48 protein-coding genes, 4 pseudogenes and 3 riboswitches (1 of these 55 running past the window's edge) are annotated in these 57,434 nt (G+C 64.6%); of the genes and pseudogenes, 26 read left to right on the top strand and 26 right to left on the bottom strand.

Annotation, left to right across the window (positions count from 1 at the left end):
- Together NFJ07_RS00255 and NFJ07_RS00250 are read right to left on the bottom strand one after the other, a co-directional pair.
- Positions 1-602, bottom strand: the 5' portion of a protein-coding gene (locus NFJ07_RS00255; RefSeq protein ID WP_269991650.1) for a Fic family protein. It extends 589 nt beyond the left edge of the window; the window shows 602 of its 1,191 coding nt (coding positions 1-602); it begins with the start codon at positions 600-602; the stop codon falls past the left edge of the window.
- A gap of 109 nt (positions 603-711) precedes the next feature.
- Entirely contained in the window at positions 712-1,650 is a 939-nt protein-coding gene (locus NFJ07_RS00250) for a 5'-3' exonuclease (protein WP_269991649.1), read from the bottom strand.
- A 255-nt stretch (positions 1,651-1,905) separates the two neighbouring features.
- Between NFJ07_RS00250 and NFJ07_RS00245 the strand changes: the two genes are divergently transcribed.
- From NFJ07_RS00245 to NFJ07_RS00230, 5 genes and pseudogenes are all read left to right on the top strand, one after another.
- Entirely contained in the window at positions 1,906-2,385 is a 480-nt protein-coding gene (locus NFJ07_RS00245; protein ID WP_269991648.1) for a hypothetical protein, read from the top strand.
- 3 nt (positions 2,386-2,388) lie between these two features.
- Positions 2,389-2,676: pseudogene (locus NFJ07_RS25985) on the top strand (HIT family protein); the annotation flags it as partial.
- A 182-nt stretch (positions 2,677-2,858) separates the two neighbouring features.
- Positions 2,859-3,950 carry a hypothetical protein gene (locus NFJ07_RS00240; RefSeq protein WP_269991647.1) on the top strand — a complete coding sequence of 364 codons (1,092 nt, stop codon included), beginning with the start codon at positions 2,859-2,861 and terminating at the stop codon, positions 3,948-3,950.
- Between the two features lie 54 nt (positions 3,951-4,004).
- Positions 4,005-4,853, top strand: a complete 849-nt coding sequence (locus NFJ07_RS00235) for a DUF427 domain-containing protein (protein WP_269991646.1) — start codon at positions 4,005-4,007, stop codon at positions 4,851-4,853.
- A gap of 281 nt (positions 4,854-5,134) precedes the next feature.
- A complete protein-coding gene (locus tag NFJ07_RS00230; RefSeq protein ID WP_269991645.1) occupies positions 5,135-6,565 on the top strand; it encodes an aldehyde dehydrogenase family protein in 1,431 nt (476 codons plus the stop codon).
- 39 nt (positions 6,566-6,604) lie between these two features.
- On the opposite strand, the gene NFJ07_RS00225 is transcribed toward NFJ07_RS00230, so the two are convergent.
- The gene (locus NFJ07_RS00225) at positions 6,605-7,216 is read right to left on the bottom strand and encodes a TetR/AcrR family transcriptional regulator (RefSeq protein ID WP_269991644.1); all 612 of its coding nucleotides are present in this window, start codon (positions 7,214-7,216) and stop codon (positions 6,605-6,607) included.
- 323 nt (positions 7,217-7,539) lie between these two features.
- Between NFJ07_RS00225 and NFJ07_RS00220 the strand changes: the two genes are divergently transcribed.
- The 4 genes from NFJ07_RS00220 (at position 7,540) to NFJ07_RS00205 (ending at position 12,449) form a co-directional block, all read left to right on the top strand.
- Complete coding sequence (locus NFJ07_RS00220; protein WP_269991643.1) at positions 7,540-8,544, top strand: phosphotransferase enzyme family protein; 1,005 nt, start codon at positions 7,540-7,542, stop codon at positions 8,542-8,544.
- A 127-nt stretch (positions 8,545-8,671) separates the two neighbouring features.
- The gene (locus NFJ07_RS00215) at positions 8,672-9,997 is read left to right on the top strand and encodes an aspartate aminotransferase family protein (protein ID WP_269991642.1); all 1,326 of its coding nucleotides are present in this window, start codon (positions 8,672-8,674) and stop codon (positions 9,995-9,997) included.
- A gap of 84 nt (positions 9,998-10,081) precedes the next feature.
- The gene (locus NFJ07_RS00210) at positions 10,082-10,852 is read left to right on the top strand and encodes an SDR family NAD(P)-dependent oxidoreductase (protein WP_269991641.1); all 771 of its coding nucleotides are present in this window, start codon (positions 10,082-10,084) and stop codon (positions 10,850-10,852) included.
- Between the two features lie 73 nt (positions 10,853-10,925).
- Complete coding sequence (locus tag NFJ07_RS00205) at positions 10,926-12,449, top strand: APC family permease (protein WP_269991640.1); 1,524 nt, start codon at positions 10,926-10,928, stop codon at positions 12,447-12,449.
- A 396-nt stretch (positions 12,450-12,845) separates the two neighbouring features.
- Here the strand turns inward: NFJ07_RS00205 and NFJ07_RS00200 are convergent, their stop codons facing one another.
- The 3 genes from NFJ07_RS00200 to NFJ07_RS00190 all read right to left on the bottom strand — a co-directional run bounded on the left by NFJ07_RS00200 (position 12,846) and on the right by NFJ07_RS00190 (position 17,396).
- Positions 12,846-13,868: a DUF4386 domain-containing protein gene (locus NFJ07_RS00200; protein WP_269991639.1), complete on the bottom strand. Its 1,023-nt coding sequence runs from the start codon at positions 13,866-13,868 to the stop codon at positions 12,846-12,848.
- A 167-nt stretch (positions 13,869-14,035) separates the two neighbouring features.
- Positions 14,036-16,774, bottom strand: a complete 2,739-nt coding sequence (locus tag NFJ07_RS00195) for a LuxR C-terminal-related transcriptional regulator (protein WP_269991638.1) — start codon at positions 16,772-16,774, stop codon at positions 14,036-14,038.
- Positions 16,775-17,078: 304 nt separating this feature from the next.
- Complete coding sequence (locus NFJ07_RS00190) at positions 17,079-17,396, bottom strand: hypothetical protein (protein WP_269991637.1); 318 nt, start codon at positions 17,394-17,396, stop codon at positions 17,079-17,081.
- 6 nt (positions 17,397-17,402) lie between these two features.
- On the opposite strand from NFJ07_RS00190, the gene NFJ07_RS00185 reads away from it, so the two are divergent.
- Positions 17,403-17,573: a hypothetical protein gene (locus NFJ07_RS00185; protein WP_269991636.1), complete on the top strand. Its 171-nt coding sequence runs from the start codon at positions 17,403-17,405 to the stop codon at positions 17,571-17,573.
- Here the strand turns inward: NFJ07_RS00185 and NFJ07_RS00180 are convergent.
- Genes NFJ07_RS00180 through NFJ07_RS00170 form a run of 3 tightly spaced genes read right to left on the bottom strand, consistent with a single transcriptional unit; the run spans position 17,570 to position 18,737 of the window.
- A complete protein-coding gene (locus NFJ07_RS00180) occupies positions 17,570-17,965 on the bottom strand; it encodes a hypothetical protein (RefSeq protein WP_269991635.1) in 396 nt (131 codons plus the stop codon). The two genes, NFJ07_RS00185 and NFJ07_RS00180, sit on opposite strands and share 4 nt — an antisense overlap.
- A 26-nt stretch (positions 17,966-17,991) precedes the next feature.
- Positions 17,992-18,534: a DUF2269 domain-containing protein gene (locus NFJ07_RS00175; RefSeq protein ID WP_442865258.1), complete on the bottom strand. Its 543-nt coding sequence runs from the start codon at positions 18,532-18,534 to the stop codon at positions 17,992-17,994.
- A complete protein-coding gene (locus NFJ07_RS00170) occupies positions 18,531-18,737 on the bottom strand; it encodes a hypothetical protein (protein WP_269991634.1) in 207 nt (68 codons plus the stop codon). The genes NFJ07_RS00175 and NFJ07_RS00170 overlap by 4 nt, the downstream gene beginning before the upstream one ends.
- 92 nt (positions 18,738-18,829) lie before the next feature.
- On the opposite strand from NFJ07_RS00170, the gene NFJ07_RS00165 reads away from it, so the two are divergent.
- Positions 18,830-19,387, top strand: coding sequence for a TetR/AcrR family transcriptional regulator (locus tag NFJ07_RS00165; RefSeq protein ID WP_269991633.1), 558 nt, complete (start codon positions 18,830-18,832; stop codon positions 19,385-19,387).
- An 85-nt stretch (positions 19,388-19,472) separates the two neighbouring features.
- Here the strand turns inward: NFJ07_RS00165 and NFJ07_RS00160 are convergent, their stop codons facing one another.
- From NFJ07_RS00160 to NFJ07_RS00135, 6 genes and pseudogenes are all read right to left on the bottom strand, one after another.
- On the bottom strand, positions 19,473-20,357 hold the full coding sequence (locus tag NFJ07_RS00160; protein ID WP_269991632.1) for a F510_1955 family glycosylhydrolase: 885 nt from the start codon (positions 20,355-20,357) through the stop codon (positions 19,473-19,475).
- A gap of 82 nt (positions 20,358-20,439) precedes the next feature.
- Positions 20,440-21,039, bottom strand: coding sequence for a DUF305 domain-containing protein (locus tag NFJ07_RS00155; protein WP_269991631.1), 600 nt, complete (start codon positions 21,037-21,039; stop codon positions 20,440-20,442).
- A gap of 150 nt (positions 21,040-21,189) precedes the next feature.
- Positions 21,190-21,660 carry a hypothetical protein gene (locus tag NFJ07_RS00150; RefSeq protein WP_269991630.1) on the bottom strand — a complete coding sequence of 157 codons (471 nt, stop codon included), beginning with the start codon at positions 21,658-21,660 and terminating at the stop codon, positions 21,190-21,192.
- A 102-nt stretch (positions 21,661-21,762) separates the two neighbouring features.
- On the bottom strand, positions 21,763-23,913 hold the full coding sequence (locus tag NFJ07_RS00145; RefSeq protein ID WP_269991629.1) for a copper-translocating P-type ATPase: 2,151 nt from the start codon (positions 23,911-23,913) through the stop codon (positions 21,763-21,765).
- A 69-nt stretch (positions 23,914-23,982) separates the two neighbouring features.
- A complete protein-coding gene (locus NFJ07_RS00140) occupies positions 23,983-24,291 on the bottom strand; it encodes a heavy-metal-associated domain-containing protein (RefSeq protein ID WP_269991628.1) in 309 nt (102 codons plus the stop codon).
- A gap of 155 nt (positions 24,292-24,446) precedes the next feature.
- A pseudogene (locus NFJ07_RS00135) lies at positions 24,447-24,586 on the bottom strand (IS30 family transposase); the annotation flags it as partial.
- A 114-nt stretch (positions 24,587-24,700) separates the two neighbouring features.
- Here NFJ07_RS00135 and egtA point away from each other — a divergent pair.
- From egtA to egtD, 4 genes are read left to right on the top strand one after another with little or no spacing between them, the layout of a single operon-like run.
- Positions 24,701-25,990 (top strand): ergothioneine biosynthesis glutamate--cysteine ligase EgtA, encoded by a 1,290-nt coding sequence (gene egtA, locus NFJ07_RS00130; protein WP_269991627.1) that lies wholly within the window; start codon positions 24,701-24,703, stop codon positions 25,988-25,990.
- Positions 25,980-27,329 carry an ergothioneine biosynthesis protein EgtB gene (gene egtB / locus NFJ07_RS00125; protein ID WP_269991626.1) on the top strand — a complete coding sequence of 450 codons (1,350 nt, stop codon included), beginning with the start codon at positions 25,980-25,982 and terminating at the stop codon, positions 27,327-27,329. The genes egtA and egtB overlap by 11 nt, the downstream gene beginning before the upstream one ends.
- A gap of 3 nt (positions 27,330-27,332) precedes the next feature.
- Positions 27,333-28,097: an ergothioneine biosynthesis protein EgtC gene (gene egtC / locus NFJ07_RS00120; RefSeq protein ID WP_269991624.1), complete on the top strand. Its 765-nt coding sequence runs from the start codon at positions 27,333-27,335 to the stop codon at positions 28,095-28,097.
- A complete protein-coding gene (gene egtD, locus NFJ07_RS00115) occupies positions 28,094-29,077 on the top strand; it encodes an L-histidine N(alpha)-methyltransferase (protein ID WP_269991622.1) in 984 nt (327 codons plus the stop codon). Before egtC ends, egtD begins: the two co-directional genes overlap by 4 nt.
- 40 nt (positions 29,078-29,117) lie before the next feature.
- Here egtD and NFJ07_RS00110 read toward each other — a convergent pair whose 3' ends face one another.
- From NFJ07_RS00110 to NFJ07_RS00090, 5 genes are all read right to left on the bottom strand, one after another.
- Positions 29,118-30,299, bottom strand: coding sequence for an aminotransferase class V-fold PLP-dependent enzyme (locus tag NFJ07_RS00110; protein ID WP_269991621.1), 1,182 nt, complete (start codon positions 30,297-30,299; stop codon positions 29,118-29,120).
- A 243-nt stretch (positions 30,300-30,542) separates the two neighbouring features.
- Positions 30,543-33,275: an MGH1-like glycoside hydrolase domain-containing protein gene (locus NFJ07_RS00105; protein ID WP_269991619.1), complete on the bottom strand. Its 2,733-nt coding sequence runs from the start codon at positions 33,273-33,275 to the stop codon at positions 30,543-30,545.
- A gap of 42 nt (positions 33,276-33,317) precedes the next feature.
- Entirely contained in the window at positions 33,318-34,313 is a 996-nt protein-coding gene (locus NFJ07_RS00100; RefSeq protein ID WP_269991617.1) for an NAD-dependent epimerase/dehydratase family protein, read from the bottom strand.
- Complete coding sequence (locus NFJ07_RS00095; protein ID WP_269991616.1) at positions 34,310-37,006, bottom strand: alpha/beta fold hydrolase; 2,697 nt, start codon at positions 37,004-37,006, stop codon at positions 34,310-34,312. The genes NFJ07_RS00100 and NFJ07_RS00095 overlap by 4 nt, the downstream gene beginning before the upstream one ends.
- Positions 37,000-38,022, bottom strand: a complete 1,023-nt coding sequence (locus NFJ07_RS00090) for a 3-oxoacyl-ACP synthase III (protein ID WP_269991615.1) — start codon at positions 38,020-38,022, stop codon at positions 37,000-37,002. Before NFJ07_RS00090 ends, NFJ07_RS00095 begins: the two co-directional genes overlap by 7 nt.
- A gap of 644 nt (positions 38,023-38,666) precedes the next feature.
- On the opposite strand from NFJ07_RS00090, the gene NFJ07_RS00085 reads away from it, so the two are divergent.
- From NFJ07_RS00085 to NFJ07_RS00075, 3 genes and pseudogenes are all read left to right on the top strand, one after another.
- Positions 38,667-38,999, top strand: coding sequence for a hypothetical protein (locus NFJ07_RS00085; RefSeq protein WP_269991614.1), 333 nt, complete (start codon positions 38,667-38,669; stop codon positions 38,997-38,999).
- A gap of 165 nt (positions 39,000-39,164) precedes the next feature.
- Entirely contained in the window at positions 39,165-39,464 is a 300-nt protein-coding gene (locus tag NFJ07_RS00080) for an amidohydrolase family protein (RefSeq protein WP_269992137.1), read from the top strand.
- Between the two features lie 273 nt (positions 39,465-39,737).
- Positions 39,738-40,442: pseudogene (locus NFJ07_RS00075) on the top strand (amidase); the annotation flags it as partial.
- Here the strand turns inward: NFJ07_RS00075 and NFJ07_RS00070 are convergent.
- Positions 40,413-41,198 carry a GntR family transcriptional regulator gene (locus NFJ07_RS00070; protein WP_269991613.1) on the bottom strand — a complete coding sequence of 262 codons (786 nt, stop codon included), beginning with the start codon at positions 41,196-41,198 and terminating at the stop codon, positions 40,413-40,415. The pseudogene NFJ07_RS00075 and the gene NFJ07_RS00070 sit on opposite strands and share 30 nt — an antisense overlap.
- Before the next feature lie 166 nt (positions 41,199-41,364).
- Here NFJ07_RS00070 and NFJ07_RS00065 point away from each other — a divergent pair, with 166 nt between their 5' ends.
- Genes NFJ07_RS00065 through NFJ07_RS00040 form a run of 6 tightly spaced genes read left to right on the top strand, consistent with a single transcriptional unit; the run spans position 41,365 to position 46,891 of the window.
- Positions 41,365-42,516 (top strand): ABC transporter substrate-binding protein, encoded by a 1,152-nt coding sequence (locus NFJ07_RS00065; RefSeq protein ID WP_269991612.1) that lies wholly within the window; start codon positions 41,365-41,367, stop codon positions 42,514-42,516.
- Entirely contained in the window at positions 42,516-43,442 is a 927-nt protein-coding gene (locus NFJ07_RS00060) for an ABC transporter permease (RefSeq protein ID WP_269991611.1), read from the top strand. The genes NFJ07_RS00065 and NFJ07_RS00060 overlap by 1 nt, the downstream gene beginning before the upstream one ends.
- Positions 43,430-44,293, top strand: a complete 864-nt coding sequence (locus tag NFJ07_RS00055; RefSeq protein WP_269991610.1) for an ABC transporter permease subunit — start codon at positions 43,430-43,432, stop codon at positions 44,291-44,293. The genes NFJ07_RS00060 and NFJ07_RS00055 overlap by 13 nt, the downstream gene beginning before the upstream one ends.
- Entirely contained in the window at positions 44,290-45,405 is a 1,116-nt protein-coding gene (locus tag NFJ07_RS00050; RefSeq protein ID WP_269991608.1) for an ABC transporter ATP-binding protein, read from the top strand. The genes NFJ07_RS00055 and NFJ07_RS00050 overlap by 4 nt, the downstream gene beginning before the upstream one ends.
- Positions 45,402-46,064 carry an HAD family hydrolase gene (locus NFJ07_RS00045; protein WP_269991606.1) on the top strand — a complete coding sequence of 221 codons (663 nt, stop codon included), beginning with the start codon at positions 45,402-45,404 and terminating at the stop codon, positions 46,062-46,064. The genes NFJ07_RS00050 and NFJ07_RS00045 overlap by 4 nt, the downstream gene beginning before the upstream one ends.
- Positions 46,061-46,891 carry an alkaline phosphatase family protein gene (locus NFJ07_RS00040; RefSeq protein ID WP_269991605.1) on the top strand — a complete coding sequence of 277 codons (831 nt, stop codon included), beginning with the start codon at positions 46,061-46,063 and terminating at the stop codon, positions 46,889-46,891. Before NFJ07_RS00045 ends, NFJ07_RS00040 begins: the two co-directional genes overlap by 4 nt.
- A gap of 289 nt (positions 46,892-47,180) precedes the next feature.
- On the opposite strand, the gene NFJ07_RS00035 is transcribed toward NFJ07_RS00040, so the two are convergent.
- The 4 genes from NFJ07_RS00035 to speB are packed head-to-tail and all read right to left on the bottom strand — an operon-like array spanning position 47,181 to position 52,499.
- Entirely contained in the window at positions 47,181-48,476 is a 1,296-nt protein-coding gene (locus NFJ07_RS00035; RefSeq protein ID WP_269991603.1) for a D-arabinono-1,4-lactone oxidase, read from the bottom strand.
- A gap of 28 nt (positions 48,477-48,504) precedes the next feature.
- Positions 48,505-50,028: an aldehyde dehydrogenase family protein gene (locus NFJ07_RS00030; protein WP_269991601.1), complete on the bottom strand. Its 1,524-nt coding sequence runs from the start codon at positions 50,026-50,028 to the stop codon at positions 48,505-48,507.
- 12 nt (positions 50,029-50,040) lie between these two features.
- Complete coding sequence (locus NFJ07_RS00025; RefSeq protein WP_269991599.1) at positions 50,041-51,498, bottom strand: purine-cytosine permease family protein; 1,458 nt, start codon at positions 51,496-51,498, stop codon at positions 50,041-50,043.
- Positions 51,495-52,499 (bottom strand): agmatinase, encoded by a 1,005-nt coding sequence (gene speB, locus NFJ07_RS00020; RefSeq protein WP_269991598.1) that lies wholly within the window; start codon positions 52,497-52,499, stop codon positions 51,495-51,497. The genes NFJ07_RS00025 and speB overlap by 4 nt, the downstream gene beginning before the upstream one ends.
- A gap of 219 nt (positions 52,500-52,718) precedes the next feature.
- On the opposite strand from speB, the gene NFJ07_RS00015 reads away from it, so the two are divergent.
- The gene (locus tag NFJ07_RS00015; RefSeq protein ID WP_269991597.1) at positions 52,719-54,212 is read left to right on the top strand and encodes a PucR family transcriptional regulator; all 1,494 of its coding nucleotides are present in this window, start codon (positions 52,719-52,721) and stop codon (positions 54,210-54,212) included.
- Between the two features lie 118 nt (positions 54,213-54,330).
- Here the strand turns inward: NFJ07_RS00015 and cycA are convergent, their stop codons facing one another.
- Entirely contained in the window at positions 54,331-55,809 is a 1,479-nt protein-coding gene (gene cycA, locus NFJ07_RS00010) for a D-serine/D-alanine/glycine transporter (protein ID WP_269991595.1), read from the bottom strand.
- Positions 55,810-55,860: 51 nt separating this feature from the next.
- Positions 55,861-55,968: riboswitch (glycine riboswitch) on the bottom strand.
- Between the two features lies 1 nt (position 55,969).
- A riboswitch (glycine riboswitch) is annotated at positions 55,970-56,067 on the bottom strand.
- Positions 56,068-56,388: 321 nt separating this feature from the next.
- Positions 56,389-56,489, top strand: a riboswitch (glycine riboswitch).
- A gap of 151 nt (positions 56,490-56,640) precedes the next feature.
- Here cycA and NFJ07_RS00005 point away from each other — a divergent pair.
- Positions 56,641-57,434: pseudogene (locus NFJ07_RS00005) on the top strand (glycine dehydrogenase (aminomethyl-transferring)); the annotation flags it as partial.

Raw genomic sequence — 57,434 nt, 5'->3', positions numbered from 1 at the left:
CGGTTGCAGAAGGCCACCAGGTCTTCCATGAGCTCAGTCACCAGCTCCGGTGGTGGCGGGACATGGATTGCGCCACGCGGCGAGAAGTCACTGCCGCCGATCCAGTTCTGCACATCCCGGAACTTCCCGGCATAAGACGAATCCACCGGATCATCCTTCATGAGCGTTTGATGCGCGGTAAGCATCGCCTCAAGACGGATCTCGCCACTCTCGCCCGCGTCGGCGATCATGCCCTGGACAGCGTCGGCTGCGGCGACCATGGACTTGGCGTTGTCGCTTGCTTTGAGACCGATCATCGCTTTGGCGTAATCGTTCCGGTTGGCGTCCACCTGCTCGATTTTGGATGAGGACACCGCCTCACTACGGAGCAGGAACCCGCTGATAGCGGCCATGCGCATACCGGCAGTCACATCCAGGGAAGCGACAGCGACGGCGGCCTCCTCGAGGGCGACCATCGTTTCGCGCCCCGGATCAAACCAGCAGTCGGCAACCAAAGGCGGCAGGGAGACTAAACCCTCGGTGAATTCCCTGTCTTCCCGCGGCGCTCGCCCCTGGGTTTTCCAAGGCACAAGCTTGCTGCCATGGACGGGCCAATCGGGCATCTCATCCTCCGGAAGTCTGAACAAGGAATATCTTGTTCAGAGTTTATCTGTCAAATCTGAATAACGTCGGAGTTGTTCATGGTTTCTTAGCCGCGCAGGGCTGATGTCCTCACCGGCGGAGTTCGAGAGCGTCGAGGAATCGTTTCACCGAGCCGCCGAGGTTCCAGTCGGTAGCGAGACGCTCGAGTTCAATGCGCGAGTCTCCGACGACCGGGCGCAGCAGCGCCCCCGACTCTTCGACGGTGGGCAGTGCGAGGTTGCGCACGACTTTCACAACAACGGGCGCAACCGCCAGATAATCGGCGGAAGCGGCGAGTTTCGACCTCACAGGCCCCGACAGCCCGCTGCCCGGATCCGCCGCGGCCGCGAGCAACCGGTCGAGCGTGCCGTACTCCGCGAGCAACGACGCAGCCGTCTTTTCGCCGATCCCGGCCACGCCCGGCAGCCCGTCCGAGGCGTCCCCGCGCAACGTCGCGAAATCGGCGTACTGCTCGGGCAACACACGATACTTGCCCACGACGACGGCATCGGTCACGATCTCGAGGTTCTTCATACCTCTCGCCGTGTAGATGACCCGCACCTGGCGGGCGTCGTCGACCACCTGGAACAGATCGCGGTCGCCCGTCACGACGTCGACAGGAAGCTCCGCGTGGCTGGCGTAGGTGCCGATGACGTCGTCGGCCTCATGTCCGGCAGCCCCGACGACGGCGATGCCCGCGAGGCCGAGCACCCGCCGGATCATCGGAACCTGCACCTGCAGCGCGTCCGGCACCACTTCGACGTCGGGAGCGCCCGCCACCGCCTCCGCCACCCGATGCGACTTGTACGTCGGGATGAGGTCCACCCGCCACTGCGGACGCCAGTCCTCGTCCCAGCACGCCACCAGATGCGTCGCCCCATAGTCGGTGGCGAGCCGCGCGATCATGTCCAGCAGGCCGCGAACGGCGTTCACCGGCGTGCCATCGGCGCGGCGGATCGAATCGGGTACCCCGAAGAAGGCGCGAAAGTACAGCGAGGCCGTATCGAGGAGCATCAGACGGTGAGGCATAACCGATCCTTACATCCACACACCCTGATCCGGTGATCCGCCCCGCCACCCACGCTATCCGCGTGTGTGCCCGGGTTCTGCGAAGTTGCACCCCGGCGTGGCCGACCACCGTGCCGGGCGACACAGCGAGGACAGTCGCATGTCCTTACCTCTCCGACCTGCCGTAACGACGACCCCTCACCGCAGGATGCCACAGGGACCTACCATGACTCTGATGAGGGGGCCGCGATGCGTCGCTTCGGTTCGGTAGGTCGCGTGTTTTCGGTACTTTTCGTGCTCGCCGTCGGGACGCCCCTGTTCCCGTCCTGCGGCTCCCCCGGCGTCTGCCGGGCTGTCGGATACGGCTCGTCGGTGACCTTGCACATCACCCCTGAGCGCGCGGCGACCCTTGCCACGCTCGGCATCGAGATGTGCCAGGACGGCACGTGCCACAGCTTCTCCATCAACGCCTTGACACCGCTTACACCCGGCCCCATTCCCCTGCCGACCTCGCCTGGCGCGCCCCAAGCAGTGCCCTTGCGCATGGCGGACGGAAGCATCGACATTCGTATCGAGGCTGGCATCAACGACGACCCTTTGGATCTCACGACATCGGGCACCAACACCTCTGGCTGGTCGATCGGCATGAGCCACGCGAGGCTCAAGCCCACAACCACCTACCCGGAAGGCCGCGACTGCGGCGGGCCGACGACGGCGGTGGCCACTCTCGACGGACTCGGCCTCCGAGCCGGCTAGCCTTTGGGGACCGCTCGTCGCAGGCCTCGGGACGCGCGGTCAGGGTCAGCGTCGGGCGACTCCGAGAGCGTCCCCTGTTTGGATGACACGATCGGCACTGTTTCCCCGTTCTTGAGCATTCCCGAAGATACCTGGCTTGCCGAAAACGCACTGGCCTTTGCGTCCTACGATGCGAATCCGACGTCGCCTGGGCATACTTTGATCGTGCCCAAGCGCGCGGTCCCCTCATGGTTTGACGCGCCCACCGACGAGCAGGCAAAGACCCTGTTACTCCAGCGCAGCGTCAAGCGAGAATTTGACGGGCGAGGAGCGGCGGAGATCCGGCCGGGCGGGTTTGTCGAAGCGCGTCAGTTGCCGCGTCAACGGGGCGAACCCGTTAGCCGGGACGGGTGCAACGGCGCCGCTCTGCCAGGGGTCGCCAGCGGAGGGGATTGCCTCTCGCCGCCGAAGGCGGCGGGACCTACTGTGGAGCTATGGACGCTTCAGCAGCTCACGTCTTCGCGCTTCCGCCGGCATCGGTTCATCGCCCCACCACAGCGGTTGAAGACGTCATCACCCTCGCGGCCGGCGTCTGGCTTCTCACCGGAACCTATGTTGACGGCTGGGCGCACAACAACCTCCGCGACCTCGAGACGTTCTTCACTCCGTGGCACGCGATCCTTTACTCGGGCTTCGCGGCCTGCGCCCTCTGGATCGCCGCCCTTACCTGGCGCCGGCACGCCCCCGGCACGCGGTGGACCGAAGCGATCCCCGCCGGCTATGGGGCCGCGGCAGCCGGAGTCATCCTCTTCCTCGTCTCCGGGGCGGCCGACTTCGCCTGGCACTCGGTGTTCGGCATTGAACAGGGCCTCAAGGCGTTGTTCAGCCCGTCCCATTTGGGTCTTGCCACCGGCGGCTTCCTCATCCTCGCCGCACCGTTCTCCGCAGCATGGCACTCACCCGAACGGACATGGCCACGGCTGATACCCGCCGTCGTGAGCGCAATGCTCTCAGGCATGGTCGCGGCGTTCATCCTGCAGGAGTTCGCGGTCTTCGCCCGCCACGGGCTCATCCAGACCTACGCCGGCGCTGCCGGGACGCAGCCCGCGGTGACGCTTCCGACGTCGTCGTCCGTCATGGTCTCTTTGGCATCGTTCCTCGTCTCAACGGCCGTGCTCTTCGTGCCCGTCCTCTTGCTGTCCCTGCGCTGGCGCCTGCACCCCGCGGTGCCCGCGGCCATGGCACTGCTCCCCTCCATTGCCCTGCAGACCATGGTCGCACTGAGGGACGCCTGGCTCGTGCCGGCGGCCCTTGCCGGTGCCGTCCTCGTTGGAGTGCTGTGGGCCGTTGTGCGACCCACCCCGGACCGTCACGCACGACTCATGACCGCGATAGGCCTCTCCCCCGTCGTGTTCTGGGCCGCGTACTTCGCCGGTGTGGCGCTCCACGACCGGGCGCTGAGCTTCTCCCCTGAAATCTGGGGTGGGACGCTCGCCTGGACCGGACTCGAAATGCTCGCCCTCGCCGCGCTCACCCTCAAAGTGCGAGCCACAGCAGGCAGCGTCCCAGGTTCATCAGATAGCTGAGTTATCCCTCACGAGGACATTGACGCCGTACGGCCCCGCGCTCACGCTTGAAGCATGGCCACCAAACTCTCCGGAGTGATCCTCGGGACGTTCCCGGAGCTGCGCTACGAACCCACCGCCAAGCGGATCCGCGCGACCCTGGGCGGGAACACCGTCGTCGACACCTTGCACGCGTGGCTGGTCTGGGAACCGAAGCGCATTACCCCGATATTTGCGGTACCGGAGGCAGAACTGCTGGCAGAGCTCACACCGGGCGGCCCTGCGGCCGACGTCCCGGAGCTCGGCGTCAGGCTGTCCGCAGGCTCACCCACGTCGCTGGATCCGCGCACCGGGTTCGGCCGGCACACCACCCCCGGCGAACAGCTCGACGTTGTGACGCGAACGACGACGGCGCCCGGGGCGGCGTTCCGCCCGGACGACCCCGACCTGGCCGGGTATGTCGTGTTGGACTTCGCCGCCTTTCAATGGAGGGAAGACGACGAGGAGATTATCGGCCACCCCCGCGACCCCTTCCACCGTGTGGACATCCGGGCCTCATCCCTGACCGTGGAGGTCTCCCTCGACGGCGTCACGCTCGCCAGAACGAACGGCGCGCAACTCCTGTACGAGACATTGCTTCCCGTCCGCTACTACATCCCGCCCGGGGACGTGCGGCTGGACCTCATGGAGGAGAGCCCCAAGAGGACCGTGTGCCCGTACAAGGGGGAAGCGAGCTACTGGACGTACCCCGGCACCGAGGACGGCAGGAATGTCGCCTGGAGCTATGACAGGCGTTTCCGCGACGCCGCCCAGATCCACGGCCTCGTGAGCTTCTTCAATGAAAGGGTGGACCTGAGGGTCGACGGCGTCTTGCAGGGCCGGCCGGTGACGCCCTGGTCACGGCCGCAGGACCGCCGGGAGTGAAGGACCGGAAGATGCACTTCCGGGGTGGCCTCCCTGCGGCCGCGCCACCAGCGCAGGAACATCACGTCCCCGAGGATTGCGCGCGAAAACCCCTCTGACGAGGGGGAATGCTGTGCCCGAGGTGGGACTCGAACCGCATTCCGGGCTTTGGAAACACTGGGAACACATTCTGAACTGCAAGTCTAGTAATTAGCTTTGCAGTGTGATTCACTTTCTCCAACACGCTGCAGGATGGCTGGATCACAAATTCCAACCAACCTCACCAGAAGAAGGAAGACACCATGACAACGACGTCGGAAACCACGACTTTCACCTACCAAGGCCTCCTTGAAGCCATCCAGCCGACCTCCGGCGGCCGCCGGATCATCGACCAGGCGACGGGTGAGCTAGTCGGATTGGTTGCGGAGCCTGGCATTGTGGAGCTGGATGCCGCCGTCCAGGCTGCCCGCGCCGCACAACCCGCCTGGGAGGCCCGTGGCCACGAGGAGCGCCGTGAACTACTGAATCGGGCAGCCGACGCGGTCGAAGCCAATGCCGAGGCCCTGGCCCAGTTGCTCTCCCGCGAACAAGGCAAACCACTCAACGGCCCGAATGCCCGATTCGAAGTCGGGGCCTGCGGCGCATGGTTGCGGGCGACGGCATCATTCAATCTGGACCCCGAGACCCTGGTCGAGGAAGACGGCACCCTCGCTCAACTCTTCTACCGGCCACTAGGAGTTGTCGGTGCCATCGGCCCCTGGAACTGGCCGATGATGATCTCCATCTGGCAACTGGCCCCCGCCCTGCGGATGGGCAACACCGTCGTCATGAAGCCCTCGGAATACACGCCGCTCTCCGTGCTTGCCTTGGCCACGGTACTCAGCTCGGTCCTCCCCGCCGATGTGCTGGCCGTTGTTCCGGGAGGCCGAGATGTAGGCGAGCGCCTGGCTGCCCACGAGGACATCGCCAAAGTGATGTTTACAGGTTCCACCGCGACTGGCAAGGCGATCATCCGCTCCTCCGCAGACACGATCAAGCGGTTGACCTTGGAACTAGGGGGCAACGACGCCGGAATTGTGCTGCCGGACGCCGATCCCCTGGCGATCGCTGAAGGCCTGTTCTGGGGGGCGTTCATCAACACCGGCCAGACCTGCGCCGCGCTGAAGCGCCTGTACGTGCATGAAGACATCTACGATAAAGTCTGCGAGGCACTGACCGCGGTCGCAAAGAACATGCCCATGGGCGTCGGCTTGGACGAGAACAACGTGCTCGGACCGCTGCAGAACAAGGCCCAGTTCGACGTCGTCTCCCGTCTTGTGCAGGCAGCGAAGGACTCAGGCGCGCGAGTGCTGCTCGGCGGGGAACCCGAGGCCGAGCAGCCAGGCTATTTCTACCCAACGACATTGATTGCGGATATCGACAACAGCAACCCGCTGGTGGTCGAGGAACAATTCGGCCCTGCGCTGCCGATCATCAAATACTCCAACCTGGACGAAGCCCTCGAGATGGCCAACAGCCTGAATGTCGGCCTGGGCGCTTCCGTATGGTCCTCGGACACCGCGAAAGCTCGCCAGGTTGCAGCACGTATTCAAGCCGGCACGGTGTGGCTCAACAAACATGGAGCCGTCGATCCGCGCGTGCCGTTTGGAGGGGCCAAGCAGTCCGGTTACGGTCTTGAGTTCGGCGTCGAAGGTCTGAAGCAACTCGGTTCGCCCCAGATCATCAACGGCTAGGGCTGGCGCCACGGACAACAAGGTGGACGAGAGGTCGTGCTAGGGGGCCAGGCCGTCGAGCAAGCGCTGAAACGCCGAAAGAAACTTCGCTGGTTGCATGGCCCCACGGGCAATTTCGATTCCGGCTTCACGAAGGCATCCGATAAGCAGCACGGCCATCTCGTCCGCATCCACATCACTGTCGATTTCACCCCGCTGCTGGGCAAGCAGCAGTTCCTTGCGTATCGCAGCGAGGCTGGCCGAGGAGCCTTCCCCGCGCTCAACACGGCTGCCAAACAAAGCAGGGCCCGCCACGTTATAGAAATAGCCCCGGTTATGGTCCTCAGTAAGTGCGACCATCGCCCGCGCATAGGCCATGACCCGGTCCTGCCACGTGCCGGCAGAGTCTGCCAGCCGCTGGGCCATATTGACTAGATCACGGCCTACACGCCTGTACGCCTCTTGGAGCACTTCATCGCGGCCCCCTTCGAAATGCGCGTAGACCGTTCCGCGGGACATCCCTGCTTGGGCGGCCAATCTATCGATTGTGGCCGCATCGACGCCTTCGGCAGAGATGATTTCCAAGCCGGCACTCGTCAGATCGTTTCTTGTTTGCTCCCGCCGACGTTCCCGAAGGTTCGTCGAAACAGGCTTTTCGGTCGCCGCAGTCATAAAACCTCCATGGTCGAAAGAGACACGATATACCCTTGCATCTCAAAAATTGTCTCTTAAGCATCGATTCTGGACGGTGAGTCCAAAAACGTCCAATGCCTGACCCTCTGGCGTCAAAGAGCGGCAAGAGTACTGGATGGGCGTCAACTGCCCGCTCAGCAGATTCTATCCTCCAGACACAAAAAATAGACTCGCAGTCTAGATTTTGGTCATGTGGTGTGGTTCACTTTTTCAAGAGGGCAGCGAACGGACCTCACATGCCAGCCCGGCCGGTAACGGTTCGTTCATCCGCACAGATCTGGAAATCAATAAGGAGATCCACTTTGGACCAAGCACTTGCAGTCAACACGGTTCGTGGGGCACTTGGGCGATACGGGCTTCAAGACAGCACGCCGATTGAATTCGTCAAATACCGCGAGAATTACGTCTTCCGCATTTGCCCCGAAGGGCAAATCTCCTACGCCGTGCGGCTGCACCGGGCGGGATACCGCTCTGATTCCGAGGTCAGGTGCGAACTTGAGTTTCTGCGTGCTCTCAAGTCCCGGGGGGTAGACGTTCCCGCGGTGCTCCCGACGGCGGACGGGGACCTGCTCTGCCTCATCGAAGGTAGTGATGGAGTCACGTACCAGATCGACATGTTGGTTTGGGCTGAAGGTGCAGTGCCCTTGGGAGACATTCTGGAGGCCTTTGAAGGAACGGCCAGCCTGCGCCCTGAGACTTTTTACCGTCTGGGCGTCCTGGCCGCTACGTTCCACAACGAGGCAACTGCCATCGGCCGCATCGACGGTTTTGACCGCCAGGCCTGGGACGGCGAGGGTCTGGTGGGAGAACGGGCGCTCTGGGGCGATCCAAGCGGTATTGGCGAGCTCACAGAGCGGGATGTCGCCCTGCTGAACGACGTCAAACGCGAACTCAAGAATGAGTTGAATTCCTTCGGCGTCGGTGTAAATCGGTATGGGGTCATCCATGCTGACTTCACACCGGAAAACATTCTGGTCCGTGACGAAGAGTGCATCCTTATCGACTTTGACGACTTCGGCGAGGGCTGGCACCTCTTTGACCTGGCCACCTTGCTCTTCTTCTACTTGCCGCACCCGAAATACCCGGAGTACCAGCGAAACGCCTTCGAAGGGTACCGCTCGGCCCGGGCACTGCCTGAGGAACACCTGAAGTCGTGGGACGCCATGCTGCTCGCGAGGGGCTTGACGTACATGGGGTGGGCCTCATCACGACGAGGGGACGATGCTGCCGAATTCGTCGTCAGCCACATTGTCCCCATGGTCCTGGACATGGCGAGAAGCTACTCCCGGGTTTCAGCAGGACGCTAAACCCGTCCGCGCGACTTCACCGGCGTCGTCTGCTGCTCGTCGCGAACAACTTAAGAACCGGCGCAGCTGCGCCTCGTGGTCCACCGCTATTGCCGGGCTTCATTGTGATGCCCAAAACGGAGAGATAATGCCTGACACACACAATCAAAGTTCCCGCCCACAGCAGGGTGAACGCTCTGCATCGGGGCTGCTGGCGCGAAGGCTCAAGACGCTCGGAGCCCACTCCCCGTTGTTCTACGACGAACCGATCGCCTTGGTATCCGCTGAAAGCGTGTGGATGACGGACATCAACGGCCGGACCTACCTTGATGCGTACAACAACGTTCCCCACGTCGGTCACTGCAACCCCGTAGTCGTTGAAGCCATCCGCGCCCAGGCCTCCCGACTGAACATCCACACCCGCTACCTGAATAGCCAAGTGATCGATTATGCCGAGGAACTCGTGGCAACCTTCGGCGAGGAGCTGGACAAGGTTTCCTTCACTAACAGCGGGTCGGAGGCCAACGATCTTGCCTTCAGGATCGCCAACCAGCGCACCGGGAATACAGGCATCATCGTGTCGGACTTCAGCTACCACGGAAATACCTCCCTCCTCGCTGATGCGACGACGGCCTTGCCTACCAGGAACGGATTGTCTGCCAATGTCCGGGCCATCCGAATCCCCGACCTTGATGCAGCCGGCAATGAACTCGGTCCAGAGCAGCTGCTGGAGAAGGGCCTTCGCGAGTTGGAGGCTGCCATTGAGGCCCTGAATAGTGAGGGGTTTGGAGTTTCCGCCTTCCTGTTCGATCCACTGTTTTCGACCGAAGGCCTTTGCAGGCTTCCCGATGGCTATCTCCAAGCCGTTCAACAGCGCATCCACGCAGCCGGCGGCCTTGTGATCTCCGATGAGGTGCAATCCGGGTTCGGCCGCACTGGCGAGGCGATGTGGGGCTATGAGCTATTCGGGCTGTCCCCGGACCTCGTCACCATGGGGAAGCCCATGGGCAATGGACACCCGATGGGCGGCGTCGTCACCAGCGCCGAACTGCTGGACGAGTTTGGCGCTGCCAACCTCTACTTCAACACCTTCGCGGGAAACCCTGTCTCGGCGGCCGCGGGCCGTGCCGTCTTGCAGGTCATGAAGGACGAGGACTTGCTGGCGAATGCCCAACGGACCGGTGACGTCCTGAAGGACGGACTGGAAAAGCTGGCCGTCGGCTTCGACTTCGTCGGTGCGGTCAAGGGCCGTGGCCTGTTCTTCGGTCTTGAGTTGTTCCCTGACACGAAGTCGGGCCTGTCTGCCCCGGCGGTCACCAAGAAGCTCGTGGAAAGCATGAAGAAGAACGGCATCCTGATCAGCAAGGTAGGCCGGCATGAAACCGTGCTGAAGATGCGGCCACCACTCGTCTTCAACAAAACCCACGCGGAACAACTGCTGGAGGGCCTGGAAGCCTCCCTCCACAGCATCTAGTCACCACAGCATCTAATCGTCCGGGCAGCAGGCCTCGGAAGACAAGCAACAACGCAGGGAACTACTTCTGATCGGAACCAACTCATGGATCTCTCCCAAAATGACCCTCGGAGGGTCGTTATTACCGGCGGCGCATCGGGGATCGGACTAGCCACAGCACAAGCCTTCCTGAAAGAGGGCGCAAGAGTGGGCATCATCAGCCGCTCGCGGCAAAGCCTGGACCACGCCCTGCAAGGACCTCTCTCCAGATATTCGGACGGCAGATGCCACGGAATTGTGGCTGACGTCGCTGACGAAGCTGCCGTGGCCAACTCCTTCAAGGAATTCGACACCGAGCTTCAGGGCATAGACACAGTCGTTGCAAGCGCCGGAATAGAGGGCGAGATGGGCAACGCGGTGCAGGACGTAACATCCCAGGACTTCCTCCGAGTTCTGGAAGTCAACGTGCTGGGAGTGTTCCACGCCGTGAAGCACGCGTTGCCCTTCCTCGCAAAAGAGCAGCACACCTCCATCACCATCATTGGATCCGACTCGGGCTTCGTCGCCGCTCCCGGGATGCTGGCCTACAACGCTTCGAAGGGGGCGCTGGTACAGCTCACCAGAGCCTTGTCCTTCGAACTTTTCGAATCCCATGGGATCCGGGTCAACAGCGTCTGCCCATCCATCGTGGATACGCCGATGGCCAGGCGCGGTCTGGGCGTTGACAGCTTCGACGATGCGAAATTCCCCGTGAACGCTCCCAGTGACATCGCCAAGACGGTCATGTTCCTTTCCAGCGAAGACGCCCGTGCCATCAACGGGACCAACATTCTTTCGGACTTCGGCTATTCCGCCAGGTCCTCCTTTCCCGCCTGATCACCACCCCAGGCGTCGTCCCTGGCCCCTGCGCCGAGCGAAGAAGGCCAGTTCAGAGAAGAGAGAGTTACCCATGGCTAATCAACTTCAGGAACACTTACCTGCCAGTCCGGACAAACTGTCCAAGGACTCCCTGGGCGTCTTCGGCGTCGTCTTCCTTGTCCTTGCAGCCGTCGCCCCGCTGACGGGGATTATCGTCATCACTGCCCTTGGCCTGGCACTCGGCAATGGAGCCGGGATGGTGGGTTCATTCATTATCGTCACCGCAATACTCCTGCTTTTCGGCGTAGGCTACGCGCAAATGTCCAAGCTGCTCGTCAGCGCGGGCGGGTTCTACGCCGTCGTCCTCAAGGGCCTCGGCAAACCAGCGGCGCTGGTAGCAGCACTGGTAGCAATGCTCGGGTATAACTGCTTCGTAGCCGGAGCGATAGGAACAATCGGCTTCTTCATGCAGACCGTGATCGCACAGCTCACCGGGCTGAACGTTCACTGGTTCATCTGGAGCCTGGTGGCCGTGTCCGCCGCGTTCCTGCTAAGCCGCCAGGGCATCGATTTCAGCGCCAAGGTTCTTGGGGTAGGGCTGATCCTGGAAGTGTCCATCCTGGTCATCTTTGATGTCGCTGTACTGCTCAGGAACGGCTACACCCTCGATGTCTTCAACCCCGGCATCGTGTTCTCCGGCGGAGCAGGCATCGGTTTCCTGTTCGCCGCCAATGCCTTCGTTGGAGTAGAAGCCACCGGCCTATTCAGCGAGGAGGCCAAGAACCCCCGCCGGACCATTCCCCGGGCAACCTACACAGCAATAGGCTTCATCGGAGCGCTGTCCGCCGTGACAACGTGGGCGATTGTGAGCGCTCTAGGAACAGCTCAAGCCCAGGCAGTCGCTACCGATCACCTTGCCGCCGGCGATCTGGTCTTCTTCCTCTCAAACGACTATCTCGGCGACGGCCTTACGAAGCTCATGATGATCCTGCTCCTCGTGAGCCTATTCGCCGCGCTGATGGCCCTGCATAATTCAGCCACCAGATACATCTACTCTCTCGGCCGCGCACGGATCCTCACACCCCGGCTGAGCCGGACCCGTGCCAACGGGGTCCCTCAGCGCGCCTCGATAGCCCAGTTCGCACTTGGAATCGTAGTGACCGGACTCTTCGCGGTCTTTGGCCTGGAACCTCTCACTTCACTCATTCCGAGCATGACCGGTTTCGGCACGCTGGGCATCCTCACCCTTCAGCTCCTGGCCACCCTCGCGATAGTCGTGCACTTCAGGAAAACCCGGGACCGGCGACTGTGGGCAACGCTGCTGGCCCCAGGCATTGGCCTCCTGGGCCTAGGGGCCGTTGTGGTCCTGGCCATTGCCAACTTTTCGGTTCTGGCCGGCTCGGACGCCCCCGTCATCACCATGCTGCCATGGCTTCTGGTCGCTGCCATTGCCGGCGGACTACTCCTGGCCCGCCATCTTCGTAGGAACAAACCGGAGATTTTCGCGGGCCTCGGCCAGGACCTCGAAAGGCTACCGCAGGAGATAGGGCAAGCCACCGGAAACCTGGAAGAACCATCGCTTAGTCCAGTACTTTTGAAAGAGCCGACGGTATGAATCCACATACAACCCGAAGCATTTGAAGTGCATAGTAGCGCCTTTCGAAGCCGGCCTCTTCTCCAGGTAATTCTCGATGGGTAGCCGGGCATCTGGCGACCGCCGGAGCCAGGCCATCGCGAGCTACGTCCCGAGCACCTGCTTCCCATTCCCGCTCAGCGCCCCTGCCCAAGGCGTCCTCGAGCTCGGGGTTGAACCCACGCCTCCGGTGAAGGGCCTGGTCACCCCTACCGCCGATCCGGGCCTGTTCGGCATGGCCGGCGTGTTCACGTCGCCGGGGTTCGACGGGCTCGGTGACGAGGTGTTCCGGGATTCGGTAGTCGCCCGCTTCAACGCGATGAGTCCCGCGGCCGGGCTGGCCGCGGGACATGTGCCGTGGGGTTTGTGGGTGATTCCTCAGGCGGTGCGTACTTGCGCGGTGGTGATGGGCGACGGCCTGAAGCCCTTCACCGCCATCCACACACCCAGCGACAACTCCCAGACGAAGATCGGTAGGGTAGCCAGTCCCGACCACACCGAGATCCCTTGGTTGAAACCGAACATCGTTGAGATCGTCGACGAAAGCAGCAGCGGGCCGCCGATCAGTCCAAGCAGAGGAATGACGCGCGGGACGAGCCCCGAACGATACATCAGGTACCCGAGCAGCAGCCCGCTCACGCCCGGAACCAGGCTCGGCCCGAGAAGGAACGTCCAGTCACGGACCGCCACGAGGGCCCGGCCCACGGGAACCAAGGCCGTGTCCGCGCCGCCGTTCTGGCGCAAAGTGACCACAGCCAAGAGACTAACGACGCCGATCACGATGACCGCGGCTTCAAACATCCGGGCGGAGACGAAGCCGAGCGCGATGCCTTCGTTCTGCCGTTTGACTACGGGAAACAATGCGACGGCGGTGCCCACGGCGGACACCGCGTTGACGAGATCGAGGAAGCAGCCAAAGATGACGGTCGAATCAGCACCGGAGCCCGTGATGTAGTGCGGATCGTTCAGGACGGGGGAAATCAGGAACAGCGCCGGGATCGAGCTCACGAACGTGACCAGGTACAGGATGCCTGCGACCATCGCGGTCTTCCGCAACGGGTCCATCCGGACACGCTCAGTTGCTGGGGTTTGGGTTGTGGTTTTCACGGTGTATTCCTTCTTGGGGATGAAGTTGCGAGTGTTCGACGCCGGCTGGCTGGGTTGCGTGGTTCCGATTTGGGTGATTGCCACGAGCGGCAGTGCCAAGTCGCGGAGCTTTTGCAGCAGACTGTGGAGCGCGGCTTGATCGATGTTCCGGGTGCGGATGACGGTGGTTCCGTCATGTTGGTTGGTGAGGCTCAGTCCTTCGAACCAAGCGGCCCAGCGGGAATCAAGATGGCCTTTGACGCGGACTTCGTACTCGACCGGCGTCTCGTCCCGGCGTACCGACCTCGCGTTCATCGCCCCTCCTTCTGCCTTCTGCGTTAATGGATTTCAGCCGCCTTTGCGGATGACTTCCTTGATGCTTTGAAGGTAGAAGGAGATGTGGTGAGCGGGGATCACCACATCTGGTGATTGATGTGGTGATCTTTTCGGAAGAAGTGCCGGGCGAACCGCTTCGGCCTGGATTAACGCTCGTCGCGGCTTCGCGACAAGAGATCCAGCTCTTCGGCCCGGCGGACGGCCGAGCGGCGGTTTTTCACGCCGAGCTTGGCGTAGATGTTCTTGGTGTGTGTCCGAAGGGTGTTGAGGGAGACGCCCAAATCGCGCGCGATGTCCGGGCCGTCCAACTCCGAGGAAAGAAGCCGAAGCACTTGCAGTTCGCGTTCGCTCAGGGGCTCAAGTAAGCGTTGCAGTGCTGGGGTGCTTTGGTCTCGAGTACCGCGGCGCTGAGCACCTTGGGCCTCGGTCTCGTGGGTTTCCGTCCCGAACGACTCCAAGAGCCGGTCTATGTAGGCCGAGTCGCTCCCCTGCTTCGCTAGCGCTTCCAGCAAATTGGCCATAGCGTCACCCTCATCGACGAACACTGGAATGTAGCCCTCCGGTTCGGCGAGCGCTACCGCGCGTTTCAGCGCTGCCCGTGCCCCGCCGTCGTCCGCTTCCTTTTCGTGAGCTAGTGCCATAAGAACCAGAAGTTCGACGACGGTCCCCGTCCTGCCACCTTCTTCCGCGGCCCGAAGGAGACGGTCAAGCAGCACGATCGCGTGTTCGACAGTGTCCTCCGACGGGTCCGCCCCGTGCTGGGCGAGGAGTGCCCTGGCCAACGTGATGTGCTCGAACTCGTTCAGGTAAGAGAGCTCACCTTCGGCGGAAATCCCGCGCTCACGCGCCCAGCGGAGAGCGTCGGACGTCCGTCCGTGCGAGATCCACATCCGCGCCCGCACGGCCGCGACCGGATGTACCTCGGGAAAGAAGTCGCCGACGTAGAGGCGCTCTGCCTCGTCGAGCTGCTCAAGCGCGCCGCCCATGTCCCCTTCCGCTTGGACGATCCGGGCCATCGCAACCCGCGAGCGATACGGGTTTTGGGGCAGGGCGGCATCTTCGCCGAGCTTCTGGCTGGTCAGCAGGTGCTGCCTTGCGACTTCAAGTTCGCCGCGTTCAAGAAGGAGCATGCTCATTCCTACGTGCATGTCGGCCGTTCCACGGAGCACCCGCGCCGGGTGCCTGCCCGCGACCTTGAGACCCCGCTCATAGATGGCCATTGCGTCGCGGAGCCGGCCTTGGGTAATCCGGATGTCGGCCAAAGCGATAGAGCAACCGAGCATGTCCGAGTGGTGCCCGGCCCTTTCAAGGTGGGAATAAGAGTCGGACCACAGGCCGTGCGCTTCGCTGAGTTCGCCGTTCGTCCAATGGCCGAGCGCCAACAGCCCGGAAGCCGCTCCGCGCTCAAGATGATCGTCATTCCCGACAAGGCCGAGCGCGGTAGTCGCGTGCGTCATTGCCCCAGCGGTGTCCCCGACCGCGAGCGCCTGCGCGGCACGGTAGATCGCGATCGAACTGGTCAGGTTCCCGCCGTCGCCGCCTTCCGCCGTCGTACCTACCCTCTGCTCTGCCTCCTCGAGGCGGGCGTCGACGCCGGTGAGCTCGCCGCTCGCGAGGAGCGCCCCGGCGTAGGCAACGCTCAGCCCGGGCCGCGCGTGTATCAGTTCGCCGGGGAACGCTTCGAGCCAGCGGCTCAGCGTGGCTTCCTGGCGGTCCTTGCGCATGGTAGGGATCGCAAGCTCGATCAGGTCCGCGGCCCGCTTGTAGTCCTTGCCGGCTATGGCATGGCGGATAGCTTCCGGAATGTCGCCGTTTTGTACGTGCCAGAGGCTTGCGCGCTCATGCAGTTCGTTAATGCGGCCCGGCTGCTCGTCCATGAGTCGCGCCCGCAGCACGTCGGCGAAGAGGTGGTGATAGCGGTACCACCAGCGGCGGTCGTCGAGCGGAACCACGAACAGGTTCCCTCGATCGAGCGACCCAAGCATTGCTTTTCCGGTGTTTTGGCCGGTCACGGCGTCGCAGAGCGGACCGTTGAGCCGGTTCAGGATGGAGGTCTGGAGCAGGAAGTTCCGGACGTCGTCGGGCTGGCGCTGAAGTACCTCTTCCACGAGGTAATCGACGATGTAGCGGTCATCACCCGCGAAGCCTGCGATGAAGCCGGCGACGTCGTCCCTTCCCTGCATCGAGAGCGCCGCCAATTGGAGCGCGGCGATCCAACCCTCGGCCCGACCTTCGAGGGCGGCGATATCCTGGGCGGTGAGACTCAGTCCCATCACGCCGTTGAAGTAGGCGGAAGCTTCCTCCGGGGTGAAGCGGAGATCAGCGGCACGGATCTCGAGGAGCCTGCTACGTGCTCTGAGTCGCGGGAGTGGCAACGCTGGATCGGCACGGCCCACGATGACCAGTTGTAGCTGCGCGGGCAGGTGCTCGACGAGAAAGGCTAGCCCCTCCTGCACGTCCTGATTCTCGATGATGTGGTAATCGTCGAGCACCAAGACAAATCTGTTCGGGACGGCCTGCAACTCGTTGATCAGAGTGGTCAGGAAGTCTTCGGTGCTCGATTGCGGGGACCGGAATGTTATGAGTGCCTTGGCGCCGAGACCGTTCAATGCCTTGTCCAGCGCGGCTACGAGGTAGGTCCAGAACAGCGTGGGATCGTTGTCCCGCTGGTCGAGCGAGAGCCAGGCGACCGATCGGCCATTGGAAGGGGCTTCTGCCAACCACTCGGTCAGCACCGTCGTTTTCCCGAAGCCGGCGGGGGCTGAGACAAGGATCAGCGTTTGCCCGGCGGCCTGGCTCAGACGGTCGCTGAGCCTGGGGCGCGTCACAAGCGCGCGTCGTGGCCCGGGGACGTGCAGTTTGGTCTCGAGCAATGGACCTGCCATCACGGACCTCCCTCGACAGCCGGTCACAGTGCCTCGGCCCGGGTGATCCCAGTGTAGTGCCGGTGAGGTTGGGCCCACCCCCGCTGCCCGGATCTCCGTCAGGTCATGTAGTTCGAGGGGTCCCCCGCCGTTAAGAAGCAAGAAGGCCAGAACCGTCGCCCAACCCGCGGAAAGAGGCACCCGCCACACCGACGGCGATCAACAAAAGGCCTCCGAAGGGGCCCACAAAAAGCTGATTTGTGCACAGTCAGAGGGTCAAAGGCCCCTGACCTGCGGAGCGATCATGGCCCGGGCTGCGGGCAGGCTACCGAGCAGCAACAAGGTCAACGCGCCGACGCCGACGGCGGTGCGTCCGCCGCCGTGGAAAGCAAACGCGGCGATAGTCAGCGGGCTGCTTGCGGCCATCGCCCAGAAGGAAGGACGCGAGAACGAACGCCGCCAGATGCGCGTTGTTTGCGGTCGGATCAACTGCCGTGTTGGCATCAATGGTTGAGGACCCGGAGATGTGGATGGCCGGGGCGAGCAGCCCGCCGATGAGATACCCCAGCGGGCCCCCGAGGATCGCGATGGCCAGCACCGTCCGGAGCAGTTTTTCGTGGACGGGCATGCCAGGAACCGTCATGGAGCCATGCTATTCCGGCCCATTGCCACAAAGACACCGGATGCGATCGACAGCGATCCGGCTGCCCTTGCCGGGACCGCCGATGGCGGGACAGGCTCAGGCTTGGGCGTCGCGTCAAGTCGTCTTCGGATTGACGCGATGCCCGGCGAGGACACGACGGCGCGCCCTGCCGACTAGTGCTGGTGGCGATGTTCGTGCGCGCCCCCGCTGATCTGGATGCCTGCAGTCTCTGCGAGATAGTTCCAGGCAGGGGTGTTCAGGGTATGCCAGGCCTTGTGGGCTTCTTTTGCAGCAGCTGCCGCGGTCTTCACCTCGCCCCCGCTGAGCGCCGCGCCCAGTCGGTCTGCGGCGGCGCCGAGGGATTTCGCGTGCTCTTCGAGTTCCTCCGGCCAGGGGATGGACGCGGCTGCGATCTGTGCGGCCCGTACGCGGCTTGACCAGAATTCGTCGATGATCGGCGATTCCTTCCGGAGGGCTGTGTCGATGCCATGAAAGTCCGCTCCATCGATGTGGGCAAGAGCGGCAAGCATCCCGGCAACCGAGTCGGTTGGGTTGCTGGATCCGGTCATGGGATTTTCCTCCTGGGGTCGGGTTTCTATTTTGTATGGTTGAGATCGATCGCCGGTGGAGTTCTGCGCTGTGTCCGCTGCCCGTAGCCGGTCAAGCCGCGCGGCTTGTACACGGACAAGGCTGTGGCAAGGAGCAAAACCAGCAGAGCCAATCCGGCTTGAACGACGACCTGGATTCTGAGGCCCTGGAATCCGGCGGCGGACATGCTTTTTACAGCTGCCGTGGCAGCGAGGCCGCTGATCGGCCCCATGTGTACGAGCAGGACGCCGGTGGCCAGAGCGGTTATCAGCAGTTTTATCAGCACCCAGTAGTGCCGGAACAGACCCCAGACGGTGCCCAGGGACGAGACAATCCCGGTGATCAGGGAGGCCAGCGCAAAGGGGACGATGGCAAACCAGCCGGTTACCCCCATTCCGATATAAGCGGCTCGGGCCAGGCCGGCATCCGTACTGGCAAGTCCGGCGACTGCGAGAGCCAGGAATGCGGCGACGGCGCCGAACCATCCGAGCGAAAAGGTGACGTGGGCCGTGAGGGCAAGTTTGCGCAGGCGGGGTGACATGGCCGTCACGGCGTATGGCCTCCCATGCCGCCTCCGGCAAGATGGTTGAAGACAAAGATCAGCACCAAAGCGACGGCGATGATCCCGAACACTTTCACCCAGCGCGGCGTTGGGGCGGCGGATCTGCGGCCGGGCTTCGCCTTCGCGTCGGGATCTTCTGTGAAACCGCGATCACGGGAGGGGTCGGTCATGGCGCTGTCCTGTTCTGCCATGCGCTGTTTGCAGCGGCGAACCCACTTTATCGAGACACTATGTCTCAATCACGACATGGTGTCATGCAATCGTCGTCTCGTACACTGGGATCGTGCCGAAGCTATGGAACGAGACGATCGAGGAGCACCGCGGAGCGGTGCAGGAAGCGATCCTGGACACCGCAGCCACCCTGGTGGCCAAGCACGGAATGCTGTCGGTGACAATGTCCCAGATCGCCCAGGAAGCGGGCATCGGGCGGGCGACCCTGTATAAGTATTTTCCGAACGTCGAATCAATACTGCGAGCCCAGCACGACCGCCAGCTTGCCGGCCACCTCGAACACCTTGCCGCCGTCACACATTCCGGAGGCGACGCCGGCCATCAGCTGGAGGCTGTGCTGCACATCCACGCCGCGATGACGTATGAGCATCACGGATCCCCGATGGCCGCCATCATGCACCACGAGGGTGCCCGGCAAACACAGCTCGAGTTCGTCAGCGGCGTGATCCGCCGGGCGGCCGAAACCGGTGCCATCCGTGACGACGTGGCTCCCGGGGAACTCGCAAGCTTCTGCCTGCACGCCCTCGCGGCAGCGGCCGAGTCACCCTCGAAGGCAGCCGTGGGAAGACTCGTCCAACTAACTCTCGACAGCCTGCGCCTACGATCCTGACAGGCGCACCAGGTCCGGACTCCACACGATTCCGGCCCAGGCGATTTCGTTCGTTGCTTTCTCCGCCATGTTCCGGCAGCTGTGTTCAGTCCGCGTCGGAGGGCCGGATTGTGGCTCCGCCGTCGGTTGATACCACAACACCGGTGGTTGTGGCCGCCCAGATCCACGGGTTGCCGTCCGCGCCTTCGGTCGCGGCGAGGGCCTGGACCTGGCCGTCGATCTTGCCGGTGCGTTTCCAAGTGATTCCGGCATCCGGGGAGTAGTACACGGTGCCATCGGGTGCGACGCCGATGGCTTCTTTGGCGCTGGCGAACGCTGCGTACTGGATCACCGGTGCCGAGGGGTTCAGCGCCCACGTGATGCCGCCGTCGGTGGAGCGCTGGATGCCTTCGTTGGTGGTCGCCAGAACGGTGTCGCTTTGAGGGGTCCCGGCCAGGACTGCCGGCATGAACGTGGCGCCGGATGATTTCCATGTTGTTCCGTCGTGGCTGGTCCGGATGGTTCCGTCGTAGGCCGCGATCCCGGATTTGGTGGTGGTGAGGGCGTGGAAGTCGGATTCGCCCTGGCGGGAGAGCTGTTCCCAGGTCTTGCCGCCGTCCGTGGTCTTGATCAGTCCGACGGGGTTGGGCAGGGTGGAGTCTTGTCCGGGGTGGCCGGAGGCGTAGAACACGCCCGGGTCCGTGGTGGCGGTGAATCCCATGAGGTCGTTGGTGGGTCCGATTTTGACAGCCGGCTTTTTGGACACGTCGAACAGGCCTTCGTGGGTGGACAGGAGTATCTGGCCAGTTTGACCGTTGACGCTCAGCCCATGGATATGGGCGCCGGGCAGCCCGGTCACCGCGTTGGTAGAAGCTGAAGCGGTGCCCGGGGCGGACGAGGCCGCGGCGCAGGCGGAGACGGTCAGAACGAGGGCGATGGCCGCGGCCATGACGACCGTCAAGCGTAGGCGGGTGGTTGGAAGAGAGGGCATGGCTTGCTCCAAGTTGCGGGGAGGGAAAAGGGAATCTTGTGCCGGTCCCGGGTGTGGGACCGGCACAAGAGTGGTCCGCGGGCTAGAGTCCGGCCAGCATGTTGTTCATGTCCTGGATTTCCGCTTCCTGTGAGGTCGCGATGCTGTGGGCGAGGCCGAGCGCCTCGGTGTTCTTCCCTGCCGTTGCTTCGGTCTTGGCCATGGTGATGGCGCCTTGGTGGTGGGCAATCATCTGGGTCAGGAAAAGTTTGGCTGCTTCCGTGCCCTGGGCGGCGTCAAGGTTTGTCATGTCGTCTGCGCCCATCATGCCCGTCATGCTGTGCCCGGCGGACATGGTGGCTGTTTCGTTCCAATCCTTAAGCCAGGCGGTCATTTTTGCGATCTCCGGGGCTTGGGCGGCTTTGATCTTGGTGGCCAGGGCCGTCACCGCAGCGGGAATGTTCTGCTTGGTGAGGATCATGTCGCTCATCAGAACGGCCTGGGCGTGGTGCGGGATCATCGCCTGGGCGAACATGGTGTCGTCTGAGTTGTGGTCCCCCGCGGCAACCGGGGCGGAACTTGAGGCCGTGGCGGTGCTGTCGTGGGTCATGCCGGGCATGCTGGGGCCGGTCCCTGTGGAGCAGCCGGCCAAGGCGAGGGCGGCGGCGATTCCGGCAGCGGAAATGGTCAGAAACTTCTTCATGGAAATCAGGGTCCTTCTAGGTCATCGTTGGGCGCGGGGCGCCGTCGGCAGGTGACGCGCACCGCAGAGGCACGCCGGTGGCTCCGGCGGGCGGGCGTGTCAGGGATGGGACGTGGCACCGGGCAGGACCCGGCACGCAGGACCGCCGGTCTACGTGCGACTGATGGAGAGTTCGCCCGGGGAAGGACTTCCCGGACGATAGGGGTACCCGCCAAAGGTGACGGACAGGCCTGGACCGGGCTGGAGCGCGAACGGCGCGGACCCAGGCGGCGGCGCCGCGAGCGGGGCCGGGCCGGGGGCCGGGATACAGACACCGCCCATGGAGGCCGCCGACGGGCACGGACCGGGATCGGGGCATGAGGCCGTGTCCGTGTTGCCAGGTGTTGCCGCAGCGGGCACCGCGCCTGGCGCGCCAAGGTGGCTGTGGCCGGCGTCGCCTGGCTCCGCTGTGTGCGCCATGCCTGCGCCTGCGCCGGCGCCGGCGGCAGCCGCTGCGTGCATGGTATGGGATCCGGTCATGACATGCATGCCGAGGATCCCGGCGATGATGGCCAGCATCCCGAGGACCAGCCCTGCCCATCGCAGGAACGACGAAATGGTGCCGGATGTGGTGGCCGTCATGGCGTTCCTCCTTCCGTGCGGGGTGTTCTTCATCGGGTCTGGCGGTGCATACCAAGGGTACCGGCCCGGACTCACCGGCTTTCACCGGGGAGTCCGAGGGGTTCAACGCACCTGGGACGGGTTCAGTTTCACCCGTCGCAGCAATTGCGCGTTCAAGGCCACCACGATGGTGGAAACGGACATCAGGACCGCGCCCGCTGCCGGGGAGAGCACGACGCCGGCGAAGGCAAGTACACCGGCAGCCAGCGGCACGGAGATGACGTTGTAGCCGGTGGCCCATATCAGGTTCTGCCACATTTTCCGGTAGCTGGCCCGGGACAGGTCCACCATCGAGAGCACGGCCCGGGGGTCGTTGCCGGCCAGGACCACCCCGGCGGATTCCATGGCCACGTCGGTGCCGGCACCGATCGCGATGCCGACCTCCGCGCGGGCCAGGGCCGGGGAGTCGTTGACTCCGTCGCCGACCATCGCCACTTTCATCCCCCTGCTTTGGAGTTCGGCGACCTTCTTGTCTTTATCGGCCGGAAGGACTTCGGCGAAGACCTCATCGATGTTCAGCTCCGCGGCCACGGCCCGGGCAACCTGGCGGGCGTCGCCGGTGATCATGGCGACTTTGATGCCCCGGTGCCGCAGGGCGGAGACGGCCTGACGCGATTCCGGGCGCACGGCGTCTTCCAGGCTCATGGCACCCAGGATCCGGTTCCCGTCCACGACGTGGAGCACGGCCGCGCCGCGGTCCATCCACTCCCGAGTGGAGAGGGCCAGGGCGGGGGGTGCCTCGAGTCCGATTTCTTTCAGGAGGGCGGGGCCGCCGACCTGGACGGTCCTGCCGTCGAGGGTGGCGCGGACGCCCCTGCCGGTCAGGGATGTGAAACCGGTGGCCTGTGGAATGTCGAGCCCTTGAGCTTGAGCGGCATTGACGACGGCCCGTGCGACGGGGTGTTCGCTGTCGGATTCCACGGCCGCCGCCAGGGCCAACAGTTCATCCCTGCCGACGCCGTCGACACCGGCGACATCCTTAAGTTCGGGTTCTCCCCTGGTCAGGGTCCCGGTCTTGTCGAACAGGACGACGTCGACGGTGCGCATACGTTCCAGGGCCATGCGGCTCTTGATCAGTACCCCTGCCCGGGCAGCCTGTTCGGTGGAGATCGCAATCACCAGCGGGATGGCCAGGCCCAGGGCGTGCGGGCAGGCGATCACCAGGACGGTGACGGTGCGGGTCACGGCCTCGGTGACACTGCCCAGCAGAGTCCAGGCGATGAAGGTGATGACGCCGGCGCCGGCGGCGAAGTAGAACAGGAAAGCCGCGGCGCGGTCGGCCAGGGCCTGCGCCTTCGAGGACGACGCCTGGGCTTCGGCGACCAAGCGCTGGATTCCGGCCAGGGCGGTGTCATCTCCGACGGCGGTGACGCGGACCCTGACGGTATTGTCCGTGGCCACGGTGCCGGCGATGACCGGGTCCCCGACCGTGCGGGGAACGGTCCTGGACTCACCGGTGATCATGGATTCGTCGAACTCGGCCGCACCGTCGATGATTGTGCCGTCGGCGGGCATCCGGGCACCGGAACGGACCAGTATCCTGTCCCCGGTCATGAGTGCCGAGACGCCGACGGTCTCTGTCCCGGTGTCGGTGATGCGTTCGGCCTCATCGGGCAGCAGGGCTGCCAGGGCGTCCAGTGCGCCACGGGCGGAGCCGAGGGCCCGCATCTCGATCCAGTGCCCCAGCAGCATGATGGCGACCAGCAGAGCCAGTTCCCACCAGAAGTCCAGGTCGAATCCGCCGATGCCTAGGCTCGTGACCCAGGAGGCGGCGAACGCGACGCTGATGGCCATGCCGATCAGCAGCATCATGCCCGGCTGCCGGGTCCGCAGCTCGTCCAGGCCGCCCTTCAGGAACGGCTGGCCGCCGTAAAGGAAGATCACGGTGCCCAGGATAGGAGGGATCCACGCGGAGCCGGGAAAGTCCGGGACCATGTAACCCAGCAGGTGTCCGAACATCGGGGAGAAGAACACCACCGGGACGGACAAGGCCAGGGTCAGCCAGAACCTGTTCTTGAACATGGCCGTGCTGTGGCCGGCATGTTGGCCGTGGCTGTGCACCACCTGGTCATCCTGCGCGCCGTGGTTTTCGTGATGGGTGTGGTGCTCCGGATCGGTGGCCGTCGATGCTCCCTGTGCGCGAGCTCCGTGCGTGCCGTGCCCGGACGCTTCGTCCGGGGCGGGGTTGTTGGTGTGATCGGTGTGGTTTTCCATGGGTTCCTCCTCGGGAGGATCCGGGCCGGCCGGAGAGGCGAATCCCGCGGCGCAGCCGGCAGATCCGGATCAGCGGGTGCTCAGGGCGTACCCGGCAGCGGTGACGGCCCCACGCACGGCCGCGTCGGCCGGGGAGCCGGAGACGAACAGGCGCGAGACACCTCCCGCAACGAGGGCAACGGAGGCCGAGTCCACGCCCTCCACTGCCGTGACGGCGTCCTGGACCGTCTGCACGCAGTGCCCGCAAGTGAGTCCCTCCACACCGTATTCGGTGCTTGCGCCAGCGGCAGATCGTGTCGGGGTTTCGCTCGAGCAGCAGCTGAAGCCGGACGCAGAGGAGGCCAGGGGCAGCAGGGTCCGGGATTCCGTTCCACACATGTCAGTTCCATTCCGTAAACGAAGGGGTCGATGGGTGCTGGGGTTGAACGGCTGTGACGGCAGCGCGCTGCGCCTGCCTGGACATACCACTTCACTGACAACACCAGAAATATACCCCCTGGGGGTATATTGGTCAAGAGGATGCTGCCGCTGCCGGTCTTGATCTTGGCTGCCACGGAGTCCCGCATTTGTTCTGCTTGTATCCATCCGGCAGGTGACCGAGCATCGTGTAGTTGGTGGTTCTCTCCACGAGAGTCTCCATCGCGGACTGGCTGCCCTTGCCGATGCTGGGGTCGACATCCCAGCGCCCTGTGGACGTGCTTGCAAGTGGCCGGGCCGTTGACAAGGCAGAAAGGGGGCTGTTTAGCTTGCCGCTAAAGATGGCCGCTGCGGAAGGACATGGTGTGCTGTGAACTCTGCTTTGCAGCCCGGGCGCGACACGGGGCCGCTCTCCGAGTCCGATGCCGAGGTCTATGTTGCCTCGGTGTGCTTCAAGACCGGGCCGCCCGGTGCTGCCGGGGTGGAGGTCGAGCGGTTGGTCCACGATGCCGCGAACCCCAGGTTTCCGGTTCCGGTTGCACGGGTCAGCGAGGCCGTGGCGGCGGGCGGACGGTTGCCTGGTCAGGGAGTGATCACCTTTGAGCCGGGCGGTCAGCTGGAGATAAGTTCTGCCTGTGCGACGGATCTTCCGGCCCTCGTCACGGCGACCCGCGCAGACCTTGCGGCCGTTGAGAGTCTGCTGACGGACGCCGGCCTTTGCTTCGGCGCAGTGGCACTGGACCCTGATAGGCTGCCTGTCCGGTCACTGGATCATCCGCGGTACGCCGCCATGGAGCAACATTTCGACCGTTTCGGCACCGCAGGACGAACGATGATGTGTTCCACGGCCTCTCTGCAGATTTCACTGGACGCCGGATTCGACAGTCCTGGATCCAGCGGTGCTGCGCGACGTTGGGAGCGGCTGCACAATCTCCTGCCGGTACTGGTTGCCATGTTTGCCAATTCCCCGTTTCTTCAGGGGGTCCCCAGCGGCTGGAAGAGCAACCGACAGCGGATCTGGCTGGCCATGGACCCGACCCGGACCGCCGCGGTCCCTCTCGCCGGGGACCCCCGCGTGGCTTGGGCAGGCTACGCGCTGGACGCACTGGTGCTCTGCATCCGCTCGGAGACGGATTCCTGGACGGCCCCGCGCGGGCTGACGATGCGGAACTGGCTGCGCGGGGAAGGGCCGAGGCCCGCCACGATGGGTGACCTGGCCTACCACCTGACAACATTGTTCCCTCCTGTCCGGCCACGGGGGTTTGTGGAGATCAGGGTGATCGACGCACAGGCCGGCAGCGATTGGGAGCCGGTCACGGCCATCGTGACCGCTCTCATGGACGATCAACGCGCAGCCGACCTCGCCGCGGAGGCCTGCGCCCCTCTTGCTCCCCTGTCCGATCCGGTCAGGACGGCCGCCCGCCACGGGCTGGCGGATCCCCTGCTCGCCTCGGCGGCCCTCGACTGCGCCGAAGCCGCTCTGATGGCATTGTCCCGTTCGGGGGCGGACGCCGCCACACGCAGCCGGACGGAAGAATTCGTCGACCGCTATACGGCACGGGGCCGGTGCCCTGCGGACGAACGGCTCGACCGGTGGCAAAAAACCGGCAGCTATTTTGGAACGTCAGCGTACGAGGAGGATTGCAAAAATGCCAGATAACCCTCACGGATCCGACACCGACCCCGAGAATCTCAGGGCTTTCATAGCCGCCGGATTGGAAAGGGCCCGGATGCGGACGCATGCGCTGACTGCGTGCGACGAAGAGGATCTGCTGAAGCAGCACTCACCACTGATGTCACCGTTGGTATGGGACCTGGCGCATGTCGGCAGCCAGGAGGAAATCTGGCTAGTGCGCGACGTCGGCAAAATGGAGCCATTGCGGTGCGACCTCGACCAGATGTACGACGCGTTCCAGCATCCGCGCAGCGCCCGGCCCTCGTTGCCGTTGCTCTCGCCGGTAGAGGCCCGAAAATACATTGCCGAGGTCCGCACCAAAGCGCTCGACATCCTTGACCGGACCCCTTTGGAAGGCTCGCCTCTGGTGGATCGGGGCTTCGCCTTCGGAATGATCATCCAGCACGAGCAGCAGCACGACGAGACGATGCTGGCCACGCATCAGCTCCGCGTGGGTGTGCCCGTCCTGCAGGCCCGGGCATTGCCGGCAAGCGTCCTGCCCACGGGCCGGGACTCCTTCGCGAAGGAGGTGCTGGTACCTGCAGGGCCGTTCATAATGGGGACTTCTGCTGAGCCCTGGGCCCTGGACAACGAACGTCCAGCCCATGAGGTTGATGTGCCCGGCTACTGGATCGACACGATTCCGGTGACCAACGGCGCCTACTGGTCTTTCATCGACGACGGCGGCTACCGGAACCCCCGCTGGTGGACCGCCCAGGGATGGGCCCATGTCAGGGAAGCCGGCCTGGTGGCACCCAAATATTGGGAACGCAACGGTGACCGGTGGATCAGGACCAGGTTCGGCGTCGTTGAACTGGTGCCGGAAGACGAGCCGGTGCAGCACGTTTGCTGGTTCGAAGCGGACGCGTACGCCCGCTGGGCCGGGCGACGGCTTCCGACGGAGGCGGAGTGGGAAAAAGCCGCGCGTCATGATCCCCGGTCCGGGCGTTCGCGGCGCTACCCGTGGGGAGATGAAGATCCTGCACCCCATCACGCGAACCTTGGCGGATCCGCTCTCCGGCCGTCCCCCGCCGGTTCCTACCCGGGTGGTGCCTCACCGCTGGGCGTGCGCCAGCTCATCGGTGATGTCTGGGAATGGGTCTCCAGTGACTTCCGCCCCTACCCCGGATTCAACGCATTCCCCTATCAGGAATACAGCGAGGTATTTTTCGGGCCTGACTACAAGGTGCTACGCGGAGGCTCCTGGGCAGTGGATCCAGCCGCGTGCCGGGGGACATTCCGGAATTGGGATTACCCGGTGCGGCGGCAAATCTTTGCCGGGTTCCGCACGGCGCGCGACGCCTCACAGACCATGGTGCGTTAGCCCGTGTGTCGGCATCTCGCATATATCGGATCCCCGCTGCCGCTTGCGGAGCTGCTGCTCACCCCCGGCCATGGACTGTTGACGCAGTCTTGGGCGCCCCGGCGTCAGCGTAACGGGACAGTAAACGCTGATGGTTTCGGCGTCGGATGGTATGCCCCGGGGGATCCTCTGCCTGCCCGCTACCGCCGCGCCATCCCGATCTGGGCGGACCCGTCATTCGCTGATGTCGCCAGGGTTACCACGAGCCGGGGAGTGCTCGCGGCCGTCCGGTCCGCGTCGCCGGGGATGCCGCAGGCGGAATCAGCTGCTGCTCCTTTTACGCAAGGGCCCTGGCTCTTCAGCCACAACGGCCGCGTCGAGGGATGGCCGGATGCCTTGGAGGGTCTGGCCGCTTCGCTTCCGACGGCCCGCCTGCTGGCCCTTGAAGCCCAGGTCGACTCTGCCCTGCTCTGGGCCCTGGTCCTGGAACAGCTCGCCGCGGGGGAATCCGCCCCGGATGCACTGGGGCAGGTCGTCAGCAGTGTCGCTGCCGTCACCGGCGCCACACTGAACTTTCTGCTCACCGACGGCACGGGGATCGCGGCCACGACGGCGGGGGACACCCTTTTTTGGCGAAACGGACGTGGGAGTGTCGTGGTGGCCAGTGAACCCTTCGACGATGGCCCCGGCTGGCATGAGGTGCCGGACAACAGCCTTCTGACCGCCACAGCAAGCCATGTAGACGTACGTCCGATTCCGAACCTCACGAAGGAACAGGTGGTCCCATGAGCCTCTCAGCCCGCCCCGACATCATTCACCACCTGCCTCCGGACCATCTAGGGCGCAGCCTTCGCGCCGATGTGCGCGCAGGGCTCACCGCGTCGCCGAAAACGCTTCCGCCCAAATGGTTCTATGACAAGCTGGGCAGCGAACTGTTTGAGCGCATCACAGGCCTGCCGGAGTACTACCCGACCCGGGCCGAGCGTGAGGTGCTCGAGCTCTACTCGGCAGAGATGGCGGCCGCGAGCCCTGCGGAGACACTGATAGAGCTCGGGTCCGGATCTTCCCGGAAAACCCCGCTGCTGCTCAACGCGCTCAGGGCGGAGGGATCCCTTCGCCGCTACGTGGCCGTGGATGTCAGCGACAGCGCACTGCTGGATGCCCGAAACGAATTGGCTCCCGCCTTTCCCGACCTTGAACTGCAGGCCGTGGCCGCGGACTTCGAGACCCAGCTGCACCTGCTGCCACGGGCAGGACGCCGCATGGTCGCGTTCCTGGGCGGCACCATCGGCAATTTTGAGCCAGCGGCCAGAGCCCGATTCCTCGCCGACGTCCGCGAGTTGCTGGGCGATGACGGCGGATCGCTGCTGGTCGGCACCGATCTGGTGAAGTCACCACACGTGCTTGTCCCGGCCTACGCCGACGCGGAGGGTGTCACCGCCGACTTCAACCGCAACGTGCTGCGGGTCCTCAACACGGAGCTGGGCGCTGATTTCGACGTGATGGCCTTTGAACACGTGGCCGTGTGGAAGCCCCAGGATGAATGGATCGAGATGCGGCTACGCGCCAGCAGGCCAATGCTGGTGCACCTGCCCGGGGTGGACATGGAAGTCCGGTTCCACGAAGGAGAGGAACTGCGAACGGAGATTTCGGCCAAGTTCCGCCTTGACGGCGTGATCGAAGAAGTAGAGGCAGCCGGGTTCTCCGCCGTCGGGCAGTGGACCGACCGAGAGAACCGTTTTGCGATGACCCTGGCCGAAGCCGTCTAGGCAGGCCGGTGGACGCACACCGCTAGGTATTCCAGGACGTTCAGCGAAGGAAGCTGACCAGTCGCTGGACCTCAGTGTGGGTGTTGTAGTAGTGCACCGAGGCCCGCACGACCATGTCCTCCCCCTGTCGAGTTCCCGTGGGGATGGAGTAGGCCCAGGCGAACGGCGACGGGGCCACGGAGACATTGACCCGGTGCTCCGCGAGCCGGCTCCTGATGTTCCGGGCGTCGCTTCCCTGCACTGAAAACGTGACTATGCCGCACCGGATGATCCCGCGGTCGTGGACAATGACCCCGGGAACTTCGGCCAGTTCGGCCCGCATTTCCTCCGCAAGCCCGGCCACACGCTCCTGCACGGCATCCAGCCCCAGCGCGAGGGCGTAATCGACTGCCCTTCCCAGACCCAGCCTTCCGGCGGCACTGGTCTCCCAGCTCTCGAAACGCCGGGCATCGCCGCGAACTTCAAGACCCCCGGCGCCGGTCGGAACCGCGGAATGCCCGTCCAGCATGGCAGGTTCAAGCCGTTCAAGAACCGACGCGCGCACATAGAGGAACGCGGTGCCGCGCGGCCCGCGCAGGAACTTCCGCCCTGTACCGGCCAGCACATCGCAGCCCAACGACTGCACGTCCAAGGGCATCTGCCCCACCGACTGACACGCGTCGAGCACAAACATCACTCCGGCAGCGCGGCAGCGTTTGCCCACCTCAGCGGCTGGATTGACCAGACCGTTGGCCATGGGCACATGTGTCAAGGCGACCATGGCCACATTTCCGCGCTCAAGCTCCCGCTGCAGGTGCTGCACGTCAACCAGCCCGTCGGGATCGTCGTCGAGCACCGCAATCTCCAAGCCGTTGCGAAGGGCAAGCTGCCGCAGCGCAACGACATTGCCGGCATACTCGGTCCGTCCGATCAGCACTCGCGTCCCGGGGACGAAGGGGAAGCTGTACACCGCCGCCGCCCAGGCGCGGCTGCCGCTTTCAGCCAGGGCTATCTCGTCCGGGGCCGCCCCGACCAGCCGCGCCACCGAGGAGTAGACCTCGTCCAGCCGAACAGCAGCCTCCTCGGCCGCCTCATAGCCGCCGATCTCCTCCTCACGGCGTAAATGACCCACCACGGTGTCCATCACAGAACCCGGGACCAGCGAACTTCCCGCGTTGTTCAAATGAGTCACGCTCAAGACACCACGGGTCTGCCTGCGCACCGCTTCGACATCAATAGACATAAACCACATCCTGCCGCAACAGCGCCGGGAAACGAGCCCAACCGCGGACGGACGTGCCAGGATTGCCGGCTGCGGTGCGGGGCATGCGTGGCCCAGACCTCGGACCACAGGCCAGTAGGCACGGTTTCCTGCCGTACAGCAATCATTCGTTATCTGCGCACGACCAAGTCACCCCTGCGGTGACCGGTTAGGGGATGCGTTCGGCGATACGGACGATGACGGGCGATGCAGGGCTCATCGTACCTAGTCCTGCTGGACGCAAATGAGATGGGCGACCAAGGCGGTCCAGCCGGTCTGGTGCGAGGCGCCGAGACCGGCGCCGGTGTCACCGTGGAAGTATTCGGAGAAAGTCGGATGAATGTCCCAGAGTGGACCCATGCCGAAATCGCGCGGTGTGCCAGGCCTGCGGTTATCCGGTCCGGGGCGGAAAAGTGACACCAACCGGTCGTTGAGGGCGTCCGCGACCGCGGACAGCGGCAGCAGCTGCGAGGATCCTGTCGGGAACTCGACCTCGGCCCCAAGGCCGCAACCGGCACGCTGGGCCAGAATCTTGAGGGCATCGGCCAGCAGCACATTGATGGGGAACCAGATGGGGCCGCGCCAGTTCGAATTCCCGCCGAAGAGTGCCGAGTCAGACTCCCCCGGGGTGTAGTGAATGCTCATCTGCTGGCCATTGACCTCGGTGCTGAAAGGCACCCTGTACGCAGCCGAGAGCGCGCGCAGTCCATGAGGAGCGAGAAACTCGCCATCGTCGAGCATGAACCGCAAGAGCCGCCCGGTCTGATCATTCTTCAGAAGGGAAAGGACCTGGCCCCCCGCGGCCGGGAGGCACTCGGCGCAGGTCCCGGCTTCATGCCCGACGGCGGCCTCCGACCCGCTCCCCGGGGTTGCGGGCGGCTCGCCGCCCGCCGTGTGCCCCTGAAGGACGTGAAGTTTCTGCCGGAAGCCCCGCATGCCGACAAGTGAGTGTTCGGGGATCACGCAGACGGCCAGCAAAGGGAGCAGTCCCACCATGGACCGGATCCGAAGCTGTTCGGATGACCCGTCGGGATGTATCAACACATCGTAGAAGAAGCCGTCCTCATCATCCCAGAGCTCGGCGTTGTGGCTGCCGAAGTTTTCCATAGCCTGGGCTATCGCGGAGAAGCGGTCCAGGAACGTGATGGCCATTTCTTCCCACACGGGATCTGTCCTGGCCAGTTCCAGCGCGATCCGCATCATGGCCAGGCAGTAAAACGCCATCCAACTCGTCGCGTCCGATTGCTCGAGCCGGTAGCCGGGCGCCAGGGGCGCGGACCGGTCGAAGAGGCCGATGTTGTCCATCCCGAGAAAGCCTCCCTCAAAGATGTGGTTGCCATCGGCGTCCTTGCGGTTGATCCACCAGGAAAAATTCAGCAGCAGTTTGGTGAATATCCGGATCAGGAAGTCCGTGTCCCGGCCGCCGTCGAGCTGGTAGACCTGCCACGCGGCCCAGGCCTGGACGGGCGGGTTGACGTCCCCGAGGGCCCATTCGTAGGCCGGGAGCTGGCCGTTCGGGTGCATGGCGTATTCCCGGCAGAGCAACATCAGCTGGTCCTTGGCAAACACCGGGTCAATATGGGCCAGGGGGACGCAGTGGAAGGCCAGGTCCCAGGCTGCGAACCACGGATATTCCCATTCGTCGGGCATGGAAATCACGTGGGCGAGTTCCAGCCCGGGCCAGGTGAGGTTCCGCGGTGACGGCGTGTCTGTCCTGTTCCGACGCTCGGCCGGGGGTGCCGGCTGGGCGGGGTCCCCTTCGAGCCACTGCTCCACCGCATAGCGGTACAACTGTTTGCCCCACAGCAGTCCGGCGAACGCGCGCCGCGCGATGTGGGCGTCGACGGCTGGTGTGCCGGACGGGATGACGGCAGCATAGAACTCGTCTGCTTCTTTGCGCCGGGTGGCAAGGAGACCGTCAAATTCCTGCCCGAAGGCGTCCTCCGGCATCGATCCGGAGCGCAGTCGGAGATTCACCGAAACGGAACCGCCGGCGGGCACGGCGTCGAAGTGGTACCAGAGAGCGGTTTTCGTGCCGGTGTTCTCCGGGTTGGTAGCGTCGACTTCGCGGTGGACGACAGCCTTGTTGATCCCGTCCTTGGGGTACCGGGAGGCGTTCGACTGCGTGCCGAAAAGGGTCACATCGTCCGTCTCGTTATCGCAGAACAGCACCCTGGGTACGACCGGACCGTCGGGGCCGGCCGCTGTTTCCCCTGCCAGAACATACCCGCCGAGCGCGTGATGCGCGGCCTCTACCCGAACCGGGCCGAAAACGGGGAAATCGGGGTCTGAGGGCAGTTTCAGAACGGGTTTCCGCCCGTCCCGGCCCCACGCCCAGGTATTGGTGAACCACAACTGGGGCAGAAGGTCCAGGGGCGCTGCCTCAGGGCCATGATTGGTCGCGGTGATGGTAACGAGCACGTCATCCGGGGCCGCTTTGGCATGGCAGACAGCGACGTCGAAGAAGCGGTCCTCAGCCAACATACCGGTATCCGCGAGTTCGAATTCTGGTTCCTGCCGGGACCGCCCCGCGTTCTCACGGATCAATCGCTCGTATGGAAACGCCCGCTGCGGGTAGCGGTAAAGCCACTCGCCAAAGGAATGCGAGGGAGTGGCGTCCACCGGCCACCAATATTCCTTGACGTCCTCGCCGTGGTTGCCCTGCCCGTTGGTGAGCCCGAACAACCGTTCCTTCAGCCGGTCATCATGCCCGTTCCACATGGCGACGGAAAAGTTCAGATACCCGTCAATGTCACAGAAGCCGCCCAGACCATCCTCACCCCAGCGATATGCCCGGGCATGGGACTGATCAAAAGGAAAGTAGTTCCAGGCGTCCCCGTCAGCGGAATAATCCTCCCGGACGGTTCCCCACTGGCGGGCAGACAGATAGGGACCCCACAAACGCCATGGGTTGCCCGCACCGGAACTGCCGGCGAGTCGATCATTTTCAACGCTCATTTCGGTAGTCTGTCACGGCTAGCCATCCAACTCACTTAACGCTCAGGATCGGTGAATCCGCGCCGCTGAGCCGGAACTATAGTGCTCGGCCAGCCTCGCCAGTCCATCATCGAGCGAGACAGCGGGTGTCCAGTTGAGGAGTTCACGGGTCTCGCGCTGGTCGAACCAGTGGGCGGTGGAGAGCTGCTCAGCAAGGAACTTGGTCATCGGCGGCTCCTCCTTCCGCCCTGCCCAGGTCCAGAGCTTTTCCACCACCGCTCCCGCCGCCCGCGCCACCCCACCCGGCACAGTCCACGACGGCGCGGGGACGCCGCCTGCAGCGCATATGCCCGCCAGCAGCTCGCCGACCGGGCGTGGCTCGCCGTTGCTCACAACCAGGGCCCTGCCATGGACGTATTCCATGCGGTGCAGCGCGGCGACGATGGCCGAGGCGGCGTTGTCCACGTAGGTGGTGTCGATGAGGGCCGCGCCGGCGTCGAGCAGCGGCAGGCGGCTGCGGCTAGCGCGTGCCAGGACCCGTTCCACCAGTTGGGTGTCGCCGGGGCCCCAGACGATGTGAGGGCGCACCGCTGTAACCCGGAATTCCGGAGCGTCCGCAGCCAGCGCCAGCAACTCCGCCTCGGCCTTGGTGCGGGAGTAGTTGCCGTGCGCGCGCTGCGGATCAGCCGGCTCCGCGCCCAGCCCTACGATTGCGGTGCCGGAGTTGGCCACGGACGGGGAGGAGACAAACACCACGTCCCGTACCCCGGCCGCACGGGCGAGATGAAGCAGGCGGCGGGTCCCTTCGACGTTGACCTCGTCGAATTCCACGGCGCGGCCTGTAAAAGAAACTTTCGCGGCCAGATGAATGATTCCTTCTGCCCCGTCGACTGCTCCCCGCAGCGCTGCATCGTCCGTTACGGACCCGCAGAAGTCCGCAACGCCGTCGACTCCTGAGGGACGGCGCTGGAACGTGGCCACGGCATGGCCCTGGCGGACCAGTAGCCGGGCCACTTCCCGTCCGAGCAGCCCGCTCGCGCCGGTGACGAGGACCCTCATGGCTCTCCCGGGCGGCCGCCGGCCAGCACCCGTGCAGCCCAGCGGGACAGGCGGGTCCTGTCGATCTTGGCGTTGTGTCTGATATCGGTGGGCAGTGCGGGGACTGCGAGCACAGCGGAGACATTGACGCCAGCCTCAAGGGCCGCCCCGCGGACACGCCCGGCGAGCTGCGGCGCAGCAGGCCCGGCCTTGCGGGAGGGAGGTACGGTCTCGACGACGGCGACGACGGCCTGCGTCCCTGCTGGTCCGACTCCAGCGATGGCGGCCAGCCGGACGCACTCCAGGCGTTCGATGGCCTGTTCGGCGCCCACGGGCGTCACCACAGACCCGTGCGCCGTCACGACATGGGCGAGACGTCCCTCCACCCAGAGCCGACCGAGGGCGTCCAGGTGCCCCACGTCGCCGGTGCGGTGCCATCCGGGCAGGCTGATGCTCTCCCGCTGGGTCAGCCAGAGCCTGTCGTAGGTTTCCTTGACGTGCGCGGCACTGACCAGGATCTCGCCGGTCACGCCAGCCTCCGTCACGAACTGGGATCCGGGTACGGTGCCATCCGCAGCCAGTGGGACGATGGCCACGCGGGCGCCATGCACGGGCATCCCTACGCACACGCCATTGCCCGCTCCCAGAACGGTGCCGGCAGCAGTTTCGGCATCGGCTGCCTGGATTTGTTCGAAACTGATGTCGGTGACCGGAAGCGCCTCTGTCATCCCGTATGGGGTATGCAGCGAGGCCCGGGGCAGCAACCGCTGCACCTCCGCCAGGAGCGGCCCCGGGACGGGCGCGCCGGCGGACAGAAGCAACTCGACACGTTCCAGTGCTTTATGCCCTGTCCCACTCACGGCATCCTGGGTGGCGAGGACGTTGCGCAAAGCCGCCGGCGAGGCGAAGACCACCGTAGCGTCTATGGCCGCGGCGGCTTCCGCCAGCGCGCGGGCCGTCAAGGTGCGGGGCGCAGTAACGTCCATGGCCGGCGTCACTGAAACCGCTCCGAGCGCCGGCCCAAGCAAGGCGAACGGGGCGAAGGCCGCCACGAGTCGGGCACCGGAACGGATTCCGAAAGTTTCGGCCAATGTATCCCGCATCGCGGCCAGCTGCCGGTGCGTATAGAGCACGCCTTTGGCTGGACCGGTGGAGCCGGACGTGAAGAGTACAGCGGCTGGGGCAGTTGCGTCCACAGTGTGCGCCGGCCGCCCTGCACCGCGTCCGGCGCAGCGCCGGGCCAGGGCGGCGAGGGAGGTTTCGACTGACAGGATTCGGCGGCGGGCGGCCGGGAGGTCCCGTACGCTGATCCGCCGTCCCGGCCAGCCGAGCACCGAAGCAGCCGCCAGGGCCCTGTCGATTCCGATGAGGAAATCGGCGGTGGCGCCCTTCAGCGCGCGGCTCAGACCTCTGATTCCCAGCCCGGCGTCGGCCACGACCACCACCGCGCCCAGCCGCAGGCAGGCGTAGAGGGCTACCGTCAGGTCCACTCCGGGTGGAACCATCAGGCTCACCCGGCTGCCGCTCCGCACTCCGGCTTCCCCCAGCCCCGCGGCAAGGTCCAGGATGTTCCGGTCCAGCTGCTGCCAGCTGAGGGAGCGGCTGATTCTGCCGTCCGGCGCCATTTCCGCAACGGCTGTATCTCCTTTCGCCGGGCATGCCGCCAGTTCGCCGAGCAAATCCCCAAGGGGCCGGAATCCCGCCGGCTCCCGCACGGCCGCATCCTTCAACCACTGACCACCGGTCGTTGTCGCTTCGGATGTCGGGGAATCGATTCCGCTGACACCGCCGAGCAGGTCAAGCCACTGGAAGACAGGTGTGGCAATGTCTCGGTCTTCTCCCACGAGGTGTCCCGCGCCTTCGAAGCGATGCACGTCCGCGTGTGGAAGCCGGCTGATGAGATCCTTGAGGTACCGATCAGAAAAGATCGGATCCCGGGGACCCCAGAGCATCAGGGCCGGGACCTTCAGCCCGCACAGCCCTTCCGCTACGCGTTTGAGCGCCGGAAAGCTGGGATGGGAAGCATCTGCGGGAATATCCGCAACAAAGTTCCCCACCCCGTGCCGGCGGTGGGCTCCGCGGTAGGGGGCCATGTAGGCCTTTCGGATGTCGGCGGGCAGCGGCGGGTTTGCCAGCGAGTGTGTCACCCGCAGAAAGGCGTCCGACGTCGTCGTGCCCCACTGGTGTACGGCGGGGTGCAAGGCAAGCCGGAGGGCCGGCGGGACTGCGGAATCGGCGGGCTGGTGGACGGCTGTGTTCGTCAGCACCACCCCGGCGAGGTGCTGCGGGTGCGCCAAGGCCCAGCCTAGGCTGATGACCCCGCCCCAGTCGTGACCCACCGTAACGACCGGCCCGTCCAGGCCCAGTGCGTCGGTAAGGTCGCCCAGGTCGTTGATCCGATCTGCCAGGCGCCGGAATGTGCCGCTGCGGTCTGAGTAGCCCATGTCCAGTTGGTCCACCGCCACAACGCGCCACGGATGTGCGGCGTCGGATCCGGCGGCCAGGAGCGTCCGCCACAGATATGACCAAGTGGGGTTGCCATGCACGCACAGCAGGGTGCCGACGGGAGCCAGGCCACGGCGGGAGAGCTCGGCGCCGTTGTCCAACAGGTGCCAACGGTGCACTGTGCCTGGCGCATCGACGGCCGATGTGGACCTTACGCCGATTGTGCGGGACCATTCCGGGTTGAGCCCGGGCCAATTGGTGGTTACCAAACGATTTCCACCATTCCAGCGTTCAGCCCCGAACCAACACCCATGCACAGGACACGGTCCCCGGAGCTCAGTGACTGCGCCTCGGCTGCCAGTGTCATGGGGAGCGAGGCAGGGCCCACGTTGCCCCAGTACGGGAACGTGATCGGAACCTTGTCCGGGTCCAGGTCAATGGCCTTAATGATCGCCTGGGTATAAGCATTGCTGACTTGATGCGTGACATAGCGGTCCATGGCAGCCCAGTCCCACTCTGGCTGGGCTTCGTGCCAGGCATCGACGACGAGCTGAAGGCCGCCGTCGAGCAGGCCTTTCGTATCGGTGGTCATGCCGTCGATGCCTCCCACGCACAATTCGTGGTGTTCGGTGCCGGCACGCATCACGCCGCCGATAAGCCGGTGCGCCCCAGGGTACTCGTCCGCCGGGCCCAAGACGGCTGCGGCGGCCCCGGATCCAAGCGTGAGGGTGGCAAACTCCCGGCTGAAGTCTTCACGCGTGGTCTCAGGCCGCTGCAGTCGCGCCAGCGTGGCTTCCTGGGTAACCTGGGCGTCCTCGCCATTGACGATTACCGCGTACCTGATCTGGCCTGAGTCGATCATGTTGGCCGCCAGGATCAAGCCGTTCACGAATCCGAGGCAGGCGTTGGCCAGATCGAAGTTCATGGCCGACGACGGCAGGCCGAGTCCATGGTGGATCTTCACGGCCACGGACGGTTCGAGGTTGCGCCGCGTGACCGAGGTATTGATCAGCAGGCCGATTTCCGACGCTTCGACGCCAGCCTCGGCCAAGGCCTTGGCGCCCGCTTCGACCGCAGCATCATCGAACGATGTCCCAGCGGCCCACCAGCGGCGGTGTGTGATGCCGGCAACGCGCTCAAGCAGCCGCGGCGGGAACTTCAGCCGATGCAGGGTCGAAGCCAACCTGCGGTCGAACTCCGTTGAACTCACGATCCTCGGAGCCTCGACGCAGCTCACCGAGAGCAGCGCGGTGTTGCTGTGCCGGAAGGTTGCATTCCCTGCCAAGTCAAGCCCCTGTTCGTTTCCGTCCTGCATTCATGTGGTGACTGTACCCATCAGGGGCCCAAGAGCTTAACTATGCCGGTGCGAGCCCGGATTCTGCATATTTCCCGCCCGAGGCACCGAATTTAGTACGCCGCGGGTCCAGATCCGACCCGCGCTCCGGTGGCTGCCGAAGCAACTCCCCAGTCTGCTCTGTCAGGGCGCAGAACGGTCCCGGTCCTCGCCCCCCGTCTCGGAAGCCACACCAGAGACAACCCTTTGCCCGGGTCACCCCAGGCGCTACGGTTGCAGCCCGGCCGCCGACAGGACAATCACCTTGGCGGGAGCAGGCGCAGCCGGAACAAGGAGTGAGAGGGACCTCACCACATGATTTGTCCACACGTTAAAGCAAAAACCCCCTCTGTCGAGGGGAATGCTGTGCCCGAGGTGGAACTCGAACCGGCTTCCAACTCTTGAAACCATTGGCAGTAAACTGTAAAGGAAGACAGGGGCAGGTTCCCTGTTATGGATTACTGAGGGTCCCGCAGCCAGGAGCTGCGGGGCCCTCAGCCATTTCCCTCCAGATCCCAAAACCAGCACAACAACCCCCAGGAATCCCCCGGCGGCGCCCACGACTCCCCCGTGCCCTTCCAACGTAAAATCAGGCTATGGCATGGATCGAGGAACTTACCGACACAGACACCGGAACGTTTGCCTTCCGCACATCGACAGGCTCCCTCTACCGGATCGCCCTCGGCGGCTCCCCAAGCCTCACGCGCCTGCCAGCGGACCAAGACCCAGAAGCCGCATACCGGACGGCAGGCGTCTCAATTCTCAGGATGGACACCGAAGAGATTCCCTTGCTGGGCATCGGGAAACTCAAGGTAGGCGAAAGAGCCATCCTTTTCCTGGACATTGTCGGTGACGGGATCACGGTCACAACGCGAGACACCAGCGAGGTCGTCAGCATCCACCTTCTCAAGAACCCCCGGCCAAACTAAGCCGCCCAACCATGCGATCGCCGCGGGTGGACTGCATCCGGTCTCCGAATCGATGGCAACGCTGGGGATAACCCAGCCGCTGTGACCGAGCAGTTTGCCCGTAGACGGGTGAATGGCTGGCTCGGCAGGTGAAGGCCGTCAGTAGCGATCTAGCCAACCGACGGGATAGCCGAGCTCCTCAAGCGAGAGAAGCACTACCTGGTCGAACTCGGGCTCACTCCCTTGGAAGCCATCAAGGCCGGGACCAGGAACGCGGCCGAACTGCTCAGGCTAGAGGATCATCTCGGAACCCTCGAGGCCGGCAAACTCGCCGACATGGTCGTCACAGACGTCGACCCTCTCGAGGACATCTCGCTCCTGGCGGACCCTGCCAGCATCGGCCTCATCATCCAGGGAGGCCGCCCCGTGAAAGACCTAAAGGGCTGGCTCCCCGTCGAAACCGCAGTTCCCTCCATCGCCGGTTGAGCGGGAACGCGGATGAAACGAAGGAAGACCGCAACCACCAAGATTGCAGTCCCGGCCGCGACACCGCTCCAGATTCCCGCACGCCCTCGCGGCTCACGGAACTCGACAGCCTCCGGCAGGCAGGAGAAGCAAGAGGCAGCCCGCGGCCCGTCCCGGGAGGACTACCGTGATTGACTCGTTCCCCGACCTCACGTCCATGGCGAGAGCACGCTCCGGGGCCAAACGGGATGCTGCCAGGATCGACCGGGCCCGAAAGTCCGAGAGGACCTTGGCCCGCTGGCTGGCGTGCCGCTCGGCATCAAGGACTTCATTGCAACCCGGGAGGCGCCTACCACCGGTCAGAGTCTCGTCTTCGACCCATCGTGGTGGGCGTCGAGGGATGCGCCAGCGGTAAACCGCCTCCGCCGCGCTGGAGGGATCGTCCTCGGCAAGACCACGATGGCCGAGCACGCTGCGGGACGCCCTGATCCGCAGCGACCCTTCCCGATCCCCAGGAACCCCTGGGACCCAAGACGGTGGACCGGCGGTTCGAGCGCAGGAACCGGCAACGGGATCGCTGCCGGGATCTTCCCTGCAGGACTGGGCACAGACACTGCGGGGAGCGCCCGGATCCCCGCAGCCATGTGCGGGATCACCGGATTCAAGCCGACGCGTGGACTCATCTCCCCCGAAGGCTGCCTCCCCGCAAGCCCGTCGCTGGATGTCATCGGCCCGATGGCAAGGACAGCACGGGACTGCGCAGCCCTGATGTCCCTCCTGGCCCCCGAGGCCATGAGGGACATCAGCCCGGCCCGCAGCCTGCGGGGCATTCGGATCGGAGTGCCCTGGAAGCTGGTCACCGATCCCGCCCGGGGTGTTCACGCCGAATGCCTGGACGCTTTCGAGCAGGCATCTGCTTTCAATTCCGTTCTTCGAACGTCCCACGCAGGAACTACCGGAACTCCTGATTCAGCGGATTCCGCGCCGGCGGGCAAGTGAACTGACCGACGCCGAGTTGTGCACCGCGAAGGACACAGTTCCCGGCAGGAATCTGTCCTCTGACCACAGCAGGGGCACGCCCGCAGGATCGGTGGCACGGCGGATCTCCCGAAGCAGGCCCACACCTTCGACGCAGCCCAGCATCTGGGCATCGGTCTGATTGGCGGCCACGACGTCGATGGTGTGCTCACTATCCGCGAACACGACTCCGGAGGCGTCGAGGACTTCGGTATGCGAGAGGTTGTCCGCGGCCAGCCGCTCGATCACTGCGCCTATCCTGGACGGATACACAGTGCGCTCCAGCATCACGGGGACCCGGCCGAGGAGCCTCAGCCGGAGGACTTCAGTGACCTCATCCCCGGCGGCGAGCTGCAGAACCTCCCTCTCCGCGACGGTCGCCGGGCGGACGCGGCTGTGCATGGTGCGGGCGCCAGGCTCCTCCCCCTGCGCCCGGGCCCAGGCCGTGAAGCTCAGGAGCTCCTGGAAGCTCTGGGTCCGCGCCGTGCCCAGGACCACGCGCCGGGTCCCGCGCCGGGAGGTCACCAGGCCGTTGGCCCGCAGCAGGGCAAGGGCGTTGCGCACGGTACCCCGGGAGACCCCGTACTGCTCAGCAAGGCTCTCCTCGCTGGGGAGCCGTCCGTTGTTTCCAAACTCGCCCGCTTCGATCTCGCGGCGCATATTGGCTGCCAACTTCCTGTACTGGGCGCCCTCGGTCTCCACGCTTCCGCCACCCCATTCCAATGCCTTGTCAACCATGCCTCCACGGTACAGCGTGACCTCGAAATCCTCGGAAAAACAAAGGTTCAATGCTGAAAGTGCTCCGGCAGTTCGCTCACCCACTCCTTCCTGTTCACCTGATGTACACCTGCGGCCCTGACAGTGGTTTCGGCAAGTTGTATAGCCAACTTCTAAGGAGAACGTCATGAACCCCACCCTCCGCCGCATCAGCGCCTTCGGCGCCGCGGCACTGCTCGTGGGCGGCCTGGCCGCCTGCTCCTCCGGCAACGCCGCCCCCGCCGAATCCAAGGGCGCCGTGGACTGGAAGACCGCATCCTCCGTCGAGGCCGGAGGCGGCATGGATGCCCTGATCGCTGCCGCCAAGAAGGAAGGCACACTCAACGCCATCGCCCTCCCGAACGACTGGGCCAACTACGGCGAGGTCATCTCCACCTTCGAGAAGAAGTACGGCATCAAGGTCGAGGTGGAGAACCCGGACGCCTCCAGCCAGGACGAGATCAATGCAGTGTCCTCCCGGAAGGGCCAGGACCGCTCCCCGGACGTCATCGACGTCGGGCACGACTTCGACGTCGCAGCCGCCAAACAGGGCCTGCTCACCCCGTACAAGGTGGCGTCTTTCGGTAAGATCACGGACTCCCAAAAGGAGGCCACAGGCCTCTGGTACAACGACATGGGCGGCTACGTCTCCATCGGCTGCGACGCTGGGCGCGTAGCGAAGTGCCCCACCAAATTCTCCGAGCTGGCAGACCCGCAGTACAAGGGCAAGGTGGCCCTCACCGGCAACCCGGCCAAATCCTCCTCCGCTTACAGCGCCGTGTTCGCGGCCGCACTCGCCAATGGCGGCTCTTTCGACAACGTCCAGCCCGGCCTAGACTTCTTCACCAAGCTGAAGCAGACCGGCAACTTCAACCCCGTCGAGGCCACTCCCGCCACCATGGAGAAGGGCGAGACGCCCATCGCCATCGTCTGGGACTACCGGAACGCCGCCTACGCCGATGAACTGAAGGCCAAGGGCATCGAATGGAAGGTCGCCATCCCGGAGGACGGCGTGTTCTCCCTTTACTACTCCCAGGCCATCGTCAAGTGGGCCCCGCACCCAGCCGCCGCCCGCCTCTGGCAGGAATTCCTCTTCAGCGCCGAAGGCCAGAACCTCTGGCTGAAGGGCTACGCCCGCCCGGTGCTCCTGCCCACCATGATCGCCGACGGCACCGTGGACAAGACCGCCCTGACCCGGCTGCCCAAGATCCTCCAAGACAAGACCAGCTACCCCTCGGAGGAACAAGGCAAGAAGGCCAAGTCCACAGTGTCCGACGGCTGGACGAAGGCCGTTTCCTGATGACGCTCACCGCACCCGGCGCCGTCGTCGCCGATGCGGGTGCCAAAACCCGGCGCCAGGAGCCTCAGGCTCCCGGCCGCCGTGCCGCCCGCCCCTCCGCCGGCTGGCTCGGGGTCATCCCGCTGCTCGCCTTCGCCGCCGTCGTTCTCGGTCTCCCCGTGGCCGCCATGGCCGCCGGGTCCATAACCACGACCAACGACGCCGGTGGCACCGTATTCACAGACGCCAACTTCGCAGCGACGTTCGACGGCCCCTATCTGGAAAGCCTCATGGGCAGTATCCGCCTCTCCGCTCTCACCGCATTCGTCGCCACGATGGTCAGCCTTCCGCTCGCCTATGCGATCGTCACCTCGCGTTTCCGCGGCCTGCGGGAAGCCGTACTGTCCGCCTCCGGCGTGATCGCCAACTTCGGCGGAGTGCCCCTCGCCTTCGCCTTTGTCTCCACCCTTGGCAATGCCGGTGTCCTCACCGGGTTCTTTGGGCTCGCGGACAAGGGCTGGAGCCTTTACACCTTCTGGGGCTTGGCCATCGTCTACTTGTACTTCCTGGTGCCCCTCATGGTGCTCACGCTGACCCCCGCACTGGACGGCCTCAAGCCACAGTGGCGGGAAGCGGCGCAGAACAACCGCGCCACCGGATTCCAGTACTGGCGCCATGTGGCCTTCCCCATCCTGTTCCCCACCCTGCTCAGCGGATTCGTCCTCCTATTCGGCAGCGCCTTCAGCGCCTACGCCACGGCGGCCGCCATGGTGGGCAGCTCCATCCCGCTGGTGACGGTGAAAATCGCCTCCGCCCTGACGGGCGACGTCCTGGTGGGTCAGTCCAACATCGCCCTCGCCCTCGGCATGGACATGATCATCGTGGCCGCCCTGGTGATAGGCATCCAGCTCGTGCTACAGCGAAGGACCTCCCGATGGCTCTCCTGACCGCCCCCCGGGGGCCCCGGGTCCGCCGCACCGCCCCCGAAGCGCGGCTGGGTCGCACCATCGCCCTCGCCCCGGCGGTCGTCTACTTCCTGGTCCCCCTGCTCTGTGCCCTCGCATTCACCGTCGGCCTCGGCGACCCCCGGCAGAAGCCGAGCCTGGACGCCTACACCGCCATCTTCACCACGGACGGCCTGGCCCAGAGCCTGGGCCTCACCCTGCTTCTGGCCGGCGCCACGATCATTCTGGTCTTCGGCCTCCTGCTTCCCGCTCTCCTGGCCGTGCGCCTGGTCGCGCCGCGCGCGAAAGCCCTGGTCGCCGTTGTCTGCATGCTCCCCCTGGTGGTGCCCGCGGTGGCGCTGGGCGCCGGCATCACCACCGTGCTGCGCTGGGCCACTGACTGGCTCTACGACACCCCGGGCTTCCCGCTGCTTGCCTCCCTGCAGCAGCCCGCTTTCCCGGTCATCCTGGTACTCGCATACGCCCTCATGGCTCTCCCGCTGGCCTACACCACCCTGGAGGCGGGCCTGAACGCCATCGAGGTGAAGGTCCTGGTGGAGGCGGCACGGTCCTGCAGGGCGTCCTGGTTCCGGACCCTGTTCCTGGTGATTCTGCCCAACCTCCGGGATGCCCTGCTGAACACCGCCTTCCTGACCATTGCCATGGTGCTCGGCGAGTACGCCGTGTCCGCACTGCTCGGCTTCCAGCCCTTCGCCGTCTGGACCGTCGCCATCAGCGGCTCCCACGCCCAGCTGTCCGTCGCCGTCTCCATGGTCGGCCTGATCGGAACCTGGCTCATCCTTCTCGCGGTCGCGAAACTCGGCCGTTCCAAAGCCTCCAAGGAGACCTCATGACCGCGTTCACCCTTGATCCGCGCCCAGCCTCCGCAGGAACCGCCGGCGCCACCTTGGAGTTCCGCGGACTGCGGCGCGCCTTCGGCGCCACCATGGCCTTGGACGGCCTGAATCTGACGCTGAATCCCGGTGAGATGCTGGCACTGCTGGGCCCCTCCGGCTGTGGCAAGACCACCGCCCTGCGCATGGTGGCTGGCTTCGAGACCCCGGATTCCGGTGAGGTTCTGCTGGACGGCGTGGACGTGACCGGCACTCCCGCTCACCGCCGCGACGTCGGCATGGTGTTCCAGTCCTACAGCCTCTTCCCGCACCTGAGCGTGACGGACAATGTCGCATTCGGGATGCGCATGCTGGGTACCCCGGCCGCCAGACGCCGTGCCCGCGCGCAGGAACTCCTGGAACTGGTGGGCCTGCCCACCCAGGGCGGCCGCTACCCCCGCCAGCTCTCCGGAGGCCAGCAGCAGCGCGTGGCCCTGGCCCGGGCCCTGGCTCTGGAACCGCGGGTGCTCCTCCTGGACGAGCCACTGTCCGCCCTGGACGCCAAGGTCCGCCAATCCCTGCGGGAGGAGATCCGCCGTCTCCAGCTGGAACTGGGCATCACTACCCTCTTCGTCACCCACGACCAGGAGGAAGCCCTGTCCATAGCGGACCGCGTGGCCGTTATGCGGGACGGGCGCCTGGAACAGTGCGCCACCCCGGAGGAGCTATACAACTCCCCCGCCACCCCCTTCGTCGCCGGATTCGTAGGCACCATGAACCGGCTCCCGGGCCGGCTCAGCAGCGACGGCGCCCTGGTGGACGTCCTGGGCCTCAGCCGCCCCGTCCAGGGGAGTCTGCACGGCCGGGACGGCACGGCCGACGTCGACGTGCTGGTCCGTCCCGAAGCGCTCACCGTCAGCGCGGCTCCGGACGGTCCGGCACAACTGGTGGCGGCCTCCTTCCTGGGCGCGACGACGCGACTCACCCTTCGCCTGCACGGCGGCCGCGAGGCGGTGGCGGATGTCCCCACCACCCACGCATCCACCCTCCCCACCGGGGCACGCATCCGGCTGGGCCTGCCGGAACGCCCCGTCCTGATCGACCAGGCCCGGAACGAGGAAACCACCGCATGATGCCCGCAGCCGTACTCTTCGACATGGATGGAACCCTTGTGGACACCGAACGCCTCTGGTGGGACGCCGTGGCGGACGTAGCATTCGGCCTGGGCCGGGAACTGGGACCCGAGGATGGGCCCGATGTCCTGGGTCGCCCCTCCGGGCACACGGCCGCCCACCTCCTAGCCACCACGCCCACCGCGAACGCCCTCACCGCGCAGGACCTCTCCGCCAGGCTCGACGAGGCCTTCACCGAACTGGTCGCCCAGGAAGTGGTGCCCCGTCCCGGCGCCCTGGAACTCCTCCGGCTCCTGGCCGCGGAGCGGATCCCCGCGGCCATCGTCTCCGCCTCGCCGCGCCGCGTGGTGGAACTGGTCCGGGACCGGCTCGGCCGTGACCTGTTCACGCTCGTGGTGGCGGTCGAGGACACCCCCGCGTCCAAGCCGGCCCCCGACCCCTATCTCGAAGCGGCCCGGCGCCTGGGAGCCAAGCCCGCCCACTGTGTGGTGGTGGAAGACTCCCCCGTCGGCCTCGCCGCGGCCGAAGCGGCGGGGTGCCCCGTCGTCGTCGTGCCCTCCACCGTCCCGATCGAGGCGGCTCCCGGCCGCACGGTCCTCGGCTCACTCGCAGACGTCACGCTCCCCGTCCTCGCCGAAGCCCGGGACGGCGCCCTATGAGCCCCGCCCCTCAGCCCCGCATCATCCTGCTCGGCATCGACGGGCTCCGCTGGGACCTTGCCGCGGAGTCGGACTCCGCCTCCACCCTGAGGTCCCTGGCCGCAGAAGGCGACCACCGGGACATGACCATGGACGTCCCCACACTGTCCGGCCCGGGCTGGTCCTCCCTCCTGACCGGGACCACCCACGACCAGCACGGCGTCCGGGACAACACCTTCGTGGGGCACCGCCTCTTCGGCCACCCGGACCTGCTGTCCCGGGCCTTCTACCAGGACACCTCCACCCGGACGTTCGCCGCGGCCGGCTGGCCGCCGCTGGTCTCCCCGGAAGGGCTCGGACCGGTCATCCACCAGCGGATGGAGCAGCAGAAAGCCGGACTCCACACGGTCGTCTCCCGCGACGGCGAAACGCACGGCTTCATCCGGATCGACGCCGAGATCACGGACTTCACCCTCGCGGCGCTGAGCTCCCACCGGGTGCCCGACGTGTCCTTCGTATACTTCTGCGATGTGGACGACGCCGGGCACGTCTACGGTGCGCTCAGCCCGCAGTACCAGGATGCGCTGGCCCGAGTGGACGGGCACGTGGCCCGCATCCGGGACGCCGTCGGGAAGCGCGCGGCCGAACACGGTGAAGAATGGCTCCTGGTGGTGGTCGCGGATCACGGACACCTAGACGCCGGCGGACACGGCGGGGACTCCCCGGAAGAACGGGTATCGTTCATCGTCCGCTGGGCGAGCGGCGCGAGCCTAAGCCCCTGGCCCACCATCGTGGCACCGCATGAACTGGCTGGCCTGTTGCTCGCCGAGAGGGCCACGGACCGCTGACCACCCACAGCGCCGAAGGACAGCATGAACACCATCCTGGAAACGCTCGACACCCCGGTCATCCTGATCGACCGGGAGGTGCTGGAACGCGACATCACACGCATAGCCGCGGAACTCCAGGCCAAGGGGCTGGCTCCCAGGCCGCACGTCAGGGCCCACAAGATCCCCCGAGCTCGCCGCCCTGAAGGCCGGACGGCTCCGCGGCCCCAGCCGCACAGTCCGCGTCCCCGTTGGCGCGGACTCCCCCGAGGCGTCGCGGGAGGCCGGCCGACGGCGCAATTTCGAGGGATCAGCCCACCAGGGAGCGGGTGTGGTCGTTGAGGAATATGCCGCGCGGATCGAACTCCCGCCGTACTTGGATGAAGGTATCCAACTCCGGGTAGAGGCGTTCCAACCGGCTCCTGGTCATGAAGTGGATCTTTCCCCAGTGCGCACGCGGCTCGAATTCCTGCAGCACCGCATCGGCATCACGGAAGAACTGCCAGTAGTCGGTCCCAGGTTCGGTGGTCAGCGTGATGACGGTGGTGTCGCGTCCCTGGAATTGGGACATGTAGCCCTCGTCAGCCTTCACCCAGCGAACCTCCACGGGGTATTTCTGGTCAGAGTGCTTGGTTCGGATCAGGTTCTGGACGGCCTCGACGGCGGCCAGTCCAACCTCGCTCGGCACAAAGTATTCGAGTTCATGGAACGGCGTGGTGAATCCGCCCGGGTAAATACGGTACGAGCGGTCCAGCCGGGCACCTTCCGCACTCGAAACTTCGCCCTCGTCCTGGATCCGCGCGATATTGTACCGCTTGGTGTAGCTGCGGTTTGCCATGTTCAGACCTGGTGCACCCGGGAGGTCCAGGAGCTCGCACGAGCCTTCTTCCGGGCACCAGAGGAACGAGTAATGCCTGTTCGCATCGATGTCGGATTGCCATGTTGCGGTGGTCTCGGCCCAAGTGGGGTATGTGATCTGTTCTTGCAGGTAGTAGCGGTCCTCAACCGCCAACTCCACCTCGAGGAAAATCCCGAGCGTACCCAAAGCCACCTGTGCGGCCCTGAGTTCGCGGAGCTGCCCCTCGCCGATTTCGACGATCTCGCCGTAACCATTGATCAGCTTCACCCAACGGAGGCTCGACGAGAAGCTCCCCAGGTCCTTCCCGGAGCCGTGGGTGCTGGTTGAGAGTGCCCCCGCAATCTGCTGTTTGTCGATGTCGCCTTGGTTGGCCAGCGCGAGGCCTTGCTCCCACAGCGGGTCGCCGAAGGCATTGATGGTGGTACCGGCAAGGGCCCTGGCACGACGCCGGATGGGGTCAGTTCCGGTGATCCCCGATAGTGCGGACATGTCCATCAGGACGCCCCCCGTCTGGACCAGCGGCGAGGACGAATGCCCTGAGCCGACCGCCCGCACAGGCAGGCCTTCGCGGATCGCGAAACGAACGGCGTCGAGCGCTTCTTGCTCAGTCCGCGGCCGGACGGTGAAGGCCGGCGTGGCGCTCTGGTTCCCGCCCCAATTGGTCCAGGTGACGTCTGTTCCGAAAGGGGCCGGCGGGGTGGCCGCGCGTGGCGAGACTGATGTGTGGGGAAGGTTCGCGGTGGTCATTGCTAAGCTCCGTTGCTTGTCTGAACGCTCATGCGCCGTGGTTGATCATGACGTGCTTGGTGCGGGAGTAATCGTCCAGGGCGTAGAGCGAGAGGTCCCGGCCGTAGCCGGATCCCTTGAATCCGCCCCACGGTACCTCGCAAGCCAACACCAAGTGCGAATTGACCCAGACGGTTCCGAAGTCGAGTTGCTTCGGAACGCTCAATGAGAGGCTCGAATCCCGGGTCCACACCGAGGCGGATAGTCCATAGGGGCTCTCGTTCGCCCGTGTGATGGCCTCTTCGGTCGAACTGAAAGTCTCGACGGTGACCACGGGGCCAAAGATCTCGTGAGTGGCAACATGCGCCCCGGCCGGGACGTTGCTGATGACCGTGGGTTCGATGAAGTAACCCGGGCCTTCCAACGCAGAACCGCCGATGGCCATGTGCAGGCCGGCAGCTTTCGCCTCGGCCAGCGATTCCTTGACGCGTTCGAAGTGCGGGCGGGAAATCATAGGTCCGATTTCCACATCGTCCCCCGCCTCTGGAACCCCGACCACCAGGGTGCTGACTTCGCGCACCAGGTGTTCCGTGAACTCGGCGGCAACCGACTCGTGCACAAGTACGCGGCATGCAGCCCCACAGTCCTGGCCGGCGTTCCAGTAGCCGGCGTTTCGCACGCCGGCGGCGGCAGCGTGGAGGTCGGCGTCGGGAAATACAACAACCGGAGCCTTGCCGCCGAGTTCCAGATGGACGCGCTTGACTGATTTGGCTGCAGTCTCCGCCACTGCTTGTCCGCTGACAACGCTCCCCGTCAAGGCGACGAGGGCAACGTCGGGGTGTTCGGAAATCCGCTGTCCGACGGTTCGGCCCTGTCCTGTCACGACATTGAGGATTCCGTCCGGAATGCGGCCGGCCAGCAGCTCTGCAAGCTTGAGCGTCGAGAGCGGCGTCTGCTCGGACGGCTTGAGGACGATGCTGTTCCCCGCGGCAAGGATGGGCGCGATCTTCCAGGCGGCCATCAGCAGCGGGTAGTTCCACGGGGTGATGACGCCGACCACGCCCACGGGCTCCCTGAGGATCACCGAGGTGTGGCCGGTTGCATACTCGCCGCCAGCCATGGACGTCAGAGTGCGGGAAGCCCCGGCCATGAAACGGAACGTATCAATGGTGCTGGAAACATCGTCTTCCGCAACGGTTCGCGGCTTGCCGGTGTTGGCGGACTCGATGACTTCAAAGGCTTCACGATTGGTTTCAATGATGTTGGCGATCAGATTCAGAACCTCGGACCGCTCCTTCGGCGTGGTGGCGCCCCAGGATTTCTGCGCCGCCACGGCTGCTTCAACAGCAACGTCAACATCCGCGGCCGTGCCGGCCGTTACGGAGGCGATGACCTGCTCAGTGGTGGGGTCTACGACATCAATGAAGTGCGTGGAGGAACCCGCAACAAACGCTCCTCCAATGAAGTGCCCGCCAGGAGGCAGCGGCAGCACGCCTCCAAGGCTGTGAACCTCGGGGCTGCGGTTCGCGGGGGAGCGTCGGACGGTGAACTGTTCGGTGCCAGTGAGTGTCATGATTCTTCGCTTTCAGATGAGGTCAGTTGCAAGTACGGGCGCTGGAATGGGCTCGGCTTCCGGCTTCTTTCGAAACGTGCGTGCCGCGACGTAGTAGAGCGGAGCAACCACGACGAGGCCGATAATCCAGGAGAGGTCCACGCCGCCCATGGCCGCCGCGACGGGCCCGGTGTAGATCGCTGTTGCCGAGAATGGAAGCTGCACCAGGGCACCTGCCACGTAGGAACCGATCGCTACCCAGTTGAAGCGGCCGTACACTCCGCCGTCTCGCTTGAAGAAGTCCTCAACCCTGTAATCGCCGTGCCGGAGAAGGTAGTAGTCCACCAGGTTGATGGCCGTCCAAGGGACCAGCACATACATCAGGAAGGAGAGGAAGTTGGTGTAAAAGAGGATGAAATTGTCGCGTGCGAACAGCGAGATCAGGAGCGCGAATGTAAAGAGGATGATTGCCGCGACGCTTCGGGTCTTGGCGCGAGGCAACCAGTTCGGCTTGAACGTCTGCCCAATAGTGAGGCTGCACAGGACGCCGCAGTAGAGATTCATGGCGTTCGACGCTGCAACGCCGAGGCAGAAGATTCCCACGACTGCCAGGGTCCATGGCTGGAGCAACGCTCCCATGCTGCCGACGATTTCGACGTTGCCAGCGTCTGCGCCCATCGTGACCGCCAGGGTTCCCACCAATGCACCCAGGATCATCGGGAAGAGCGTGCCCAGGACGCAGCCTGAGTAGGAGGCCCAGAACGCCGGGGCCGAGCCGGTGCCTTGCGGCATGTAGCGGGAGTAGTCCGAGACGTAGGGAGCGTAGGCGAGTTGCCACAAGGCGGATACGGAGACGGTGGCCATGAAGCCAACCCAGTTGAAGTTTCCCTGGTACAGGAAAGTGGCAGGCAGACCGTGGACGAACATGATCCAGACGAAGGCCAGCAGCAGCGCCAAACCAGCCACGATGCTTAGGAAGCGTGCGTAGGCGTGGATGAGCCGGTAGCCGAAAATCGTGGCAACAACGCTCACGACCCCGATGATGATGATTCCTGCGTCAACACTGATGTCCGGGCTGACCGCGGCCATTGCTTCGCCGCCAAAGACAAGGTTCGCGGCGAAGAATCCGACGTACATGATCACCACGATGACCACGATCAGCAGCGCCCCGAAGGAGCCGAATTGGCCGCGGGTTTGGATCATCTGCGCCACGCCCAATTGCGGTCCCTGGGCGGAGTGGAGCGCCATGAAGATGCCACCGATGACGTTTCCAAGGATGATTCCCACGATGGCGGGCACAAAGCTGAGCCCGAACACCGTTGTTGCGAGTCCGCCGGTCACGATAGTCATGATCATGATGTTGGAACCGAACCAGATGGTGAAGAGGTCCCGGGCTTTCCCGTGGCGTTCATTCAACGGGATGGGCTGAATGGTCTTGTCTTCGAGCCGGGGCACTTCGGTGGCCGCGGCGGGATTGTTTCGGGTGCTCATGATGCGGTCCAGGAGGCTGCTTGCAATTCGCGGAGGGCGTTGGCGGAGGCCTTGCCGCGATTCACCATTAGCGCGAGGAGGTCGAAGACGAGGGTGGCCGCGGCTACGGTGGTGATGTCTGCGTGGTCGTAGGCAGGAGCGACCTCCACGACGTCTGCTCCGACGATATTGATGCCGTCCAGGCCGCGGAGCAGGGCCAGAAGCTCGCGGGAATGTAGCCCGCCCATCTCGGGAGTGCCGGTGCCCGGCGCGTAGGAGGGGTCCAGGACGTCGATGTCGATGGAGACATAGACAGGCGTGTCGCCCAGGCGGTCCTTGACGCGTTCGATGGCTGCCGGAACACCGATGACGTCCAGGTCAGAGCATCGGATGATCTGGAAACCGAATTCATGGTCGCGGAGGAAGTCGTTGCGGTCGTAGACCGGACCGCGGATGCCGACGTGCATCGACTTATCTTCCACAAGGAGGCCTTCCTCAAAAGCCCGCCGGAAGATGGTTCCGTGGGTGACCGGCTGGTCGAAGTAGGTGTCCCACGTGTCCAGATGGGCGTCGAAGTGCAGCAACGCGACCGGTCCATGCACCTTGTTCAAGGCCCTGAGCATGGGAAGGGCGATAGTGTGGTCGCCACCGATCGAGATGAGCTTCTTGTCCTCGCTGATCAGTGGCCGTGCCTGCTCCTCGATTTCGCGGACCGCCCGGGTGATATCGTATGGCGTGCAGGCGATGTCGCCAGCGTCCACAACCTGGACTTCGTACACAGGTTCGACGTCCAGTTCGGGGTGGTAGCCGGGACGCAGCAGCCGGGAGGCTTCGCGGACCGCGGCAGGACCGAACCGGGCGCCTGGCCGGAAGGACGTTCCGCCGTCGAACGGTACGCCGACGATCGCAATGTCGTAGTCCGGAACGCGGTCGATTTGGGGAAGCCTGGCGAAGGTGCCGAGACCTGCATACCGGGGGACTTTTGTTGCGTCGACGGGGCCGATGGGCTTGTGCTTTGTCATTCCGGGATCCTTTGTGCAGTGCTGCCGAGCGGCGATGCCCGCAGCGTTTCGGTGTTGCGATGGAGGTGCTCGCCTTTGAGCGGGAAGTAAGTAATCCAATTGTTAGTGACGTGCATCACGGCGTATAGCGGTAGATTGACTACAAATGGCCGAGGCTCTTATACATTTGTCTAAGGGCCCCTGAATTGGCCGGAAACCAACGCGCTGGGAGCATATTTCATGGCGATCACTGTGGCTGAGCTCGTAGCGGAACCCCAGCTCGGACTCACGCTTTTGGCCGGATCCACAGGCAGGGACAACCGAATCACCTGGGCACACACTTCTGACCTGCCGAGGCTGTGGGAATGGGTAACCGGCGGCGAACTGATGATGACCAACGGCCTGTCCATCCCGGCCGACGCACAAGGCCAAGTAGCGCTCGCCGAGGCGCTCGTCGATGCAGGCGCCAGCGCCCTGGCCATCGGGGAAAAGATGCATGCCCCGGATTTGTTGCCCGAGTTTCTGGAGGCATGCGAACTGCTGCCGCTGCCGCTGATCAGCATTCCGTATCCGTTGCCCTTCATCGCTATCGCGCGAGCGGTAGCTGAGGCTTCCTTGTTGGAGGAATCGCGGCGCCTGCGTCAGACGGCCCGGGTCTATGACCTGCTCCGTACGGCGGGAACATCCGAGGACCATTGGCAGGGCCTTATCCAAGGCCTTGAGGCCGAGCTCGAAGCGGACCTGTTCGTCGTGGACCGGCGCTGCCTTCATCCCTGGCATCCACATGGTGAGCCGCTGCCGGACTTCCTACAGTCGGAATTGGCCCCCTTGACAGGGCAGATACCCATGACCGGGAAGAAGTTCCAATGGCATCGGCTGCGGGACCGGCACGTGTTGATGATGGACATCCCCACCCACGCCAATGCGGTGCTGGTGGTGCTGCCGAAAAGCGATCCGCACCCTGACGCCGTCGTGCTTCTGCATGCGGCGACGGTGCTGGGGCTGGAACTCTCGCGGTCGGCCCTGTCCCTGGAAGGCCGGCATCGCCTGGCGGGCGAATTCCTCCTGCAGGCGTTCGATGGACGTCTCGGGGTCGCGGAACTGGAGATCAGACTCACTGCTTTTGATATTTCGGCGCAGAACTTCGTGATGGTTTCGATAGGGGCCGACGACGGCGAGCGGCTGGCAAACATTCACGTCGAACTCTGGCGCCACGGACTTCAGGCCGCTTGCCTACGGCGTCTCAATACACTTCATGTGGCAGTATCCGCGGCGGTGACAGACGACGTTTTGATCCACTGCGCGGGGCCCGAGGTCCGGATTGGCGTCAGCTCGCCTACGTCCGCCGGCGGCGCCCAACGTGCACTCCAAGAATCGCTGTGGGCGCTCGGTTCAGCGAAAGGCAATGCCGTAAACCTGTCCCGATACGCAGAGGGGCCCTCGTGGCTGGGACTCACCAGTTTCGAGGAGGGGACGGCATTGGTTCAGCGGCTGCTCGGCCCGATCTTCACGTACGAACAGAGCCAGGAAGGCGATCTCATCGTGACTTTGAAAACCTACTTAGACACCCAAAGGTCGTGGCAAAAGACCGCCGCGGCGCTCTTCGCCCATCGCCAGACCATCATCTACCGCATCCGGAAAATCAGCGAATTGACCGGGCTCGACATGACCGAAACGTCCACACTGGCCCAACTTTGGTTTGCGCTCCAGATTCATGAGGCGATGCATCAGTAAACCCCTCCCCCGGGCAGCACGACGCCGTCGCTCGCTTAGTGATGCGAGCGACGGCGTGTTCTCGATTTAGTTCAGTGGGCCCGGCGACGGTGCCGGGCAATGATTTGTGAGGCGGCTGTCATTGTCCGCCCCGGGCACCCGCGCGGATGGACACGTTTGCGGCATCCTGGTCCGACTGGAGCTCGTCCTGGAACCTCGCGTAGCGGGCCAGGTGGGCTGGACGGCGGCGGAGGAAGAACCATGCGACGCCGAGCATGATGAACCAGACCGGCGTGACGAGCAGTGCCGTCAGCGTGTCCGGCTGGGTGGTCAGCGTCCAGAGCACAAAAGCGAAGAACGCGAAGACCACCCACACCATGGGGAGCCCGCCGGGCATCTTGAACTTAGACGCGACGTGCAGCTGCGGGCGACGACGACGGAAGGCGATGTAGCTGGCCAGGATAATGGACCAGACGAAGACGAAGCAGACAGCGGACACGGTGGTGACCATATCGAAGGCCTTGCCGACGTCCTGTCCTGCGTACATCAGGACGACGCCGGAGAGCAGCAGCACGCAGGAGAGGAACAGGGCGTTGCGGGGAACCTTGCGCCGGGAGAGGCCACTGAACAGAGCCGGGGCGTCGCCCTCCTTGGCCAGGCCGTACACCATGCGCGAGGTGGAGTAGATGCCGGAGTTGGCCGAGGACATGGCCGAGCTCAGAACTACGAGGTTGACCACCGTGGCGGCTGCGCCGAGGCCGGCTAAGGAGAACATGGCGATGAAAGGGCTGTGGCCGGCGGCAAATTGGGTCCAAGGCGTGACGGACATCAGGATGATGAGGGCGCCCACGTAGAAAAGGAGCACCCGCACCGGGATGGAGTTGATCGCTCGGGGCAGGTTCTTCTCCGGGTCCTTGGCCTCTGCCGCGGTGGTGCCCACCAGCTCAATCCCCACGAACGCGAAGACGGCAATCTGGAAGCCGGCCACGAAGCCCATGAACTCATGCGGGAAGAAGCCGCCGTGGCTCCAGAGGTTGGCTAAGCTTGCCGGTCCGGCCTCGGACTGGAACCCGCTGAAGATCATGAACAGCCCCACCACGATCAGAGCCGCAATCGCGATGATCTTGATGAGGGCGAACCAGAATTCCGTCTCGCCGAAGGCCTTCACCGTGGTCAAGTTCAGCAGCAGCAGGATGGCGATGGTGGCCAGGCCCGGGATCCACAGCGGGAGGCTCGGCCAGAGTTCCTTTGAGTAACCGGCGATGGCAATGACATCCGCTATGCCGGTGATCACCCAGCAGAACCAGTAGGTCCAGCCAGTGAAGAAGCCTGCCCACGGACCCAGGAGGTCCGCGCCAAAATCGCTGAAGGACTTGTAGTGCAAGTTCGACAGCAGCAGTTCGCCCATGGCGCGCATGACGAAGAACAGCATGAAGCCGATGATCATGTACACGAAGATCACGGACGGTCCGGCCGCCGAGATGGTCTTGCCCGACCCCATGAACAGGCCCGTGCCGATGGCGCCGCCGATTGCAATCAGTTGGATGTGTCGGTTGCTGAGCTGCCGATCAAGATGCGGTGCTTCACTAGCTATGGCGGGTGGGTGATGAATCGTCATGAGGAACTCCATCGTTCAAGTGGCACCAGCGTGCCACGATGATTCGGGGTTCCTCCCCGCTCTGTATTGGACCTGAGAGATTCCGCGGTTCCGTGCTTTCGCATAGTTCCGCTTTGCACCGTCGGTGAGCCCGGGTTCCTGGGCTGCTTTCCAGAGTTGCCTTGCCGCGGCGGTACATGGGCCTGAGAGTTTCCTGGGGAGGATTTGCTCCTACGGCGCCTGCTGAATGTACCGGCAGGGCTCTCCCGCCGCAGATCATAAGCAGTATTCAGTTTGGGTGAAGCGAATCACGCAGGTGTGGAGGAAATTCAAACCAAACGACACCGCACGAACTGCGTGATTCTCAACAATCGTGGCCTTGGGGCCGTGTCGGCTGGTAACGTCCGTGGCTTGACTCCTTCTGGGCGGCCACCGACTCAGTGTGGGATAGGTCACCAAGGAATGTCAACTCCGCCTTGCCTCGTGATCTCCTCGCTTGATGACCCTCCGCCGATAGCTATTTCCGATACCGGATGTTGCCCCGGCGCTGACGTTGTGTGTATGGTGTGAGCCGAATCACCCAAATCTGAATATGCCTTTCGAACCGTGGCGGGAGAGTCCTCCCAGTCATCAACCGGGCAGGCGCCGTAGGAGCAAATCCTCCCCAGGAATCTCTCAGGCCCCCGTACCGCCGCGGCGAGGCAACTCTGGAAAGCAGCCAGGCTTCGGTCCGGCTCACCGACGGTGCAAGCGGGCAACCAAGCCTGCGGAATCTCTCAGGTCCAATACAGAGCGGGGAGGAACCCAAACCGAAGCCGTGCCACCGTGGCCGGCCCTACCTTGGAGTTCCTTTTGACTGTTCAATCAATCCCCACCGCTTTCGCGGACCGGCATATCGGCGTACGACGGGAAACCGACGTTGACATCATGCTCAAGTCTGTTGGCTACGATAGTGTCGATGGTTTGGTGGATGTCGCCGTCCCGGATTCCATCCGCCAGGACAAACCGCTCACCTTGGCCAACGCCCTCAGCGAGGTGGAAGTTCTGGCTGAACTTCGCAAGCTGGCGGCCAAGAATAAGACGGCCGTGCAGATGATCGGCCAGGGCTATTACGACACCGTCACTCCGCCGGTGATCCGCCGCAACATCCTCGAATCCCCGGCCTGGTACACGGCCTACACCCCGTACCAGCCGGAAATTTCCCAGGGCCGCCTCGAGGCACTGCTGAACTTCCAGACCATGGTCCAGGACCTCGTCGGCCTGCCCATCGCCAATGCCTCCCTGCTGGACGAAGCCACCGCCGTGGCCGAAGCGGTCCTCATGATGCGCCGGGCCAACAAGAACAAGACGGCCCATGACGGCAAGACCGTCCTGGACGCCGATTGCCTGCCGCAGACCATCGCCATCGTCAAGGGCCGCGCCGAGGCGCTGGGCTTCGAGGTGGAGATCGCGGACCTGTCCCAGGGACTGCCCGACGGCGATATCAACGGCATCGTGCTGCAGCAGCCGGGCGTTTCGGGCCGGGTGTTCGACCACTCTGCCGTGATCGCCGCCGCCAAGGAACGCGGTGCCCTCGTCACCGTTGCCGCGGATTTGTTGGCGCTGACCCTGATCACGCCTCCGGGCGAGCAGGGTGCCGACATCGC

Origin of the sequence: Arthrobacter sp. B2a2-09, assembly GCF_027587375.1 — a bacterium.
Classification (GTDB): domain Bacteria; phylum Actinomycetota; class Actinomycetes; order Actinomycetales; family Micrococcaceae; genus Arthrobacter.
Note: the sequence above shows the minus strand (reverse complement) of the source record. Positions and strands in the feature narration are given on the sequence as shown.

Coding starts and splice junctions, on each gene's coding strand:
- NFJ07_RS00250 (WP_269991649.1), bottom strand. CDS start 1,650: ATGCCTCACCGTCTGATGCTCCTCGATACGGCCTCGCTGTACTTTCGC.
- NFJ07_RS00240 (WP_269991647.1), top strand. CDS start 2,859: ATGGACGCTTCAGCAGCTCACGTCTTCGCGCTTCCGCCGGCATCGGTT.
- NFJ07_RS00235 (WP_269991646.1), top strand. CDS start 4,005: ATGGCCACCAAACTCTCCGGAGTGATCCTCGGGACGTTCCCGGAGCTG.
- NFJ07_RS00230 (WP_269991645.1), top strand. CDS start 5,135: ATGACAACGACGTCGGAAACCACGACTTTCACCTACCAAGGCCTCCTT.
- NFJ07_RS00225 (WP_269991644.1), bottom strand. CDS start 7,216: ATGACTGCGGCGACCGAAAAGCCTGTTTCGACGAACCTTCGGGAACGT.
- NFJ07_RS00215 (WP_269991642.1), top strand. CDS start 8,672: ATGCCTGACACACACAATCAAAGTTCCCGCCCACAGCAGGGTGAACGC.
- NFJ07_RS00210 (WP_269991641.1), top strand. CDS start 10,082: ATGGATCTCTCCCAAAATGACCCTCGGAGGGTCGTTATTACCGGCGGC.
- NFJ07_RS00205 (WP_269991640.1), top strand. CDS start 10,926: ATGGCTAATCAACTTCAGGAACACTTACCTGCCAGTCCGGACAAACTG.
- NFJ07_RS00200 (WP_269991639.1), bottom strand. CDS start 13,868: ATGAACGCGAGGTCGGTACGCCGGGACGAGACGCCGGTCGAGTACGAA.
- NFJ07_RS00195 (WP_269991638.1), bottom strand. CDS start 16,774: ATGGCAGGTCCATTGCTCGAGACCAAACTGCACGTCCCCGGGCCACGA.
- NFJ07_RS00190 (WP_269991637.1), bottom strand. CDS start 17,396: ATGACGGTTCCTGGCATGCCCGTCCACGAAAAACTGCTCCGGACGGTG.
- NFJ07_RS00185 (WP_269991636.1), top strand. CDS start 17,403: ATGCTATTCCGGCCCATTGCCACAAAGACACCGGATGCGATCGACAGC.
- NFJ07_RS00180 (WP_269991635.1), bottom strand. CDS start 17,965: ATGACCGGATCCAGCAACCCAACCGACTCGGTTGCCGGGATGCTTGCC.
- NFJ07_RS00170 (WP_269991634.1), bottom strand. CDS start 18,737: ATGGCAGAACAGGACAGCGCCATGACCGACCCCTCCCGTGATCGCGGT.
- NFJ07_RS00160 (WP_269991632.1), bottom strand. CDS start 20,357: ATGCCCTCTCTTCCAACCACCCGCCTACGCTTGACGGTCGTCATGGCC.
- NFJ07_RS00155 (WP_269991631.1), bottom strand. CDS start 21,039: ATGAAGAAGTTTCTGACCATTTCCGCTGCCGGAATCGCCGCCGCCCTC.
- NFJ07_RS00150 (WP_269991630.1), bottom strand. CDS start 21,660: ATGACGGCCACCACATCCGGCACCATTTCGTCGTTCCTGCGATGGGCA.
- NFJ07_RS00145 (WP_269991629.1), bottom strand. CDS start 23,913: ATGGAAAACCACACCGATCACACCAACAACCCCGCCCCGGACGAAGCG.
- NFJ07_RS00140 (WP_269991628.1), bottom strand. CDS start 24,291: ATGTGTGGAACGGAATCCCGGACCCTGCTGCCCCTGGCCTCCTCTGCG.
- egtB (WP_269991626.1), top strand. CDS start 25,980: ATGCCAGATAACCCTCACGGATCCGACACCGACCCCGAGAATCTCAGG.
- egtD (WP_269991622.1), top strand. CDS start 28,094: ATGAGCCTCTCAGCCCGCCCCGACATCATTCACCACCTGCCTCCGGAC.
- NFJ07_RS00110 (WP_269991621.1), bottom strand. CDS start 30,299: ATGTCTATTGATGTCGAAGCGGTGCGCAGGCAGACCCGTGGTGTCTTG.
- NFJ07_RS00105 (WP_269991619.1), bottom strand. CDS start 33,275: ATGAGCGTTGAAAATGATCGACTCGCCGGCAGTTCCGGTGCGGGCAAC.
- NFJ07_RS00100 (WP_269991617.1), bottom strand. CDS start 34,313: ATGAGGGTCCTCGTCACCGGCGCGAGCGGGCTGCTCGGACGGGAAGTG.
- NFJ07_RS00085 (WP_269991614.1), top strand. CDS start 38,667: ATGGCATGGATCGAGGAACTTACCGACACAGACACCGGAACGTTTGCC.
- NFJ07_RS00070 (WP_269991613.1), bottom strand. CDS start 41,198: ATGGTTGACAAGGCATTGGAATGGGGTGGCGGAAGCGTGGAGACCGAG.
- NFJ07_RS00065 (WP_269991612.1), top strand. CDS start 41,365: ATGAACCCCACCCTCCGCCGCATCAGCGCCTTCGGCGCCGCGGCACTG.
- NFJ07_RS00060 (WP_269991611.1), top strand. CDS start 42,516: ATGACGCTCACCGCACCCGGCGCCGTCGTCGCCGATGCGGGTGCCAAA.
- NFJ07_RS00055 (WP_269991610.1), top strand. CDS start 43,430: ATGGCTCTCCTGACCGCCCCCCGGGGGCCCCGGGTCCGCCGCACCGCC.
- NFJ07_RS00050 (WP_269991608.1), top strand. CDS start 44,290: ATGACCGCGTTCACCCTTGATCCGCGCCCAGCCTCCGCAGGAACCGCC.
- NFJ07_RS00045 (WP_269991606.1), top strand. CDS start 45,402: ATGATGCCCGCAGCCGTACTCTTCGACATGGATGGAACCCTTGTGGAC.
- NFJ07_RS00040 (WP_269991605.1), top strand. CDS start 46,061: ATGAGCCCCGCCCCTCAGCCCCGCATCATCCTGCTCGGCATCGACGGG.
- NFJ07_RS00035 (WP_269991603.1), bottom strand. CDS start 48,476: ATGACCACCGCGAACCTTCCCCACACATCAGTCTCGCCACGCGCGGCC.
- NFJ07_RS00030 (WP_269991601.1), bottom strand. CDS start 50,028: ATGACACTCACTGGCACCGAACAGTTCACCGTCCGACGCTCCCCCGCG.
- NFJ07_RS00025 (WP_269991599.1), bottom strand. CDS start 51,498: ATGAGCACCCGAAACAATCCCGCCGCGGCCACCGAAGTGCCCCGGCTC.
- speB (WP_269991598.1), bottom strand. CDS start 52,499: ATGACAAAGCACAAGCCCATCGGCCCCGTCGACGCAACAAAAGTCCCC.
- NFJ07_RS00015 (WP_269991597.1), top strand. CDS start 52,719: ATGGCGATCACTGTGGCTGAGCTCGTAGCGGAACCCCAGCTCGGACTC.
- cycA (WP_269991595.1), bottom strand. CDS start 55,809: ATGACGATTCATCACCCACCCGCCATAGCTAGTGAAGCACCGCATCTT.